General features: G+C 43.1%; 50 protein-coding genes (1 of these 50 running past the window's edge). 28 read left to right on the plus strand and 22 right to left on the minus strand.

The window, feature by feature from the left end; all coding sequences use genetic code 11:
* The 5 genes from IDJ75_RS18190 to IDJ75_RS18210 form a co-directional block, all read left to right on the plus strand.
* On the plus strand, positions 1-3,322 hold the 3' portion of the coding sequence (locus tag IDJ75_RS18190) for a T9SS type B sorting domain-containing protein (RefSeq protein ID WP_191177073.1). It extends 221 nt beyond the left edge of the window; 3,322 of the gene's 3,543 nt are visible here — the last part of the coding sequence; its start codon lies off the left edge, out of view; its stop codon occupies positions 3,320-3,322.
* A 9-nt stretch (positions 3,323-3,331) separates the two neighbouring features.
* A complete protein-coding gene (locus IDJ75_RS18195) occupies positions 3,332-4,102 on the plus strand; it encodes a class I SAM-dependent methyltransferase (protein ID WP_191177074.1) in 771 nt (256 codons plus the stop codon).
* 43 nt (positions 4,103-4,145) lie between these two features.
* Positions 4,146-5,063 (plus strand): glycosyltransferase family protein, encoded by a 918-nt coding sequence (locus tag IDJ75_RS18200; protein ID WP_191177075.1) that lies wholly within the window; start codon positions 4,146-4,148, stop codon positions 5,061-5,063.
* A 245-nt stretch (positions 5,064-5,308) separates the two neighbouring features.
* A complete protein-coding gene (locus IDJ75_RS18205; protein WP_191177076.1) occupies positions 5,309-5,551 on the plus strand; it encodes a hypothetical protein in 243 nt (80 codons plus the stop codon).
* Positions 5,552-5,701: 150 nt separating this feature from the next.
* Positions 5,702-6,796 carry an AI-2E family transporter gene (locus tag IDJ75_RS18210; RefSeq protein WP_191177077.1) on the plus strand — a complete coding sequence of 365 codons (1,095 nt, stop codon included), beginning with the start codon at positions 5,702-5,704 and terminating at the stop codon, positions 6,794-6,796.
* Positions 6,797-6,833: 37 nt separating this feature from the next.
* Here IDJ75_RS18210 and IDJ75_RS18215 read toward each other — a convergent pair whose 3' ends face one another.
* Genes IDJ75_RS18215 through IDJ75_RS18230 form a run of 4 tightly spaced genes read right to left on the minus strand, consistent with a single transcriptional unit; the run spans position 6,834 to position 9,073 of the window.
* Positions 6,834-7,769 carry a hypothetical protein gene (locus tag IDJ75_RS18215; protein WP_191177078.1) on the minus strand — a complete coding sequence of 312 codons (936 nt, stop codon included), beginning with the start codon at positions 7,767-7,769 and terminating at the stop codon, positions 6,834-6,836.
* 30 nt (positions 7,770-7,799) lie between these two features.
* Positions 7,800-8,525, minus strand: coding sequence for a DNA repair protein RecO (gene recO, locus IDJ75_RS18220; protein ID WP_191177079.1), 726 nt, complete (start codon positions 8,523-8,525; stop codon positions 7,800-7,802).
* Positions 8,515-8,880, minus strand: coding sequence for a diacylglycerol kinase (locus IDJ75_RS18225; RefSeq protein WP_191177080.1), 366 nt, complete (start codon positions 8,878-8,880; stop codon positions 8,515-8,517). Before IDJ75_RS18225 ends, recO begins: the two co-directional genes overlap by 11 nt.
* 7 nt (positions 8,881-8,887) lie before the next feature.
* On the minus strand, positions 8,888-9,073 hold the full coding sequence (locus IDJ75_RS18230; RefSeq protein WP_191177081.1) for a hypothetical protein: 186 nt from the start codon (positions 9,071-9,073) through the stop codon (positions 8,888-8,890).
* A gap of 103 nt (positions 9,074-9,176) precedes the next feature.
* On the opposite strand from IDJ75_RS18230, the gene IDJ75_RS18235 reads away from it, so the two are divergent.
* A complete protein-coding gene (locus IDJ75_RS18235; protein ID WP_191177082.1) occupies positions 9,177-9,953 on the plus strand; it encodes an SDR family oxidoreductase in 777 nt (258 codons plus the stop codon).
* On the opposite strand, the gene IDJ75_RS18240 is transcribed toward IDJ75_RS18235, so the two are convergent.
* A complete protein-coding gene (locus tag IDJ75_RS18240) occupies positions 9,950-10,141 on the minus strand; it encodes a hypothetical protein (RefSeq protein ID WP_191177083.1) in 192 nt (63 codons plus the stop codon). The two genes, IDJ75_RS18235 and IDJ75_RS18240, sit on opposite strands and share 4 nt — an antisense overlap.
* A 9-nt stretch (positions 10,142-10,150) precedes the next feature.
* A complete protein-coding gene (locus tag IDJ75_RS18245; RefSeq protein WP_191177084.1) occupies positions 10,151-11,698 on the minus strand; it encodes a CotH kinase family protein in 1,548 nt (515 codons plus the stop codon).
* A 114-nt stretch (positions 11,699-11,812) separates the two neighbouring features.
* On the opposite strand from IDJ75_RS18245, the gene IDJ75_RS18250 reads away from it, so the two are divergent.
* Positions 11,813-12,430: an HAD family hydrolase gene (locus tag IDJ75_RS18250; protein ID WP_191177085.1), complete on the plus strand. Its 618-nt coding sequence runs from the start codon at positions 11,813-11,815 to the stop codon at positions 12,428-12,430.
* A 32-nt stretch (positions 12,431-12,462) separates the two neighbouring features.
* Entirely contained in the window at positions 12,463-13,266 is an 804-nt protein-coding gene (truA, locus tag IDJ75_RS18255) for a tRNA pseudouridine(38-40) synthase TruA (protein WP_191177086.1), read from the plus strand.
* A 4-nt stretch (positions 13,267-13,270) separates the two neighbouring features.
* Here the strand turns inward: truA and IDJ75_RS18260 are convergent, their stop codons facing one another.
* Entirely contained in the window at positions 13,271-13,780 is a 510-nt protein-coding gene (locus IDJ75_RS18260; protein ID WP_191177087.1) for a hypothetical protein, read from the minus strand.
* 5 nt (positions 13,781-13,785) lie between these two features.
* On the minus strand, positions 13,786-15,432 hold the full coding sequence (locus IDJ75_RS18265) for a M28 family metallopeptidase (protein WP_191177088.1): 1,647 nt from the start codon (positions 15,430-15,432) through the stop codon (positions 13,786-13,788).
* A 294-nt stretch (positions 15,433-15,726) separates the two neighbouring features.
* Between IDJ75_RS18265 and ileS the strand changes: the two genes are divergently transcribed.
* The 4 genes from ileS (at position 15,727) to IDJ75_RS18285 (ending at position 21,521) form a co-directional block, all read left to right on the plus strand.
* On the plus strand, positions 15,727-19,110 hold the full coding sequence (ileS, locus tag IDJ75_RS18270) for an isoleucine--tRNA ligase (protein ID WP_191177089.1): 3,384 nt from the start codon (positions 15,727-15,729) through the stop codon (positions 19,108-19,110).
* Positions 19,111-19,488, plus strand: coding sequence for a TraR/DksA family transcriptional regulator (locus IDJ75_RS18275; RefSeq protein ID WP_067055645.1), 378 nt, complete (start codon positions 19,111-19,113; stop codon positions 19,486-19,488).
* Positions 19,489-20,094, plus strand: coding sequence for a lipoprotein signal peptidase (locus tag IDJ75_RS18280; RefSeq protein ID WP_191177090.1), 606 nt, complete (start codon positions 19,489-19,491; stop codon positions 20,092-20,094).
* A gap of 293 nt (positions 20,095-20,387) precedes the next feature.
* The gene (locus IDJ75_RS18285; RefSeq protein ID WP_191177091.1) at positions 20,388-21,521 is read left to right on the plus strand and encodes a lactonase family protein; all 1,134 of its coding nucleotides are present in this window, start codon (positions 20,388-20,390) and stop codon (positions 21,519-21,521) included.
* A 97-nt stretch (positions 21,522-21,618) separates the two neighbouring features.
* On the opposite strand, the gene IDJ75_RS18290 is transcribed toward IDJ75_RS18285, so the two are convergent.
* The 5 genes from IDJ75_RS18290 to IDJ75_RS18310 form a co-directional block, all read right to left on the minus strand.
* Positions 21,619-22,116, minus strand: coding sequence for a hypothetical protein (locus tag IDJ75_RS18290; RefSeq protein WP_191177092.1), 498 nt, complete (start codon positions 22,114-22,116; stop codon positions 21,619-21,621).
* 70 nt (positions 22,117-22,186) lie between these two features.
* Positions 22,187-23,341, minus strand: a complete 1,155-nt coding sequence (bshA, locus tag IDJ75_RS18295; RefSeq protein ID WP_191177093.1) for an N-acetyl-alpha-D-glucosaminyl L-malate synthase BshA — start codon at positions 23,339-23,341, stop codon at positions 22,187-22,189.
* A gap of 218 nt (positions 23,342-23,559) precedes the next feature.
* Complete coding sequence (locus IDJ75_RS18300) at positions 23,560-23,970, minus strand: hypothetical protein (protein WP_191177094.1); 411 nt, start codon at positions 23,968-23,970, stop codon at positions 23,560-23,562.
* An 86-nt stretch (positions 23,971-24,056) separates the two neighbouring features.
* Positions 24,057-24,296 carry a hypothetical protein gene (locus IDJ75_RS18305; protein ID WP_191177095.1) on the minus strand — a complete coding sequence of 80 codons (240 nt, stop codon included), beginning with the start codon at positions 24,294-24,296 and terminating at the stop codon, positions 24,057-24,059.
* Between the two features lie 117 nt (positions 24,297-24,413).
* Positions 24,414-25,103, minus strand: a complete 690-nt coding sequence (locus IDJ75_RS18310) for an SIMPL domain-containing protein (RefSeq protein ID WP_191177096.1) — start codon at positions 25,101-25,103, stop codon at positions 24,414-24,416.
* A gap of 337 nt (positions 25,104-25,440) precedes the next feature.
* Here IDJ75_RS18310 and IDJ75_RS18315 point away from each other — a divergent pair, with 337 nt between their 5' ends.
* The 6 genes from IDJ75_RS18315 (at position 25,441) to IDJ75_RS18340 (ending at position 30,029) form a co-directional block, all read left to right on the plus strand.
* A complete protein-coding gene (locus IDJ75_RS18315) occupies positions 25,441-26,115 on the plus strand; it encodes a tetratricopeptide repeat protein (RefSeq protein WP_191177097.1) in 675 nt (224 codons plus the stop codon).
* Positions 26,116-26,261: 146 nt separating this feature from the next.
* A complete protein-coding gene (gene ribH, locus IDJ75_RS18320; protein WP_191177098.1) occupies positions 26,262-26,759 on the plus strand; it encodes a 6,7-dimethyl-8-ribityllumazine synthase in 498 nt (165 codons plus the stop codon).
* 238 nt (positions 26,760-26,997) lie between these two features.
* The gene (gene ytxJ / locus IDJ75_RS18325; RefSeq protein WP_191177099.1) at positions 26,998-27,327 is read left to right on the plus strand and encodes a bacillithiol system redox-active protein YtxJ; all 330 of its coding nucleotides are present in this window, start codon (positions 26,998-27,000) and stop codon (positions 27,325-27,327) included.
* A gap of 417 nt (positions 27,328-27,744) precedes the next feature.
* Entirely contained in the window at positions 27,745-28,623 is an 879-nt protein-coding gene (gene lipA, locus IDJ75_RS18330) for a lipoyl synthase (RefSeq protein WP_191177100.1), read from the plus strand.
* Positions 28,624-28,647: 24 nt separating this feature from the next.
* Positions 28,648-29,202: an RNA polymerase sigma factor gene (locus tag IDJ75_RS18335; RefSeq protein ID WP_191177101.1), complete on the plus strand. Its 555-nt coding sequence runs from the start codon at positions 28,648-28,650 to the stop codon at positions 29,200-29,202.
* A gap of 35 nt (positions 29,203-29,237) precedes the next feature.
* Positions 29,238-30,029 carry an anti-sigma factor gene (locus tag IDJ75_RS18340; protein WP_191177102.1) on the plus strand — a complete coding sequence of 264 codons (792 nt, stop codon included), beginning with the start codon at positions 29,238-29,240 and terminating at the stop codon, positions 30,027-30,029.
* Positions 30,030-30,269: 240 nt separating this feature from the next.
* Here the strand turns inward: IDJ75_RS18340 and IDJ75_RS18345 are convergent, their stop codons facing one another.
* The 4 genes from IDJ75_RS18345 to uvrA form a co-directional block, all read right to left on the minus strand.
* On the minus strand, positions 30,270-31,775 hold the full coding sequence (locus tag IDJ75_RS18345; protein ID WP_191177103.1) for an NAD(P)H-hydrate dehydratase: 1,506 nt from the start codon (positions 31,773-31,775) through the stop codon (positions 30,270-30,272).
* Between the two features lie 40 nt (positions 31,776-31,815).
* Complete coding sequence (locus IDJ75_RS18350) at positions 31,816-32,070, minus strand: Txe/YoeB family addiction module toxin (protein WP_191177104.1); 255 nt, start codon at positions 32,068-32,070, stop codon at positions 31,816-31,818.
* Positions 32,067-32,318: a type II toxin-antitoxin system Phd/YefM family antitoxin gene (locus IDJ75_RS18355; protein ID WP_191177105.1), complete on the minus strand. Its 252-nt coding sequence runs from the start codon at positions 32,316-32,318 to the stop codon at positions 32,067-32,069. The genes IDJ75_RS18350 and IDJ75_RS18355 overlap by 4 nt, the downstream gene beginning before the upstream one ends.
* 67 nt (positions 32,319-32,385) lie before the next feature.
* A complete protein-coding gene (gene uvrA, locus IDJ75_RS18360; RefSeq protein ID WP_191177106.1) occupies positions 32,386-35,226 on the minus strand; it encodes an excinuclease ABC subunit UvrA in 2,841 nt (946 codons plus the stop codon).
* Between the two features lie 251 nt (positions 35,227-35,477).
* On the opposite strand from uvrA, the gene IDJ75_RS18365 reads away from it, so the two are divergent.
* The gene (locus IDJ75_RS18365) at positions 35,478-36,776 is read left to right on the plus strand and encodes an esterase-like activity of phytase family protein (protein WP_191177107.1); all 1,299 of its coding nucleotides are present in this window, start codon (positions 35,478-35,480) and stop codon (positions 36,774-36,776) included.
* A 400-nt stretch (positions 36,777-37,176) separates the two neighbouring features.
* Here the strand turns inward: IDJ75_RS18365 and IDJ75_RS18370 are convergent, their stop codons facing one another.
* On the minus strand, positions 37,177-37,968 hold the full coding sequence (locus IDJ75_RS18370) for a lytic transglycosylase domain-containing protein (protein WP_224746664.1): 792 nt from the start codon (positions 37,966-37,968) through the stop codon (positions 37,177-37,179).
* Positions 37,969-38,189: 221 nt separating this feature from the next.
* On the opposite strand from IDJ75_RS18370, the gene IDJ75_RS18375 reads away from it, so the two are divergent.
* From IDJ75_RS18375 to IDJ75_RS18385, 3 genes are all read left to right on the plus strand, one after another.
* Entirely contained in the window at positions 38,190-39,656 is a 1,467-nt protein-coding gene (locus IDJ75_RS18375) for a pseudouridine synthase (protein WP_191177108.1), read from the plus strand.
* A gap of 268 nt (positions 39,657-39,924) precedes the next feature.
* Entirely contained in the window at positions 39,925-41,025 is a 1,101-nt protein-coding gene (gene recF, locus IDJ75_RS18380; protein WP_191177109.1) for a DNA replication/repair protein RecF, read from the plus strand.
* Complete coding sequence (locus IDJ75_RS18385; RefSeq protein WP_191177110.1) at positions 41,018-41,308, plus strand: DUF721 domain-containing protein; 291 nt, start codon at positions 41,018-41,020, stop codon at positions 41,306-41,308. Before recF ends, IDJ75_RS18385 begins: the two co-directional genes overlap by 8 nt.
* A gap of 3 nt (positions 41,309-41,311) precedes the next feature.
* Here the strand turns inward: IDJ75_RS18385 and IDJ75_RS18390 are convergent, their stop codons facing one another.
* Positions 41,312-41,512: a hypothetical protein gene (locus tag IDJ75_RS18390; protein WP_191177111.1), complete on the minus strand. Its 201-nt coding sequence runs from the start codon at positions 41,510-41,512 to the stop codon at positions 41,312-41,314.
* A gap of 143 nt (positions 41,513-41,655) precedes the next feature.
* Positions 41,656-42,075, minus strand: coding sequence for a nucleoside-diphosphate kinase (locus IDJ75_RS18395; protein ID WP_191177112.1), 420 nt, complete (start codon positions 42,073-42,075; stop codon positions 41,656-41,658).
* Between the two features lie 129 nt (positions 42,076-42,204).
* On the opposite strand from IDJ75_RS18395, the gene IDJ75_RS18400 reads away from it, so the two are divergent.
* From IDJ75_RS18400 to IDJ75_RS18420, 5 genes are read left to right on the plus strand one after another with little or no spacing between them, the layout of a single operon-like run.
* A complete protein-coding gene (locus tag IDJ75_RS18400; RefSeq protein WP_191177113.1) occupies positions 42,205-43,215 on the plus strand; it encodes a DHH family phosphoesterase in 1,011 nt (336 codons plus the stop codon).
* A gap of 16 nt (positions 43,216-43,231) precedes the next feature.
* Entirely contained in the window at positions 43,232-44,203 is a 972-nt protein-coding gene (locus IDJ75_RS18405; protein WP_191177114.1) for an FKBP-type peptidyl-prolyl cis-trans isomerase, read from the plus strand.
* Between the two features lie 50 nt (positions 44,204-44,253).
* Positions 44,254-45,255, plus strand: a complete 1,002-nt coding sequence (locus tag IDJ75_RS18410) for an FKBP-type peptidyl-prolyl cis-trans isomerase (protein WP_224746665.1) — start codon at positions 44,254-44,256, stop codon at positions 45,253-45,255.
* A gap of 47 nt (positions 45,256-45,302) precedes the next feature.
* The gene (locus IDJ75_RS18415) at positions 45,303-46,070 is read left to right on the plus strand and encodes a TatD family hydrolase (RefSeq protein WP_191177115.1); all 768 of its coding nucleotides are present in this window, start codon (positions 45,303-45,305) and stop codon (positions 46,068-46,070) included.
* A 33-nt stretch (positions 46,071-46,103) separates the two neighbouring features.
* A complete protein-coding gene (locus IDJ75_RS18420; RefSeq protein WP_191177116.1) occupies positions 46,104-47,123 on the plus strand; it encodes an asparaginase in 1,020 nt (339 codons plus the stop codon).
* Between the two features lie 336 nt (positions 47,124-47,459).
* On the opposite strand, the gene IDJ75_RS18425 is transcribed toward IDJ75_RS18420, so the two are convergent.
* Together IDJ75_RS18425 and IDJ75_RS18430 are read right to left on the minus strand one after the other, a co-directional pair.
* Positions 47,460-48,173, minus strand: a complete 714-nt coding sequence (locus tag IDJ75_RS18425) for a LytR/AlgR family response regulator transcription factor (RefSeq protein ID WP_191177117.1) — start codon at positions 48,171-48,173, stop codon at positions 47,460-47,462.
* Positions 48,170-49,189, minus strand: coding sequence for a sensor histidine kinase (locus tag IDJ75_RS18430; RefSeq protein WP_191177118.1), 1,020 nt, complete (start codon positions 49,187-49,189; stop codon positions 48,170-48,172). Before IDJ75_RS18430 ends, IDJ75_RS18425 begins: the two co-directional genes overlap by 4 nt.
* Before the next feature lie 246 nt (positions 49,190-49,435).
* On the opposite strand from IDJ75_RS18430, the gene IDJ75_RS18435 reads away from it, so the two are divergent.
* Complete coding sequence (locus IDJ75_RS18435) at positions 49,436-50,251, plus strand: DUF3108 domain-containing protein (protein WP_191177119.1); 816 nt, start codon at positions 49,436-49,438, stop codon at positions 50,249-50,251.
* Positions 50,252-50,389: the final 138 nt, after the last annotated feature.

Genomic DNA, 50,389 nt, shown 5'->3' on the forward strand with positions numbered 1-50,389 from the left:
TACTTTTTCTGATGTAAGCAGCACAACAGGTTCTATTATTGATGCTGATGGCAGCCAGATCGGAATTACCATGTCTGCTAATTATACTTTTGGCTCAACACCATCTATATATACATTTTCAAGATTCAGTGGATATCCGGCAAGCATTCCAAATACCACAGTACCTAAAACAACATGGTCGGCAGGTACGGGTGGGTCTACCGATATGTGTTTTTCCAAAAAAGTTACCAATCCGGTTTTATTGTTATCATCATTAGGCAGTACTCAACCAACCAGTTCGCAACTAAAATTTTCTATTCCGTATGTAGTCCTTTATGATGGTGGTGGGATGGTTTACAACGATAGTAAAACGATAACCGGCACTGAAGGTTATGCTATTATTATGTTCCCCGGAGATTTTAATTGTGTTAACATTCAGTCAAATACTCCCGAGAACTATACAAACCTTACCTGGGGTATAAGGCCGCAACCGTTTGCCGTTACCATAACAGATAATAGCAGTACTTGCGGTAGTACTAAGGTTACAGCGAGCGGCGGTGTATCCTATCATTGGGATGGAGGCGACACGCCAAACCAGGCAACCAATACTTTTCATCAAAGTGGCAATTATTTAGTGACCGTAACCAATGCCAGTGGTTGTGTAACCAGTGCATCTAAAACTATTGTTGTAAGTACAACAATAGCGCCTGTTATATCAGCATTTAGTATACCCCAGCAAAGTGCCCCGGCAATTTTAGATGCTGTAAATAAAAAAATCACTATAACAATGCCTTATGGTACAGATTTAACGACATTGCGCCCGATAGTAACTATCCCGGCAAATACTACTGTAAGCCCGGCATCAGGTGCTGTTGTTAATTTTATAAACCCGGTTAATTATACGATAACTAATAGTTGCGCCCAGGTTAGTTATATGGTAACAGTAAAAATAGATAATACTATACCTGTAACTCAAAGATTAGCCTGCCCCGCTGATGCTGTTTTATTAAACGGCGATGTGTTGGCAACACCCCCCAATAACTATGCATGGCAGGTTATACAGGCAGGGGTTTGGGTTAATGCGGCAGGTACAATCAATCAGGCCAATTACACAGCAACTGCACCTGCAAATTTAACGGGATCCAATATTATGCTGGATTATCGCAGGGCTGTAACTAAAGGGGGGAGTACTGTTTACGATTCTTATTACAGGCTTACAGTTACGCCCTCTACCGACCAGAATACCATTACGGTAGACAGGCAGGTTGCTTGTGGAACAGTTACTAAATTATATAATTTTACAGGGAATAGGCCTATTGGGTATACGGCATTAACCAGATACCAGTGGCAAACAAGTGCCGATGGCGTTAACTGGCAGGACGAGGCAAATGTTACTGGCGAATCATGGGGCTTAAACGCACAGATAACAGCAAAAACCTGGTTTAGGCGTGTTAGCGTTACGGGGCTTTGCAAGGCATATAGTAATGTGATAAATATAGATCATATACCCGGCCCTGGTCCGGCTACAGTTGGCCCCCCTGTTACCTTGTGTAATGTTACGGAGTACACACTAACGGGGAATATCCCGGCTGCTGATGAAACGGGTTCCTGGTCGGTAATTTCGACTACAGGATATAATCCTTTTACCCCGGCAAATATTCACGACCCGCACGCGCACATTACCGCCCTGCCGTTAAATTCTACGTTTGATTTTATCTGGACGCTTTCTAAGGCGTCCTGCGATCAAATTTATAGCGCTACGGTCACCATAACAAACGGGGTTACCAGTACCATTACAGATTTTTTTGTGCCGGAGCAGGATGCCCCCACGGTGATTGATCAATTAAACCATACTATAACCTTAAGCGTATCGCCAAAGGTTGACAGGAGCCATCTGATGGGGTTGGTTACAGTAGATAATGGTACAGTTAGCCCGTCATCTGGCACTACACAAGATTTTACCGGCGTAGTAAACTATCGCTTAACCAACCAGTGCAGTTTTGTTGATTATAAAGTAACCATAAACCAGGCAACCCCCACCATAATACATATTTGCCAAAACGAAAACAATGTATTATTACCTGCAGTCGGGGCATCAGGGGCAACCTATCAATGGGAAAGATACCAGGGGGGCGTATGGCAACCCGCTGCCGGCAATAATACCGGTGCAGATTATATTGCGGCTTTTACCGGCAGCCCATCGGTTACCGCAATTGATAGTTATCGCCGTAAAACAACCGCAGGGGGAGTAATTACCTACCAGTTTTATTATGATGTGTATTTTGATCCCTCTGTAAGCAATAATCAGGTAGCTGCCGATAATATTTTAATATGTCAGGGTGGTACACAATTGGTAAATTTAACGGGCAATATAGCATCTTCCGCGGGCGGCAATGTAACCTACCAGTGGAGGGTAAGTACAGATAATGCCAATTGGCAAAGTATTGATAACGCTACCCAAAAAGATTACCACTTTGTTTTTAGCGATGTACTTACTAAGTATTATTCAAGAGTGGCAACATTTGGCGGATGCAGCGTAGTCAGTAATATTATACGGGTAGATTATGCAGGCAATGTAACCACCGCCGATGCCGGCATGGCTCAATCAATATGCAGCCAGGCCCAGTTAACGCTTAATGCAAATATGCCTAAGCCTTTTGAGGTTGGTACCTGGAGCGTAGTTAACCCCGCAGAATACAATCCGTTTAATAGTGGGAACCTGCACAACCCCAATGCGGTGATCAGCGACCTTCCGTATGATGTCAACATTATATTGAAGTGGAGGATTGAGCAAACTGCATGTGGCCTATCATCCGAAAATATGGTTACCGTGCGCAATTACAGCCAGCCTGTTGTAAGTGCCGGTAGTAGTGTGACTATTGACAGAGGCACAAGCACTGTTTTAAACGGCAGCGTTAGTGCAGGGAATTATACGTATGTATGGTCGCCGGCAACAGGTCTCAATGATCCCGGTGTTTTGCACCCGGTAGCATCACCCGGCGAAACTACAGTGTACACGCTAACGGCGAAGAACGGCCTCGACTGTATACAACAGGCTACTGTAAAAGTTATAGTGAACAATGAATTAGGCATCCCAAGTACAATTACGCCAAATGATGATAGCATCAATGACACCTGGACGATAAAAAATATTGATGACCATGCCGCCGAAGTACAGATATTTGACAGGGCCGGCCGGCAGGTTTTTTACTCAAAAGGGTACGGCAAAAAATGGGATGCAACATACAACGGTAAAAAATTACCTGCAGCGGTTTATTATTATATTATCCGTTTAAATGATATTAAAGTAATAAAAAAAGGTTGGGTAACAGTTATTTATTAATATTGCAACATGCAAAAATTGCAAACAAGCGATAACATAAAAACAGCATACGATGAGTTTTATAAAACTCATGACGAAGCCTGGCGCATGTTGGGTGCCAAGTATAAAGCACAGCACATTGTTGATGTTTGTAAAGGGCAATTGTTTAAAAAGGTGCTGGAAGTTGGTGCAGGCGATGGGAGTATTTTGCAAAAACTATCCGACTATAGTTTTGCCCCCGAATACCATGCAGTAGAGATATCTGACAGCGGGGTTGCGCACATTAAATCCCGTAATATAAAAAACCTGGTATCGGTACAGGAGTTTGATGGATATAAACTGCCTTTTGAGGATAATAGCTTCGATCTGATCATCCTGTCGCATGTGTTGGAGCATGTAGAACATGAGCGCCTGCTGCTGCGCGAAATTAAGCGTGTAGGCACGAATTTTGTAATAGAGGTACCCATAGATTATAAAACTAACGTAGATAAGCGTATAAAGCATTTCCTGGCGTATGGCCACATCAATATGTACACGCCAACCTCACTCAGGTATTTATTGCAAACAGAAGGGTTTCGGATCGAAAAAGATCTTACCTCCATCATAGGGCCCGAGGTTACCCGTTTTAACACTTTTATCAACCAAAAAAAGCCAAAAACTTTTATTAATAAGTTTAAGATACTTGCAGCTTTTGTAGTAAAAAATACATTAGTTGAACTGAGCGATAAATTTAAAGAGAAGCTTGCCAATGCTTACACGGTATTATGTATCAAAACAGATAAACAAGCCGATATATTTTAATTAGTAAAGTAATCACTAATTCATTAACTCAATAAATAACTAATTGCCTACACCAGCACCCATAGCCCTATTTGTTTATAACCGGCCTTACCATACCGGCCAAACGCTCAGTTATTTGCAAAAAAACTTGCTTGCCGCGCAAACCGACCTGTTTATTTTTAGCGACGGGCCTAAAACAGATGCCGATAAAGCAAGTGTTGATGCTGTACGGCAATTAGCCAACCAGGTAACCGGGTTTAAAACCGTACAGGTTATTGCGCGCGAACAAAATATGGGGCTTGCCAATTCTATTATAAGCGGTGTTACACAACTGGTTAGTGAGTATGGTAAGGTAATTGTATTTGAAGACGACCTGGTATCTTCACCCTACACACTGCAGTATTTTAATGATGCCCTGGCTCATTATGCCGATACAGAGCATGTAATGCATATCAGTGCCTATATGTTCCCGCTGCAGGATAATACGCTGCCCGAAACCTTCTTTTTTAGAGCTGCATTTAGTTGGGGCTGGGCCACATGGGCACGTGCCTGGAAAAATTTTGAGCCTGATGTTGATGTTTTGATGGCCCGGTTTGATGCGGATAAAATTCACCAGTTCTCTATTGAGGGTACCATGAACTTCTGGAAACAGATGCAGGATTTTAAAGCCCGTAAAAATAATTCGTGGGCTATACGCTGGTACGCATCTGTTTTTTTGAACAATGGGTTAACCCTAAATCCGGCTCAATCGCTTATTCACAACATTGGGCATGATGGTACCGGCGTACATTCAAACATTGAGGATACCTATGGCGTACAGGTAGCGCAGCAAGCCGTTAAGTATTTTCCGGATGTATTACAGGAAAATAAACCTGCTTATAATGCTATTAAATACTTCTTAAAAAATCGTAAAGGGAACCTTTTACAGCGGGGGCTGCGCTTTGCTAAACAGTTGACGTTGAAATATCTGCCCACTAAATAGCGTGTTATTAACATTTAAACCAAATTTTATAGCGTTGTTGAAAAATATTTATTATAAAATATTGTCTACTTAGTATATAGATATTATATTTGGTCAATTATTATATATCCTACCCAACCAATTGTTCTTTATGATATAATGAGGTCAGTAAAAACATAAAAAGAGGAAACCGCTGGTTTTCTCTTTTTTGCTTTATGAAACATTGGTGCGTTCTTTGGTGTTATACCTAAAAAAAGAACTAAACCATGATAGACGAGAAAGACACCTCCCCAGCTGCCAAAGACGGCAAATACGAATTCGATATTCATTACTCGGGCCGCGAAGTACCCTGTACGGTGGTTAAAGAGCAAGACAAAATTACCGTTTGCATTGAAGATAATATAAAGGCCGAGCTTACTGTGCAGGCCGATGGCAATTTGATACAAACCGGTGGAAACGATATGCCCGAATCAGCTATAGATTACATCAAGAAACGCATATTTGGATGATCAGTAGTTTTTAAATAAACTTTAAAGACCTGCACAAGGTGCGCTAAGATTTTAAGCAAGCCGGCTAATATCTGTTAATGTTAAGCCGGTAAGCTAAACCATGGTGCACCTTGTGCTTTTAATTTAAGCCGTTAATCAATTTGCATTTTAATGACACCTACTTACCTTAACCAAACCCTGCGTATCCTGCTGTTGTTCGTTCTTGTTTTTGGTATTCTATACCTGGCCTCGGCAGTGCTTATACCACTTACTTTTGGGGTGGTGCTATCTATGCTGCTTTTACCTGTATGCCACTGGCTGCAAAGCAAAGGTATAAGTAACGGGTTTGCATCTGTTTTAAGCGTAATGGCTTTACTGGTTGTAATAGGCGGGCTTATAACCTTATTGCAATACCAGCTAAGCGACTTGGTGGAAGACCTCTCTAAAATTGAGGAACGGGTAAATTCCATCGTTGGTAGCGTTAAGGATTATGTAAAACAACACTTCGGCATTTCGCACCGCGAACAGCAAAAGATCATTAAAGAACAGCAGGGCAGTACCATGGGTAAAGCAGCCGGTATGGTTACTATGCTGATAGGTTCATTTGCCGGTATTTTGGTAGATGCTATACTGGTGCTGGTGTACACCTTTTTGTTTATCTATTACAGGGCGCATTTCAAAAAGTTCATCCTCCGTTTATTTAAGCCCGAGAGCCGTAAGGAAACCGAAGTTGTTTTGGATGATGCAGGAAAGGTAACCCAGAACTATTTAGGTGGCCTGGGCCTCATGATAGTAATGCTTTGGATAATGTATGGTATTGGTTTTACCATTGCCGGGGTGAACAATGCGTTGTTCTTTGCTGTGCTTTGTGGTATACTGGAGCTGGTGCCTTTTGCCGGGAATATTACGGGCACATCCATTACGGTTTTAATGGCGCTTGCGCAAAGCGGCGATACCCGGGTGGTGATAGGTGTACTGATCACCTATGGGCTGGTACAGTTAATACAAACCTACCTGCTTGAGCCATTGGTTGTGGGCGACAGGCTAAACATCAATCCGTTATTCACTATCCTTATCATCGTAGTAGGCGAGGCCGTATGGGGTATACCCGGTATGATACTGGCCGTGCCGCTGTTGGGCATATTTAAAATTGTATGCGACCATTTTGAACCCCTACACGATTACGCCTTTTTAATAGGGCCACCCAAAGAAAAAAAAGGCGAAGAGGGTAATTTTATTACACGGATATTTAAGAAGAGCAAATAGTTATATTCATTAATAAGCTTTCTTATCCCAATAGCAATTACTTAGCTGCCTTAATTCCTTTTACGTTTACAGATATGATGCTGGCGTGTTTCATGCCCAATGTTTGGCCGGGCACGGTAGTTAAAAACAGCTTTAAATAGGTGTTCATAATAGCCGTTGATACTTTTATAAAGTTCTTTTCGGCTGCATCATCGCCCAAAAAGGCTATTAATGGTTTATTATAATGCCAGGTGCCTGCCGAGTCTATTGTTGCCTCGAACGGGTAGTAAAAATCCTGGTAAGCTTTATGGATAACTATATTATATACCGGGTTTAAATAATCATCGTCTGTACTGTACTTATTATCAAGAAGGCTGGGTTTTGCCTTTACCTTATCAACCGCAACATTCGGGTTTTTACTGATGAGTTGCACCGGTTGCCAGGCTGCGAATGCTTTTTTGAAATCGGTATTAGCTTTGTTCACCATGCCACGCACAAAAGCAGTATCCTGTTTACTGGGGCGTTGTAAAACTGAGGCATCGGTGTGTAATTTGTTTTTAATGAAGTTTTCCGAATAAAGCTTCATGGTTACGCGCGATTTTTTAAGATCCACTGAATCGCCCTCGGTTTCAAGTAATGAAAAAACCAGGCTGTCCTTACTCATTACCTTCATTTTTAAAAACGCGTGGGCAATGTTAAAAACAGAATCGGTACCTAAAGCCAGCGGGAAATTAAAAAACTTGTTTTTTACAGGGCTGTACAGCGCAGCCGAATCTGCCGATACAAAGCGCAGCTTCCAATCGGGCACCAGCCTAAACCCATATTCATTAAAGGTTAGCCCGTTATTTTGCTTGCGCGATACCTCTATAAAGGTAATGCCTTCTACGCTTTTGAACGATATTTTTGTTTTATCCTTTTCTTTGGGGCCGCAGCCTGCAAGTATAACAGATATAAAAAGTACAATTATAAGTTTTAATGTCAGATGCTTATTCACGTGGTCAAGTTACTAATTATTTGTAAAAATTTACCCCAAAACCTCTTCCAATACCTCGTGCGAACGGATATTGCCAAAACCCTCGATGTGCATGGCGTAATATTCCAACAGTTTGTTAATCAGGTAACGGCGTTCATCGTTACTTAGTTTTACCTCATCAATATTGCCAAAGCTGCTTTGTAGCAAGGTGTAAAAGTTTTTGGTGTGTGGTGGCGAGAGGTAACTCACGCTATCTGGCTTATACTTGCTGAACACGCCGTTCTTCATATCAAAAAAGTCGGCCTCGGCCATTAGGCCGCCATGCGGGTAGAACCCCAGGTATCGCGTTAGCTGGGTTAAAAACAACAGGTGGAAGTTGGCCAGTCCGCGGGTTTTATGGTCAAGCAGTTCAATGGCGTTAAATATAAAATCAAATATGGCTTCATCCGGCGTTTGCTGTTTTACAGCTTTATACAATACTTCGTTCAGGAACATAGCTATGCAGCTTTTAATCACATCATAAGGGATGCTTTGCAGTGTGGGCGTGTTCTTTAACTCGGAGATGCGCTGCACGTTGCCATTGCTTTTGTGGTAAACCACCATATCAACCAAATGCAGGGGCTGCAGCATGTTGCGGCTTATTTTTGCCTTGGGCTTTCTTGCGCCGTTGATGATATACGATTGCAGGCCGAACTTTTCGGTAAAGATCTGCACCACCACGCTGCTCTCACTGTAGTCGGTAGTTTTGAATACAATGCCACGGGTTTTATGCAGCATGGAATAGCAGTAATAGTTTTGGTAAAAAAATGATGGCGCCTGTTAGCAATGTAAATATTGCCATGATTAATACAGCCGCTGCGCTGATGTCTTTTACATGCCCGGCCAGCTTATTATAGTCGGGCGATACCAGGTCTACAAGGGCTTCAATGCCGGTGTTAAATAATTCCATCACCAGCACAAGGGCAATACACAGGGTTATCCAATGCCATTCGGCAGTGCTTATGTTAAGGTAAAAGCCAAGCGCTATGGCTATTAAAGCCACACTTACCTGTATCCTGAAGTTTTGCTGCGTTGTAAAGGCAAACCTTAGGCCTTTAAGCGCGTAGCCAACACTCAGGATAAATTTTTTCATGCGATTTTTAGCGTTTTTTGAAATTTTGAACGAGTAACATTATAAAACTGATGCATCCTGCAAGGGCAAAACCTGCCGACCCGCCGTTCATAAAGTCCTGAATTTTACCGGGGCTCACAAACAACTCGGCCGATGCAAATAATATAAGTGCTATGCCCAGCAATAAATAAGTACGGGCAACCTGGTTTTTCATATTGGTATAGTAATTTTAAATTAAGCAGTAGGCCTGTTAACGTACTACAAATATATTTTATTTATGTTAGCAACGGAGTGTTATAAGCCGCACCGTAATAAAAATGGATCTGAAACTAACTAACAAAGTGGCCATTGTACTGGCAGCAAGCAAAGGTTTAGGTAAAGCCATTGCAATAGCATTATCTGCCGAAGGCGCGAAGGTTATTATAGGCTCGCGCGATGAAGAAGCATTGACCCAAACCGCTGCAGAAATAAAGCAGCTTACCGGTAACGATGTGATAGCCCTGCCTGTTGATGTGGCAAATGCCGCGCAGGTGACAGAATTTATAACCAAGGCTGCCAATGCCTTTGGCCGGATAGATATATTACTGAATAATGCAGGCGGCCCGCCCTTTGATAAGTTTGAAAATTTTGACGACGAGCAATGGCAAAAAGCCTTTGACTTGAATTTGCTGAGTATGGCGCGCGCAAGTCGTTTAATATTGCCGCACCTGCAAAAAACAGGCAGCGGGCGTATCATTAATATCATCAGCGGGTCGGTAAAATCGGTGCTGGCAAACTCGGTACTATCCACCGCTATGCGGATGGGTGTGGTGGGGATGGCTAAGTTAATGGCCGATGAATTTGGGCCTTACAATATCACCGTGAACAATGTAGCACCCGGGCTTATCCTTACCGACCGTATTAAACATACTCTACCGGCAGATGTTGATTACGATGATGCCATCAAGCAAAAGGCAAAAGCTATCCCGTTGGGCCGTATTGGTAAACCCGAGGAGTTGGCAGCGTTGGTAACCTTCCTGGCATCAGAGCAGGCTGCCTACATAAGCGGGCAAACTATACAGGTTGATGGCGGCGCGGGCCGAAATATATATTAAGGTTTTTTATTGGCCAGTCTTTTCTTCTTCATCACGCGGAAACCAATAGCAAGCAGGCAGCCAATAACAGCGCCTATTAAAACACTGCCCCACTGCTCGTTTTCGGCCCCAACAGCAAACAGGCTAAATATCGCAAACAGGATGATAAGCACACCAGCAAATATTACCACATAAATTTTCCAATTCATAAGGCAAACTTACAAATTAGTATCCAGCCAAGCCACACGCAGTGTAAGCCATTGTTTTAGTTGAGCTACTTCTCTTGGATAAGTACCCAATACCACGGGGTTTGGCCAAACATACTGGCCTAAAATATTCCATTTAGTAAAATTCTCTTTTGCAGGCAGGGTTAAATAAACCTGGGTATCATCAATGCTTTTATACATAGCAGGGATGCCATTTGCTTTTAAATACTCCCAGCGTGCTTTAACCTTAGCGGCAAAAGCCGGGTCCTGAAACAGGCGGTTAAACCATGGGCCGGTGCGCACCCACCAACCGGTTGGGTTAGTGGCATCACTGTAATCAACATTGCCTGCACCCAGGTCAAAATCCCAGGCAGGGCCCATGCCCAGTTTTCCATTGCGGTCTTTATAATAATACATGCTGCTAAAGTTGGCAGCGTCCTGGTTCTTAAATAGCTCATTTACCAAAAACCAGTTAATAAACGAGTCGGTGTTGATGTATTTGGCGTAGCCGTTAACAGGGTCGGCAAAGTTTGCCCCAAAAATGGCGTTCTCTGTATCCTGTATATAAGTTTTAATATAATCTATCTGGGCCGGGCTTGCATTATCCGGCGATTTTATGGTGAAAGGTATATTGGCCGCCGTACGGAACCAATTTGTTTCATCTAAACGTTGGTCAAGTTCCAGTAAATACCCTCCCGTAAGTGCAGCGCCGCTATTATCACTGGCTTTCATTTCGGTAATATTTACACGGTCGGCGTTCACCTCAACCTGTTCGGTAAGCAGGTAGGTGCCTACGTATTGGCCGTTCATTACCACCTCTACAAATATGCCATGGGGTGTAAAGTCGCCGTTAAGGCTTTGGGCTACACCATCGGCAATATAATTGCGCATCAGGGTTTTATCAGAGTAGTTGGCAAGCAATACCCAGTTTTTTGCTGATGCCAAACCCAGTAGTTTAGCTTTTGAATTAAATTTTAAACGGTATGGTTTTTTGGGCATATCCCAGGTGGAATTACCACGGCCTTTTATTTGCAGGGCAATATCGTTAGTAGTTTGTTCAAATAAGCCGTTAGTGTTTACCTTTAAACTACCGGTAACATAATCATCTTTAGAAACTACCGGGCCCGATGTGGTAATATTAAATATAGGCAGGCCGGTAAAGTTGTAAATGCTTACCGTGTAGTTTTTACTTACACCCTTACTATCAGTTATAGTATAAGTTGCCGGCTTGGTAAAATCATTAACCGTAACACCGCTAACCTGGGTAACGTCGCCAATTTTTACGGTTGATGCCGCATCCCTTACTTTAAAGGTGAGTACAAAGCTATGGCTCTCGGTTGTGCCCGGAGTGTAACCTTTTAGGTTAGTGCCATCGGCGGTTAATGCAACATCTGCAGTTATCTTACCCGTATTATTTTTTGCTTCTAACTTAACCTCGGTAAACTCAGGGCCGGTAACTACAACAACCGGCGGTACAACCGGCGGGGTAACTACATTTTTATCTTTTTTACAGGCAAACAGTAATAGAATTAAACACAGGCAGGTAAGGGTTTTTTTCATGCAGATATACAATTGGTTATGCAATATATTAAAAAAAGGTTAACACAGCGTTAACAACCTGTTGACTTACCTATTACAAAAGTATTCCACGGTTTATTTATACTTGCAGCCATAATGGATCAGGAAACTTCAACTCAAAAATATAAGGCTTTAACCAAGCTTTCTACCGGCGATTTTAAGGCATTTTTATACGACTGCGACGGCACCCTTGCCGATAATATGGGTGCCCATAAACAAAGTTATATCCGCGTAGCTGCCGATGATGGCATAGCCATAGAAGGCGATATTATTGACGAATTTGCAGGCCTGCCAATCCTGAATGTTGTTGGTGAAATAAACAAACGCTACAACACTACTTTTGAGCCGGTTGATTTTGCCGCCCGCAAGCATAAGATATTTTTTAGCGAATATATTGAGCAAACCCAGCCTATTGATTACGTGGTGAACCACCTGAAAAATCATGCGGGTAAAGTGCGTATTGGCGTGGTATCCGGCGGTAGCCGCACTTCTGTTGAAAAGACCCTGCAGGTTTTAGGCATCCTCCACCTGGTTGAGGTATTAATATGCGCCGGCGAAACCACCCATGGTAAACCCTATGCCGATCCATTTTTGGCTGCTGCCAAACAGCTTGGGGTAGACCCACGCCAGTGCCTTGTTTTTGAAGATGGCGATCCTGGTGTACAAGCCGCCGAAGCGGCCGGCATGCAATGGGTACGGATAGATAAAGTATAATGTTGTAAGTTTATACCTTACAATCACCTGTTTTGCGATACTTTTTTCATTTAGGATATTTAGGCACAAACTACAGCGGATGGCAAAAGCACCCCGACGGACTAAGCGTGCAGCAGGTTTTGGAAGAGGCCCTGAGCCAGATCTTTAAAATGCCGATGTATATTACCGGTTGCGGCCGTACCGATGCACAGGTGCATGCCAGTCAATTCTTCTTTCATATGGATGTGGAGCGCGAATGGGATTACGATCTGCTTTTTCGCCTGAACAAATTGCTGCCTGATGATATCGCTATTTTTGATATCATTAAGATGGAAGGCCAGCCTCATGCCCGCTTTGATGCCGTTGAGCGCAGCTACGATTACTTTATCCATACTTACAAAGATCCTTTTTTAAACGGCGTTAGTTCCCTATATGCTATAAAGGAGTGGGACGTAGAAAAAATGCAACGGACTGCCAACCTGCTTTTAAAATACAACAACTACCACGCCTTCTGCAAAATGCCCGACAGGAACGACCACACTATTTGTAATATCACCTCGGCGCAGGTTTATATCAACGCCAAGGGCGACAGGCTGCGGTTCAGCATCTCTGCCAATCGTTTTTTGGGTAGGATGGTGCGCATCATCACCGGCAAACTGATTGATATTGGCACCGGTACTTTAAGCGTGGATGAGTTTGAACATTACTTAATCCATCCGCAGGAAACACAATTGATAAAACCGGCTTACCCGCAAGGTTTGTATCTCAGTAAGATCAAATACCCCTACCTGGATATCCCATCCCGCAGTGATTTTGTACCGATGTTGGCGGATGGATTGGGCGGATTGATAGCTTGATAAATTAATACAAGCTCATAGCCGCCCGTTTCGTTTTCTTACTGATCTGTTTTTGATCAGTAATGAGCATAACCAGTTTGCCTTGCAGGTTAACAGTGTGGTTGTGTGGTGTGTAGCCAATATGTCCGGTCATTTCTTTGCCGCCGATGAGTAGCTGTTTATCCTTTTCTGCTTCCTTTTTGATCTCATCAATACCATAATTCGCAGATGAATCCGGCTTGCCCGAATATTGTGTAATGGCTCCCGTAAAGCTGGCTATCTCCTGCCCAAGCAATATGGGCAGCTTAACTTTTACAGGGCGTTTAATAATTACGGTAAGCTTTTGGTTAGGGTAGCGTTCGCCAAAATATAGGTACACATAATCTTTCTTCGAATCAAAATCAAACACCTGAGGGTTTACGGTTACCTCTTTACCTATGTAACTGGCAACATCCCTTAAACTAATATTTTCCTGCGCAGTTACTTTTAAACAGGTTAAAAGCAATGCACAGGAAAGTAAAAATGTATTTTTCATTGATGTTATTTGTTCATCATTTTATCTCTTATCGCCTTAAATTCTGAACCCTTTTTCCAGCCCGGGAAAGTGGTTTCGTTGCTTAACTTAACACCAAGCTGATACATCAGGTTGGCCGTTTGGGCCATGCCTTTGGTATCCATGGCGTCGCTATACTGGTCTGATGGCTGGTGGTAACGTTGTTCGTTATACTCTTTGGCTTGCTCTTTTCCAAACTCTTCGCCACGCTGAATGCTTTTTGCGCCGTTATGCAGGTCTAACGCAGGTACGCCTACTTTAGCAAAGTTAAAATGGTCAGAACGGTAGTAGCTGCCCGAGCCCGGGGCTTCATCGCCTACAACATCCCAGCCTTTTGGTTTGGTTAAGGCTATCACGTAATCGTCAAGGTCGTTCTGGCCCTTACCGGTGATAGAGAAGTTGCTGGTTTCGCCAAAGTCAGATAGTGCATCCAGATTCAGGTCGGCAACCGTTTTATTGAGCGGGTAAACAGGGTGGGTAGCATAGTATTCTGAGCCCAAGAGCCCTTGTTCCTCGGCAGTAACTGCCAGGAAAACGATAGAACGTTTTGGCTTGTCCTTTTGCACTGCAAATTTTTTAGCAACGGCCAGTACCGCGGCCACACCACTTGCGTTATCAACCGCTCCGTTATAGATGCTATCGCCTTTGGCATCGGGTTTACCAATACCGAAGTGGTCCCAATGCGCGGTGTATAAAATAGTTTCATCAGGCCTTTCGGTGCCCTTTAAAATAGCAATTACATTATGCGATTTAGAGTACTTAAGCGAATTTTTTATATTTAACGATACCGTGCTGTTCAATGGTACGGCCTTAAAATCTTTCTTGCGGGCATACTCGCGGATATCGCCGTTGATGCCTGCGGTTGATAGTAATTTAGAGGCGGCTTCTTCGCTCATCCAGCCCTCCACCTTGCAGCGGTTCATATGTTTATCGGCCTGTTGCAGGTAAAGTTTAGCCCCGGTAAAGCTGTTTTGGATTACCTGCCAGCCGTAGCTTGCCGGCTCGGTTTGGTGCACGATAATTACACCTGCAGCACCCTGGCGGGCGGCTTCCTCGTATTTGTAAGTCCAGCGGCCATAATAGCTCATGGTATCGCCTTTAAAAAGTTTTTCTTTGGCTTTAAAACCCGGGTCGTTCACTAAAACAATAACCGTTTTGCCTTTTACATCGAGGCCTTTGTAGTCGTTCCAGCCAAACTCGGGTGCAACCACACCAAAACCGGCAAAAACCAGCGGCGAGTTCTTCAAACTTAAAGTATCCACCTCGCGACGGGTAGCAGCCACAAAATCAATTCCCGGTTTTAGCACTGCGCTGCCCGCGCCACTAATTTGCAGCGGCTGTGCTGTAGAGGTTATCTCAACCATCGGTACTTCCTGGTAGTAGCTGCCGTTATTGCCCGGCTCAAGGCCAAGGTGTTTAAATTTATCAGCTATGTAGGCAATGGTTTTATCTTCGCCTTTGGTAAACGGCTTGCGGCCAAGCAGGCTATCATTAGCCAAAACGGCAATGTGCTGTTTTATATCAGCCGCCATGCCCGTATCGGCAGATGTATCGGCAGCTTGTTTTTTATCGTTACCGGCGCATCCGGCTAAAAGGGCGGAGAGTGCTAAAAGGCTGATGAAGTTTAATTTCATGATCGGTGTGTTTTGTAAATCAAATATATAAAGGTTTTTTTCTTACCACAGAGTACACAGAGTTTGTAATGATTATTATACACAGAGAATGCAGAGGTGTTTTAATGTGATGAAATCAGTTTGTTAAATTAACCATATCGAGGCTTTACGTCCTCTCTGTGCCCTCTGTGGTTAAAATCTCAAATATCCATGTTAACTTAACAAAATCTCTCGGTCATAATTAGCCAATTAACTATCATTTAATAATAAAATTCCGTATTTTTGCAACCTTTAAAATTCGACGCGAACACATTGATGTACAAGGAATATAAGCAGTTAAATCTATCTCAAACAGGTAAAGACGTGCTGGATTTCTGGAAACAGAACGGCATATTCGAAAAAAGTATCAGCAGCAGGCCGGCAAGCAAGCCGTACACCTTTTATGAAGGCCCGCCCAGCGCTAACGGTATGCCCGGTATACACCACGTTATGGGACGTAGCATTAAGGATATTTTTTGCCGGTACAAAACCCTTAAAGGTTTCCAGGTAAAGCGTAAAGGTGGCTGGGATACCCATGGTTTGCCTATTGAGCTTGCGGTAGAAAAATCGTTAGGCATCACCAAAGATGATATAGGTAAAAAGATAACTGTAAAAGAGTATAACGATGCCTGCCGTAAGGAAGTAATGCGTTATACTGATGTTTGGAACGACCTTACCCTTAAAATGGGTTACTGGGTTGACCTTGACAATCCATACGTTACCTACGAGAACGAATACATCGAGAGCCTTTGGTGGATCCTGAAACAGCTTTACAGTAAAGACCTGCTGTATAAAGGTTATACTGTACAACCCTATTCACCAAAATCGGGTACGGGCCTTAGCTCGCACGAGCTGAACCAGCCGGGTACTTATAAAATGGTGAAGGATACTACTATTGTTGCCCAGTTTAAAGTAAAGAACGATCAGGATTCGGCCTTTTTATTTGATGGTGTAAACAGCGATGTATTTATCCTGGCCTGGACTACCACCCCGTGGACGCTTCCGTCAAACTGTGCTTTAGCCGTTGGCGAGGGTATCAGCTATGTACAAATAAGCACCTTTAACCCATACACCTACGAACCTATCAGCGTTGTATTGGCTAAGGATTTGGTGAAGAAATATTTTAAGGCCGAAGGCGAGAACGCATCTTTTGAAGATTACAAAGGCGGCGATAAAATTATACCGTGGGCGTTAACCCGCGAGTTTAAAGGAACTGACCTGCTTGGCATCCATTACGAGCAACTGATGCCGTATGTAACCAATGCTGAGCTGGAGAAAAATGCCTTCCGTGTTATCCCGGCTGATTTTGTTACCACAGAAGACGGTACAGGCATTGTGCATACCGCATCTGTTTTTGGTGCGGATGACTTTAGGGCATGTAAGGAAAACAACGTGCCATCGGTAATGGTAAAGGACGAGAACGGTAAAGAAGTGCCTCTGGTTGATAAGCAAGGCCGCTTTGTAGAAGAGGTTACCGATTTTGCAGGCCGTTACGTTAAAGAGGAATATTATACTGATGCAGACCGCGCGGCAGAAGGTTTTAAACCGACTGATGTACTGATCTCCATCAAACTAAAAACAGAGAACAAAGCGTTCGACGTTAAAAAATACGAGCACAGCTACCCGCACTCGTGGCGTTCTGATGAACCTATACTATACTACCCGTTAGATAGCTGGTTTATCCGTACTACCGCTGTGAAGGATAAAATGGTTGCGCTAAACAAAACCATTAACTGGAAACCTGAAAGTACCGGAACAGGCCGTTTTGGTAACTGGCTGGAAAACCTGGTGGACTGGAACCTGTCGCGCTCACGTTATTGGGGTACCCCGCTGCCTATCTGGCGCGAGGAAGATGGTAAAGAAGAAAAATGTATCGGTTCGATTGAAGAGTTGAATGCCGAGATCGAGAAATCTATAGCGGCCGGTTTAATGCCTGAGGGCTTTAAGCTGGAGGATATGCACCGCCCTTACGTGGATGATGTGATATTAACTTCATCAACCGGCAAACGCATGTTGCGCGAGCCCGACCTGATAGACGTTTGGTTTGATAGCGGCGCTATGCCTTATGCGCAATGGCACTTCCCGTTCGAGAATAAAGACGAGTTTGCTGCTGCCTACCCGGCAGATTTTATTGCCGAAGGTGTTGACCAAACCCGCGGCTGGTTCTTTACCCTGCACGCTATTGCGGTGATGCTGAGCGAAGCCAGCGACGAGGTGAAAGCCATAAACGAACTTGTTGGCAACAAAGGCGTAGCGTTTAAAAACGTTGTATCAAACGGGCTTGTTTTAGACAAGAACGGCAATAAAATGTCGAAACGTTTGGGCAATGGTATCGATCCGTTCGAGACCATTGAGCAATTTGGCGCCGATGCTGCCCGCTGGTACATGATCAGCAATGCTTCGCCATGGGATAACCTGAAATTTAATATTGAGGGGTTAGACGAGGTTCGCCGTAAGTTCTTCGGTACGCTTTACAATACATACTCGTTCTTTGTGCTTTATGCCAACATTGATAAGTTTAAGTATGAAGAGGCCGAGATAGCTTTAGATAAACGCCCCGAGCTTGACCGCTGGATCATATCATTACTAAACACTCTAAGCAAAGAGGTTGACGGTTTTTACGCCGATTTTGAACCCACCAAAGCTGCCCGCGCCATACAGGAGTTTGTTGACGCACACTTTAGTAACTGGTATATCAGGTTAAGTCGCCGCCGTTTCTGGAGGTCAGATAATTCTGAAGATAAGCTATCGGCTTATCAAACGCTTTATACCTGCCTGATAACTATCAGCAAATTAATGTCGCCTATTGCGCCGTTCTTTGCCGAGCGTTTATATACCGACCTGAACAGCGTTACCGGTAAAGAAGAGTTTGAATCGGTACACCTGGCTTATTATCCGGAGTATCATAATGATCTTGTAGATACCGCTTTGGAAGAGCGTATGCAGATGGCGCAGGATATCTCGTCATTAGTGTTATCGCTTCGTAAAAAGATAGAGATCCCGGTACGCAGGCCATTAAGTAAAATTTTACTGCCTATACTGGATAAGACCTTTAAAGAGCAGGTAGAAAAGGTAAAAGAGCTGATCCTGTCTGAGACCAACATCAAAGATATTGAGTATATTACTGATGCGGCCGGTTTCATTAAAAAGAAGATAAAACCAAACTTTAAAGCCCTTGGTGCTAAGGTAGGTAAGGATATGAAAGATGTAGCCGCTGCTATTAACGCATTTGGCCAGGAAGATATTTCTAAACTGGAGAGCGATGGCTCTATTCCGGTGCTTGATGGTAAATATGAGATCCTGTTATCTGACGTGGAAATCATTGCCGAGGATGTTCCGGGATGGCAGGTTGCAAATTTAGGAAAACTAACCGTGGCTTTAGATGTTACGATAACCGACGACCTGAAAGAGGAAGGTATTGCCCGCGAATTTGTAAACAGGGTTCAAACCGAACGTAAGAATAAAGAATTTGAAGTAACCGACAGGATAAATGTGGTAGTAAATTGCGGCCCTGAGATCTGGAAAGCACTGGAAAACAATTTATCATATATTTGCGCCGAAATTTTAGCTGACAGCCTTGTGCTTGATAATCAGTTAACTGAAGGTACAAAAGTTGTTATTGATGAGTACGAAATTTTGATTGCTATAAGTAAAAGTTAAATGGAAAACGAAAAAACAAGGTATTCTGATTCAGAATTAAAAGAATTTAAGGACCTATTATTAGAAAAATTACGCAGCTCTAAAGAAGAGCTTAATGCACTGGCCACTTCATTAAGTTCGCCAAACGCGAACGGTACTGATGATACCGCCGGTACGTACAAAACACTGGAGGATGGATCTGCGACGTTGGAGAAAGAACAAATTAACCAGTTAGCTGCGCGCCAAAAGAAATTTATTGAGCAGTTAGAGGCTGCTTTGGTACGTATAGAAAATAAAACCTACGGTATTTGCCGCGAAACCGGTAAGCTTATCCCTAAAGAACGCTTGCGTGCAGTGCCGCACACAACGTTGACTATGGAAGCAAAACTGAAGCAGTAAATGAAGGCGGCATACACAAAACCTTTTTTAACTGCTGCTATTATTATCCTTGTTGACCAGATCATTAAGATCTGGGTAAGGGGCCACATGTCGTTAGGCGAGGAGATCCGTTTCCTGGGCAACCGTGGTATGCTCCATTACACCGAAAACAACGGCATGGCCTTTGGCATGGAGCTTGGCGGCGAGCTGGGCAAACTGGCCTTAACACTGTTCCGTATTGTTGCGGTATGCGGCATAGGGTATGCGCTGGTGTTCCTGATCAAGCACAAGTACCATCGTGGGCTGATCATGATGGTGGCTTTGATACTGGCCGGCGCGCTGGGTAATATTATCGATTCTACCTTTTACGGCATTATTTATAAATACGCGGGCTTGTTTCATGGCCGTGTAGTTGATATGTTTTACTTCCCGCTACTTACAGGTCAGTTCCCTAAATGGGTGCCAATATGGGGTGGCGAGGAATATATTTTCTTCCGCCCGGTGTTTAACCTGGCCGATGCCGCTATATCAGTAGGTGTTATTATGATACTGCTAAACCAAAAGCGCTACTTTAAACATGAAGAGCCTGAAGTCAGCAGCCCTAACAGCGAAATGGTAGAAGAGTAAAACTTCTTATATAATTTGAAAGCCTCCTGATTATTGGGAGGCTTTTTTGTTTTATCTACCGCCATTGCGAGGAGCGATAGCGACGTGGCAATCTCCAGCATGCTTATCGCCTACTTTTCTATTGAAGATTGCCACGCTACGCTCGCAATAACGCGCGGAGAATAGGGTGCCGGGATGGCGATATTGATTCATTAAACCAAACTGCCCAAACCCTGTCTCACACTATATTAATAAGTACTGCCATCTTTTTTAATGATTTTATTAACTTGCACTTGTAAACCAATACACTCCTGATGAAAAAGTTCCTGATATTGATCTCTATCCTTTCGCCTGTGCTGGGTATCGCGCAGAAAAAGCCGGTATTCCCAAAAACGTTTGATCTGGTTGTTGGTGCTTATACCAGCGGCAGCAGTAAAGGCATTGCCGTTTACCGGTTTTATACCGAAACCGGCAGATTGGCTTATTTAAACCAGATAGATAACGTAAGCAACCCATCGTACTTAACAGTATCAAAAAATAACAAGTTTGTTTATGCCGTAAACGAGAACGATCAGGGCGAGGTAAGCTCATTTAGCTTTGAGCCAAAAACAGGTAAACTAACTTTCATCAATAAAGTATCAACTTTAGGCGGTTCGCCATGTTATGTTTCGGTTGATAAAAACCAAAAGAACCTTTTTGTAGCCAATTATTCGGGCGGTAACATCGCGGTATTACCTTTAAATGAGGATGGATCTATTGGTGCGGCTGTGCAAACCATAAAAGACGGCGGCCACGGCCCAAACAAGGAACGCCAGGAAAAAGCGCACGTGCATACAGCCGTTTTGTCTCCCGATGAAAAATATGTGTTGTATACTGATTTGGGTACCGATAAAATAAACATCACTAAATATAAAGGGGGTAAAAATAATCCTATTGTGCCTGCAAACCCTGCGTTTGTAAGCGTAACGCCTGGCTACGGCCCGCGCCACCTTGCTTTCTCAAACGATAAAAAAACCATGTACCTGATAACGGAGATGGGCAGTTCGGTAATTGTGTTTGATTACAATAATGGCAAACCAAAACAAAGACAGGATATTACATTATTGCCTGATGGGTTTAAAGGCCAAACCGGCGCGGCTGATATTCATATCTCGCCAAACGGGAGGTTCCTGTATGCTTCCAACCGCGGCGATGCGAATGATATTTCGGTATTTAGCATAAACCAGGAAAATGGCGAACTTACTTTTATAGAGCGTAGGCCATCCGGCGGTAAAGGCCCGCGTAACTTTATTATTGACCCAACAGGTAAATTTCTTATTGTAGCGCACCAAAACAGCGATAATATCACCGTTTGGCGTTTAGATGAAACAAGCGGAAAAATAATGCAGGTCGTTAATCGTGTAGAGGTTGGCAACCCGGTATGCCTGCAATTTGCACCGGCTATGTAAGCTGAAGGCTAAAGCCGAAAGCATATAAAAGCAAAAAGCTCAAAGCACAGCGGTTATACCCGATGCTTGAGCTTTTTGCTTTTGCCTTTAAGCTTTTTTACTGCGCTTTGGTAAACGAATATATGATGTAACCGTTGCTGTTACCTATAGCTACAGGCGAGCGCAGGCTCATGTTAGCATTATCAATGCTGCCGATGTCTAAACGGTAACCTTCCTGTACATTTTTGGCTTTATCGCCCTGGTAAAGTTTTTTAAATTGGAACTGTGTACCAGTACTGCCGCCGTTAAACACCGACCAGAAAATGGTTTGCGAAGCGCCATTTTGTAACGTGTAAATACCGTTACCGCTGTTGGTGAATTTCCAGGTGCTGCCTACAAAATCACTCGGTGCTGCCTGGTCAAATACGTTATGTACAGCTCCGGGTAGCAACCCGTCGTAGCTTACGTTGGTTAGCGTCCAGGTGCCTACAAACTTACCGCGCGATATGCTGCTGCCAGATGTTGTAGATGCCGTTGTGTTTTGTGGTGTTGAACAAGCCGAAAAAATAAAGGTTAAGGCTAAAATGGCAAGGGATGTGTGAAATATCTTTTTCATGTTCTATCTTATAAATAATATGTGTTATTTGGTGTACTAACACAAATCAAGCCAAAAGGTTATAATAATATTACGATTTGCAGTTTGATATTTCTTGTTTGCTTTGTTCTATGATCTCTTTATAATAGTTTTCATATAAAGGCATAATATTAGCAAGCTCCAATTCTTTAGCGCGCTTTAGGGCATTCTCCTTAAATTGGGTTAACCTGTCTTCATCCTCCAGTATATAAATGGCTTTTTCGGCCATGCCATCTACGTCGCCAATGTCAAGTAAAAAGCCGGTAACGCCTTCAATATTAAGTTCGGGCAAACCACCTGCATTACTGCTTATAACCGGCACTTTGCAGGCCATGGCCTCTAATGCCGCCAAACCAAAACTTTCTGATTGTGATGGCATCAGGAATAAGTCTGACACCGAAAGGATCTCTTCAATAGCATCCTGCTTACCTAAAAAGCGTACATGTTCGGCTATACCCAGGTCGCGGCATAAGCGTTCGCACAACGAGCGTTCGCCACCATCACCTACCATCAATAATTTGGATGGGATCTTTTCTATTACTTTAGCAAACATCTTTACCACATCTTCGGTACGTTTTACCTTACGGAAGTTTGAAGTATGCACCAAAACCTTTTCGCCATTTGGGGCTATGGCTTTTTTAAAGTGATCTTTAGGCTTAAGGCTAAAACGGGTAAGGTCAATAAAGTTTGGGATCACCTTAATGTCCTTTTCAATTTTAAAGTACTTGTAGGTGTCGTTTTTTAGATGTTCTGATACTGCCGTTACCCCATCACTTTGATTGATGGAGAAGGTAACCACCGGCTTGTAGGTGCTATCCTGCCCAACAAGCGTAATATCGGTGCCGTGCAGGGTAGTTATAAATGGAATAGAGATGCCGTAGGTGGCCAATATTTGTTTAGCCATAAACGCTGCCGAAGCATGCGGGATGGCGTAATGCACGTGCAGCAGGTCAAGTTTTTCAAACCTTACTACATCAACCAGGCGGCTGGCCAATGCCAGTTCATAAGGCGGGTAATCAAACAAAGGGTATTGCGATACTGATACCTCATGGTAAAAAAGGTTCTCCGAAAAAAAATCGAGCCGGGCAGGCTGGTTGTAAGTTACAAAGTGAATTTGATGCCCGCGGTCTGCAAGGGCCTTACCTAATTCTGTTGCAACAACCCCGCTTCCGCCAAAGGTGGGATAACAAACTATTCCTATTTTCATTTTGTGTGATACGCTTTAAGCCCTAACCAATGTTAGTTTATTTAACACTGATAATGAGCATGCAAGTTTAACAGCAATTTATTGTAAAAGTGTTACCACTATGTAAAATGATTGATAGGTGAATTCGCGAATGAAGTTTAAAGTGGAAAGTTTAAAGTAAAGCCCCGTTAAAAAAATGACCCAATGACAGCGAAGCGTAATAACCCAATTACCTTATATTATGCTATCCCCGCTACCCATTTAACAAGGGAGGCGTTCACCAGGTTATTAATAGCATTAAGTGCGGCGCTGCTTTTTGATGTTTTTTGCAGGTCGGCGTGGTATATCATGTGGTGTACACCTAAAACCTTCAGGGTTGCATCGGCGGTGATACTTTCTGTACGTTTATAGCAGCAAACTTTAATGTGTTTATAGAAAACGTTGGTTTGTAAGCGGCGTAGTACACGTTCGAGGTTACCTGCCATGTGTGCATGATCAAACAAAATAACATCGGGTTTTAATTCATGTATTGACGGAAATATCGAGGCTATTACCGAAATGTGTTTCACGTTATCGTACTCGGCCAGTAATTGGTCGGGGAAAGCCTGCGGAGCTACCAGAAGTACTCTCTTAGAACGGGTACGTATCATGCTCAATCCATTTGGGGGACGTAAATATAAAAGCTATATTTTACAAAACCAACCCCCTTGAGCGAAAATTAATATTTAATTAACTGTTAATGAACGGGTCGCGCGTCTGCTGTGTCTACGGCATTACGCCCGGTTGGGTCGGCATTGCCTTTGTTCATGCTGTCTTTTTTGGCAGTGTCGGCCGCCCGGGTATTGTTAGGGTCGCCGGTACCGGCTTTTGCAACCGTGTCTTTTGTGCCGCCGAGGGTTGCGTTACTGCGGTCGCCGCAGGCGGTAATTGATGCCGCTAAAAATATTATGGCTACTGTAAATCGTATGGCTTTCATGGTAATACGAGTGTTGGTGTAATCAGGTAAACAGGCCTGTAAAATAAAAGTTTCAATAGCCTTAAACAAAAAAGCAGGCCCTGAAACAAGCCTGCTTTTTTATATATAGCGGGTTAATTATTTTATCTCGAAGATGGCGTTGATCTGGAAGCTCAGTTTGATCTTTTTAACATCAATGTCTGATTCAGGAGTGGCCGAATCTGCCGCTGCTCCTTTAAACTGCACCGCGTACATTCTTGGTTGCGGAAAACTGCTGTTATCGCTTTCGGTAATGTTTAGTACGCTGCCCAGTTTATCGCCGAGGCCATTAACTAAAAAAGCTGCTTTATCACGGGCGCCTATCAGCGCTTTCAGTTTTAAGCCATTTTTAATTTCATTGATCTTTGAGTAATCATAGCTGTCGATATTGGTGCTTTGTATGCCTTTTGCATCAAGCTTGCTCAGTATCTGGTCAAATTTATTCAAATCATGAAACTTGATATTGTACTGTTTACTTGCCAAAAAATCGGGGTTTTTCTTTTTCTCGGTTTGGTAGTTCCATGATGATAAGCTGTTGATGGTAAAATCCTCTTTGGCTATACCTGCTTCGGCAACTGCTTTTTCCAGTTGTTTTTCCAGCTGCGAAATAGTCACTTTGGTTTTACCATTCATGTATTCCCTTAATGAAACAGATACGTTGATGATATCCGGAGTAACCTCCTGCTCGGCAATGCCGGTAACTTCAATTTTACGGCGCAGATCTGCGCTTTGTGCGAACGCCCCAAACGTGGTAGCAACTAATGCGGCTATTAAGAATAATTTTTTCATAAGTATTAAATATATATAATGTGTAGAGTTAATTACGTGCAAAAAGTTTAATCTGTAACACGCATAAATAATAAATGTGTAACCCAAAACAGGGTTTGGTGTTTTAATATGGTGATAATAAAGAGGGTAGCAGAGGAAAAATATTTAATAATATTTCTTTTTGGCAACAACCCTTAATTGCTTTGTCGCTACATTGCCCGCAATGGGGTTATCCCTTATTTATCCGCCCTATTAACCGCTAATAACAAAGCTTTTAACTATCCGGCAACTATCCAAAATTTAAATTTGCTAAAAGGATTGAAAACCGTATTTTTGCAAACTTAATTTTAAAATACAGATGTCAGCAACCGAGGTGAATACAAAATCTACAGCAAACAAAAACAATGTTGTAAAGAGCGGTAGTTTTGTTCAGGAGAACCAAAAAAGCTTATTATTTATTGCAGCAGCCATTGTTATTATGGTTGTTATTTACATTGCATACCTTAAATTGTACCTTGCACCAAGGGAAGTTACCGCTGCAAACCAAATGCACGTAGCGCAGGATTTTTGGGCTAAAAAAGATTGGGACAAAGCCATTAACGGCGATGCCGGTTACCCTGGTTTCAAAAAAATAATAACTGACTACAGCAACACTAAAGTTGCCAACCTTGCTTACTTTTACTTAGGTACTGCCTATTTAAACAAAGGCGAATACCGCCAGGCAATTGATAACTTAACCAATTACCGTGGTGATGATAACATGGTTGCAGCCGAAGCTTTAGGCAGCACCGGTGATGCTTATGTTGAATTAAAAGATTACGACAAAGCCGAAACTTATTTCAAAAAAGCAGCTGATAAAGCAAGTAACAAATTCCTTACTCCGTTTTATTTAAAGAAACTTGGTTTGGTTTACGAGGCTAAAAAAGACAACAAAGCAGCAGCAGATACTTACAAAAAAATCAAAACCGATTATTTTGACAGTGCCGAAGCACAAAATATTGACGAGTACATTGCCCGCGTTGACGCGAAGTAATTAATTCTGATACCATAACAATATTGTAATGCCTGCCCCAAAAGCAGGCATTATTTATTTAAAACCGATTTATATCTTTACCACATCATTTACGACATATGGTTTTTCAAATCCAAAATCGTAAATCTAACATCTAAAATAAAAGCATGGCTACTCAATTAAAAAACCTGTCAGATTTTTCAACCGCCAGCGAGATCCCATCAGCCGAAGGCTACAGCTTTGGCATTGTGGTTGCCGAGTGGAACGCCGAAATAACAAACGCGCTTTACCAGGGTGCTTATGATAGCCTGATCAAATACGGTGCAAAAGCCGAAAACATACATTCGTACCCTGTACCCGGCAGCTTTGAATTAACAACAGGTGCCGAGCTGCTATTAAAAAATAAAAAGCCTGATGCCGTGATAACCCTGGGCTGCGTAATACAGGGTGAAACCCGCCATTTTGATTTTATTTGCGCGGCAGTTGCAAACGGGGTAACAAATGTTGCTATAAAATATTCAAAACCTGTTATATTTGGTGTATTAACCACTGATAACCAGCAGCAGGCTATTGACCGCAGCGGCGGCAAACATGGCAACAAAGGCGACGAAGCCGCGGTAACGGCTATTAAAATGGCTAAACTGAACGAAACTTTAATAGGGTAAACCCGTATAAATATTTAGTTTAATAAACATAATGAAGAAGATCTTATACATAGCAATTATAGCACTGGCACTGGGCAGCATGGCTTCATGCTCAAACAAATTATGCCCTGCATACGGTTCATACCCAAGCCACCGTTAAACGCAGTTTTTTGTCATTTTTTTGCCTTTAGCCTAAAACTAAAACCAGTTTTACATTGTTTTTACCGTTTAAACAGGCACTATACATTACTTTTGTTTTATGGAATGGATATCGTTGGAAACGGCTGATCAGCTGGATAATATTAAACAACAGCAGGGCTACAGCCTGATTTTTAAACACAGCACACGCTGCTCTATCAGCATGATGGCTAAAAGGCGATTTGAGCTTGACTGGGACAACCTGCCTGCCGATATGCCCCTTTATTTTTTAGACCTTATCAAACACCGCGACCTATCTAACAAGGTAGCTGCTGATTTTTCGGTTTATCACGAGTCGCCACAGCTATTGCTGATCAAAGATGGCGAATGTATCCTCGACCAATCGCACGGCGCTATCTCTGTTGATGAAGCCATGAGCGTGCTGGCTTAGGTTAGAGAATCAGGATTTTTAGAGTCAGGAATCAAGACTGAAAAAATATATGATCCGCAGGAGTTTTTCCTGCGGATTTTTTGTGTTATATCATCTCTATTATACACCTCGTCATTGCGCCCTTGTTGGTGTTGTCACCAACAAGCCGTCATGTATCCAAACTTTGCATATGTTCACCGTCCTAAAGGTTGTTGGTGACAACACCAACAACGGCGGAAATAGTTTCAATCCTTACAACGTTTCGCTCTTGTTGGTGTTGTCACCAACAAGTCGCCATGCATCCAAACTGTGCCTACGTTCACCGTCCTAAAGGTTGTTGGTGACAACACCAACAACGGCAGAAACATTTTATCGTTTCTAAGTAATATTCGTTTACAAGCAGGATGCACATACTTTATTTTTAACTAATTTTGTAGCATGATAGATTTGCCTGTAGTACCCTCCAACCAGCCGCAGCGTAAGCCCGATTGGTTAAGGGTTAGGCTTCCGGTAGGGAAGGAATACGCCCACGTACGTGGCCTGGTTGATGAGCATAAACTGCACACTATTTGCGAAAGCGGTAATTGCCCTAATATGGGTGAGTGCTGGGGAGCAGGTACTGCTACGTTTATGATATTGGGCAACATCTGTACCCGTTCGTGCTCGTTTTGTGCAGTTGCAACAGGCAGGCCTTTGGCAGTTGATACCGACGAGCCAAACCGTGTGGCCAACTCGGTTAAACTGATGCAGGTAAAACATTGCGTTATTACCTCGGTAGACCGTGATGACCTGAAAGACGGCGGTTCTATCATTTGGGCCGAAACTATCAATGCTATCCGCCGCGAAAGCCCGGATACCACACTTGAGACTTTACTGCCCGATTTTCGTGGCATTTGGGATAACCTTGACCGTGTGCTGGAAACCCGCCCCGAAGTAGTATCGCATAACTTAGAGACCGTACGCCGCTTAACCCGCGAAGTACGCATACAAGCCAAATACGACCGCAGCCTTGAAGCACTGAAACGCACATCGGCCGCAGGCGTACGTACCAAATCGGGCATTATGCTTGGCCTGGGCGAGCGCGAAGAAGATGTACTGGAAGCAATGGACGACCTGCTGGAAGCCGGCGTACATATCCTTACTTTAGGCCAGTACCTCCAGCCAACCCGTAACCACCACCCGGTTATTGATTGGATACACCCCGACCAGTTTGCAAGCTATAAAGAATGGGGTTTAAAGAAAGGTTTTAGGTATGTAGAAAGCGGCCCGCTGGTACGCTCATCATACCATGCAGAAAAACATTTGTTTGAAATGTAATAATTCCTTTATATCTTCAACACGTTGAGCCCCAAACGCAAAATATCGCTATCTGAAGAGGAATTAATTCTTGCTTTGCGCAACCGTGAGAAGATCGCGATTGAGGCTTTGTACGATATGTACTCCGCCTCGTTGTTTGGTGTTATCTCACGCATTATTACTGATGAGGCTATCGCCGAGGATACTTTACAGGAAACTTTTGTAAAAATATGGCATTCGTTTTCGGGCTACAGCAGTGAAAAAGGCCGCTTATTTACCTGGATGGTAAATATCGCACGCAATTTAGCTATTGATAAGGTTCGGTCGAAAGATTTTAAGAACCAAAGCAAAAACCATGAGCTTGAAAATAACGTAACTTTCATTGACGAACAAAAGAATACAGTTTACAAGCCTGAGTTATTGGGCATCAGGGATTTGGTATCTACCTTAAAACCTGAACAAAGATCAATTCTCGACCTCGTGTATTTTAAGGGCTATACCCATGTGGAAGCTGCCGAAGAACTTGGCGTACCCCTGGGCACCATAAAAACAAGGTTAAGAATGGGGATACTTCAACTCAGAAAACATTTTAATGAATAGTGGAAAACGTTAAGGCATATATTGAATCCGGCATTTTGGAACTTTACGTTCTGGGCGACATCAGCGCAGAAGAAAAGTTGCAGGTGGAAGATATGGCCACGCAATATCCTGAGATAAGAGCCGAAATTACAGAGATCGAAAGATCGATGGAGTTTTATGCCGAAGAACATGCCATTGAACCGCCGGCAGATTTACGCCAACGCGTTTTAGGTAGCCTGTTGGTTAATTTAGGCGATGACAGGATATTTACCAAAGCCGTTACCCACCAGGACGACGACCATGTTAGAAGCTTACCGCCTGCACGCGTAAACAGCTTTTATAAATACGCGTTTGCCGCCTGCTTAACTTTATTACTGATAAGCGTTTATGGTTTAATAAACCTTTACAGCAAACTACAGGATTCAAACACGCAACTTACGGCCCTGCAAACAGATAAAATACGTATTGCCAACCAGGTTAACCTGATGGATAGGCAGCTGAATATGTACCGCGATACTACCTACAAAGTATTGAGGCTAAAAGGCATGCCTAAAACACCAACCGCTGCCATGATACTGGCCTGGAATTCGGTAAGTAAAAAGGTGATGGTTGATGTTCAAAGTATGAACCTGCCTAAGCACGATAACAAACACCAATACCAGTTATGGGCGCTTGTTGGTGGCAAACCTGTAGATATGGGCGTATTTGACAAACCCGCCGCTGATACCGCAGGTGTAAAAGAAATGAAAGCAATTGCATCGGCACAGGGCTTTGCTGTAACCTTAGAACCCATGGGCGGCAGCATTAACCCAACTATGGACCAGATGGTGGTTATTGGGCAGTTTTAAAAATATTTCACCAAACGCTTATAAGCCGTTTTGCGCAATGCAGAGCGGCTTTTTTGTTAAAATTTGTTAAATTATTGTTAAAACGCCCTTCAATTATAAAACAAAAAAATATTTAGCGTTGTTACTGTAACTAATATATGCGTTGCACGTCATATATACACTTAGTTAGAAGTATTTAGTTCTTTATAAGATCAGTTAATAGTTTGAAAAGCGAATGTTTGATACTGACATTCGCTTTTTTTATGCCTTTAATTTTGCCATGGTAACCGGCAGCCGGGTAGTGATATTTGTAGGAAGCACAGCATATAAACGATTTGGCAGTGCCAACTCATCTCCAGCCTTACCATGAATATAAACTCCCAATAAACAGGCATCCTGCGGGGTATATTGCTGCGCTAACAGGGAGGTAATAACGCCTGTAAGTACATCGCCCATCCCACCGCTTGCCATAGCCGCATTACCGGTCGGATTAAAGTACAACCTCTCATCCGGCGTAGCCGTAATAGTGTAAGTATTTTTAAGGATAATGTGAATGTTGAGTTCGTTAGCTTTTGCTTTTGCGGTTTGCAGGCGTTGCCACCAACTGGTATGCTCCCCAAACAAACGGTCGAACTCTTTCATATGCGGCGTAATAATGCTCCCGGCAGGTAGTTTTTTGAGTAAGGCTTTGTTTTCTGCCAGTACGTTCAGCGCATCGGCATCTACAACAATTGGCTTGCTATAATTTTTGCAGATAGTTTTTAATAGCTTTAGTGTTTCGGGTTCTTTACCCAGGCCGGGGCCAATGCCTATAGTGCTATATTTATCCCATTTTATATCCGGTAGTTTATCCTCCCTGCGCAGCAGGGCCATTACTTCAGGCATTGAACTGTTCAGCGCTACCAATCCGCTTTGCGGGATGCAGGCAGTTGTTAGCCCCGCCCCGGCATGTGCGCACGCCGATGAGGCAAGCAGTGCTGCCCCCATGGTTTCGTCCTTACCGGCGATGATAAGCGCATGCCCGTAGGTGCCTTTATTGCTGAAGCGGTTGCGGGATTTGAGCACTTTGCGTGCATCAGCATCTTCAAACAAAAAATATGGGGTATCGGCGTTATTGATGAACGCTTCGCTCAGGCCTATTTTAACCACCTCGCAACAGTTTATATACGGGCCGGATTCAGGCAACAGGAAATTGATCTTTGGTTGTTGAAAGGTGATCACCAGGTCGGCCTTTAAAACTGCTGCATTTTTAGGGATCTCACCATCGGTGTAAAAACCGGTAGGTACGTCAACCGCAACAACTGTTTTTTGAAGGCTGTTCAGGTAATCTACTAACTTTTTATAATCGCCGGCAAGTGGTTTATTAAGGCCGGTGCCCAATATGGCGTCAATAATTATATCCGCAGTTTCCCGGGGCGTTTCAGAGCCGTTTTTTAGCGTTTGAAGGGCGATTTTTGCCGTTTTTAGTCGCTTTAAATTTCCATTAAAGTCGTCGCTTGCCTTATCGCTAAACCGGCATATCTTCACATCGATATTGCAGTAGCCATGGTCGCACAAAATGCGGGTAATGGCCAAACCGTCGCCGCCGTTGTTACCGGTTCCGCAGTAAACCGCAATGGTTTGTTTTTTATCCTGAAAGTGATTGATGAACCAACCCACAAAGGCTTTTGAGGCCCGTTCCATCAGGTCGATAGAGCTTATGGGCTCCTGGGCTATAGTGTAAGCATCAGCTTCGCGAATTTGCTTTGATACGAGTAGAGGCAACATATATCCTAAAGATAGGATTTATACGTTTTGTTTTGGGGAATTAATAATGATATCTGCATTGTAGAAGAACAATAGCATCATTATCTATTTTATAAACCAAACGGTGTTCTAAATTTATTCTTCTTGACCACCATCCGGCAAGGTTATGCTTTAGGGGTTCTGGTTTACCATTGCCTTCAAACGGCAGCCTTTCAATTTCCCTAACTAATATGTTAATCTTTTTTAAGGTTGCTTTATCTGTACTTTGCCAGTATAAATAATCTTCCCACGCCTGGTCAAGAAAAATTATTTTCATTCTTCGATCAAGCGTCTTTCTGTACCAGAACCTTTTTCATAATCCTGAATACCCTGTAATAAACGTGCAGCATTTGTCGGACTTTTTAGTAAGTAGAAGGTTTCCTCCATACTTTCATAATCGGATTTTGAAAGCACCACAACATCTTCGCCATTAGCGCTGGTCACAAAAAGCGGGGAGTGACTGGTACGAACCTTATCTAAGTAGGTTTTTAACTGCTGCCTGAAGTTTGTGTATGTAGTAATCATGCTATTGGTTTTTATAAAGGTAAAAACAATAATATATATGTACAATTTTCTGTACGTATATATTATTTTATCCCATCTCTTTCTTCAAGAACTGGCCGGTAAAGCTTTCTTTAACCTTGCATAAACCTTCTGGCGTGCCGCTAAACAATATTTTACCGCCGCCCGAGCCTCCTTCAGGGCCAAGATCGATCACGTGGTCGACCACCTTAATTACATCCAGGTTGTGTTCAATAACCAGTACCGTATTGCCTTTATCAACCAGTTGATTGATAACTCCAAGCAGCACGTTTATATCCTCGAAGTGTAAACCGGTTGTAGGTTCATCTAATATATAGAAAGTATTACCGGTATCTTTTTTGCTTAGCTCGGTTGCCAGTTTTACACGCTGCGCCTCACCGCCTGATAGGGTTGTAGATGCCTGTCCAAGCGTGATATAGCCCAAACCAACATCAAACAAGGTTTTCACCTTACGGTAGATGGATGGGATATGCTCAAAAAATGGCGTAGCATCTTCAATGCTCATATCCAGCACATCGCTGATAGATTTACCACGATAGCGTACTTCCAGTGTTTCGCGGTTGTAACGGCGGCCACCGCATTCCTCACAAGGCACCTGTACATCGGGTAAAAAATTCATTTCAATAACCTTTTGCCCAGCACCCTGGCAGGTTTCGCAACGACCACCCTTTACATTGAACGAGAAACGGCCGGGTTTATACCCACGGATCCTTGACTCGGGCAAGGCCACGAACAGGTTACGGATATCCGAGAACACACCGGTATATGTAGCCGGGTTTGAACGTGGTGTACGGCCAATTGGCGTTTGGTCTATCTCTATTACTTTATCAATATGTTCCAGCCCTTCAATTTTTTCGTACGGAAGCGGGTGTTTCTTGGCGCGGAAGAAGTGGTGGTTTAATATGGGGTACAATGTTTCGGTTATCAGGCTCGATTTACCACTGCCCGATACCCCGGTTACTCCTATCAGTTTGCCTAACGGGAAATCGACAGAAACTTTCTTCAGGTTATGGCCGGTAGCTTTTTTAAGCGATAATGTTTTACCATTACCTTCACGGCGGTGTTTTGGAATGGCAATTTCGCGCTCGCCGTTTATATATGATGTTGTAAGCGTGTGATGGCTCATTAATTGAGCGGGGGTGCCTTCGGCAACTATGGTACCACCGTGTACGCCCGCAGCAGGGCCCATGTCAATTACATGGTCGGCTTCCAGTATCATATCCTTATCGTGCTCCACAACTAAAACGGTGTTACCCAAGTCGCGCAGGTTTTTAAGCGCATTTATTAAACGTTCGTTATCGCGCTGATGGAGGCCTATACTTGGCTCATCTAAAATGTACATTACGTTCATCAGTTGCGAGCCTATTTGCGTAGCCAGCCTGATACGCTGTGCCTCGCCCCCCGAAAGGGTTTTGGCGGTACGGTCTAATGTTAAATAACTTAAACCAACATCCAGCAAAAAGCCAATACGTGCGCGAATTTCTTTTAATATCTCTTTTGCTATAACGTTCTGGCGCTCATTCAGCCTGTCTTCTAACCCGGTGTACCATTTATCAAGCGTGGTGATATCCATACAGGCCAGCTCGAAGATATTTTTGCCATCGACCTTAAAGTGCAGCGATTCCTTTTTTAAACGGGCGCCTTCGCAGGTGGGGCATGTACGCAATACACGATAGTTTTCCATATCGTCCATTCCCTCGTCGTTGCGTCGTTCCTGCTGCTCTTCAAGCATCCGGATGATACCATCAAACGAGATCTGGTAGTTTTGCACGTTCCATTTATTGTACTCAACCGCTACGCTGATCATATCCGGCGAACCGTTCAGTATGATATCCAGCTGGTCGCGTGTTAGTTTTTCTATCGGGGTGGATAGAGAGAATTCATACTTTTTGGCCAGCGCCTTTAGCACCTGGAAGATCCAGGTTTCGCGGTACTCGCCTATCGGGGCAAGCCCACCATTCAGGATGCTCAGTTTGGGATTTGGTATAACCGATGCTTCATCTACCTCGAATATATAACCCAGCCCATTACATTTTTCGCAGGCGCCATACGGCGAGTTGAACGAGAAGGTATTAGGCTGCGGCTCATCGTATGAGATACCCGATACCGGGTCCATCAGGTACTTACTAAAATAGGATACGTTATTATCTTTATCGGCAATGCGGATAATGCCTTTGGCTATCTTTAGGGCCGATTGTACCGAGGTGTATAAGCGCTTGCTGTCTGCTTCGCTCACCACCAGGCGGTCAACCACAATATCAATATCGTGAATTTTGTACCTGTCTACCTGCATTTTTGCTTCCACATCGGCAATAGCGCCATCAATATAAACCTTCAGGTAGCCCTGCTTACGGATCTGCTCAAACAGCTCTCGGTAGTGGCCCTTGCGGGCTTTTACCACCGGGGCAAGTATGTTAACCGGTTGCCCGTCAAACTTCTCGAAAATGGTTTTCAGGATCTGCTCCTCGCTCATGCGCTCCATTTTCTCGCCGGTGGTGTAGCTGTAGGCATCACCAGCACGGGCAAAAAGCAGTCGCATAAAGTCGTATATTTCGGTAATAGTACCAACTGTACTGCGTGGGTTTTTGCTGGTGGTTTTTTGCTCAATGGCAATAACCGGGCTAAGGCCCGATACCTTGTCAACATCAGGGCGTTCCATACCGCCCATAAATTGGCGTGAGTAGGCCGAAAATGTTTCCATATAACGGCGCTGCCCCTCGGCATAAATGGTATCGAAAGCTAACGACGATTTACCGCTGCCACTAAGCCCGGTTATAACAACCAGCTTATTGCGCGGAAAAGAAACATCAATATTTTTTAAATTATGTACCCGGGCACCATAAACTTCAACTTCACTTTGCTCGCCCAGATCTAACGTTTTTTCGCTCATATACTTTTATGGAAACAGCATAATGCCGTATAGGTTTTTACACCGGCATTAATTACTAAAATTTTTCGCAAATATACGCAAAAGCGTCGATGATTTAAAGCATTAGCACAGGCGGGAATGAACTGTTTAATGTAAAATTTTGCCCTCACCGTCAACACGTTGTCCGTGCTGTAAAATATTTGTTTTTAAGTTAACCGTGGGTTTACACAACCATGCTTTTTTTGCAAAAATAACAAGCCATAATTTATCAAATGAAAAAATCTTTACTTAGTATTTTCGCTATTGCCGCTGTGAGTTTAACTGCGTGCAAAAAAAATCATAACGATACCGCCATACCTGCTATTACCTACCCGGATATGGCAGAAGCAGCCGACCCTGCTTTACTATTTACCACTACAACGGGTGTAAAAGTTTACAATGGGGGCTTTGGCTCATCTGTTGCTGCCGACCCTAACGACCCTGCTGTATTTTATATGCTTACAGACCGCGGGCCAAACGTAGCCGGCACTATTGCTAACTCTATTATTTTGGGCAAACCCGATTTTACACCGGCTATAGGCAAATTCAGGCTAAAAAACGGCAAATTATACCTGGAGCAAACCATCGAACTAAAAAATGCTACAGGCGGTAAACTAAATGGTTTACCAAACCCGGTTGGCCAGGGCAGTACAGGCGAAGTACCTTACGACGTTAATGGTGCCATATTACAGCCAAGCGCAGATGGTATCGATTCGGAGGGCATGGTATTAGCGGCCGATGGCTCGTTTTGGATAAGTGACGAATATGGCCCGCATATAGTACATTTTGATGCCACCGGTAAAACCATTGAGCGCATAAACCCGTTTGGAACCGGCACCGGAGGCCGTAAAATACCATTAGTATTTGCGAAACGCAGGGCTAACCGTGGCATGGAAGGGTTATCCGTTACGCCCGATGGTAAAACACTGGTTGGCATAATGCAATCGCCTATGTATAATCCTTCAAAAGCGGCTATTGGCAATTCGGTTGTTTTAAGGATCTTAACCTTTGATATTGCTACGGGCGCAACCAAACAATACGCCTACTTAATGGAAAACCCAACACTTACCGGCTGCAGCGAAATAACAGCGATTAACGCTACTACATTTTTAACAATAGAGCGAGATGGCCTTTATGGCGGCGCATCAAATAATCCTGCTACTTTTAAAAAAATATTTAAGATAGATATCAGCAAGGCTACCGATATTTCTGACGCTGCAAACAGTGCTACAGGCAAGCTTTACGGTGGCAAAACAGTAGAGGAATTAGTGGATGCTGCAGGTTTGCAAGGCGCAGGTATTGTGCCGGTTACCAAAACATCAGCGCTCGATCTGCTAAAAGACCTGCCGACCGTTTACCCGCACGATAAAGCCGAAGGTATTGCATTGTTAAAAGGTAACATCCTGGTAATATCGAACGATGATGATTTTGGTGTGGTTGATAATGGCGCAAGCGGCTTTGCCCAAAAAGTCTTACCGGCTACCAATACTACAGATCATAACAGGTTATACTTTGTAAAACTTAAATTGTAATATAACCTTCTGTAAGTTTACTCACCTGCCCCCTCTTTGTACAGAGGGGGCTTTTTTTTACTTTTTTCGGAGAGGAGCCTGGCTCTATGGCAGACATTATCCCCCCATCAATCCGTCGCGTTAACTAAACAATAATTCCAGTTCTCGCACTCTTTTCAGTTCTTCACTACCACTCAAAAGCATTTTTCCCTATCCAAAACATAGCCTTAATATTAGCGCGCAAAACATTGTTTGTTATATTCACATTAAACGTATTGCCCGAACTATGAGAGCACACAATGAGTTATTGCCCGTTATTAGCAATGCTCTGCGTGCATTAAGTTCCCCTTGGTTGTTATACAAAAAGAGCCATCCCGTCGGGGATGGCTTTTTAAATGTGCTCCGTAATAATTAAATTACTTTAATTGTTATACAGCCCTAAAAAGGGAGTTGGTTTTTGCATATAGCTATAAAAGTTTTTATAACCATATTTAGCAGGATTACTGATGATCTCCTTCATAGCAATAATCTTGTAAACGTATGAACCGGTTTCGCGGTTAAGCGTCATGCGGAAATAGTTATCCTCATTTTGCTTATGAATAGCGCGTTCCAGTTTAATAGAACCGTTGTTGTAAGCGGCAGCGGCCAGTGTCCAGCTGTTAAACTCACCGTAAAGTTCTTTAATGTACTTGCAGGCAGCAATGGTAGATTTGCGCAGGTTAAGGCGCTCATCTATACTCTTGTTAACCTTTAGCCCGTAAGTGCGTGCGGTGCCGGGCATAAACTGCCAAACGCCACGTGCGCCCTTTGGCGATGTGCCTCCTTTTAAGCCCGACTCTACCAGCGGGATATACTTAAAATCCTCCGGGATGCCATAGGCTTTTAAGATAGGCTCGATGATAGGAAACATCTTATCGGCTTTTGAGTGCAAAACGTTCGACTGAATGTTTTTGTACCCGTGTTTCGCTATTGATTTTTTTAATTTAAAATCTACTTTTTTGTCGTTTACCGGCAGGGCCTCATCTGCAAAACTAAATGCCTCTTCGGCTGCTTCAGCAGGTAGGCTGAAGAGCAATTTTGAAGGTGTGTGGGCGATGTAATTTACAGGGTAAACCGGGTCGGTACTGAAAATGTTAAGCCTGGAAATGATAACCAGCACCAAGATTACGGAGCACGTAATTAAGTGTTTTTTAGTCATTTCAATTTTACTCATTAATTATACTTTTTGGTATGATGTGCGGCAAAGGTACGTTATATAAAGCAGATTATCAAACACTTGTAATTAGCTTAGTGTTTCGGGAGTTTTAAAAACGGCCAAAAAACATGCTTTAAAGTGGTTTAAACGTACATTTTGAACCCTGCTAAAAAATTGTTTTTTTGGTTAAAATGTTGTACTTTTGACCCTCACGCTGCGAAAGCGCAAAACAAAAAATTATGGTATTTAAAAGACCAGCAGGTAGTCGCGACGACAGGCCCAACAAATCATCGGGCCGCTCAAAAAGTGGTAGCGAAAACGCAAAAAGACCATCATCTTCCTCCACAGGGAAACCCTTCGGCGCAGGCCGTACAGATGGCAAAAAAAACTTCTCGGTAGATAAAAGGGGGTCTGCCTATTCAAAACCAAATACCGATTCTGAAGGCAGCGAAAGGCCAAAGAAAAGCTATGGTGCAGGCCCGTCATCATTTGGCGATAAAAAAGCATTTGTACCAAAAGGCAGGCCATACAGCGGCCGCCCGGCAGATAATGACCGCCCAAAAAGAAGCTTCGGCGATGCGCCATCGGGCGAACGCAAAAACTTTACCCCAAGAGACAAACCTTACAGTGGCCGCCCGCAATCGTCAGATGGCGAAGGCAGTACTTACCGTAAACCAAGTTTAGGCCCTGCATCATACGGTGCGCGCAAAAAACCGGTTGCCGGCGATAAACCATTTAACAGGCGACCTGCCGGTACCGACGGGCCAAAGAAAAGCTTTGATACCGAAGGCGGCGAGAAACGCCCATACGGAACCCGCGAAGGCGGAGCAAAGAAAAGCTTTGGTGGCGATAAGAAATTTGGTGGCACACGCGGGGGCACTAAAGATTTTCCAAGTACATCTACAGGTTTCCGTAAACGCGAGGGTGATGATACAGCATCTAAGCCAACCATGCGCGGCCGTAAAAACCCGGTTGTAAAAGCTAAAGATGATGGCCTGATACGCCTTAACCGTTATATTGCCAATGCTGGCATCTGCAGCCGGCGTAAGGCTGATGAGTTGATAGCTGCAGGTGTGGTATCTGTAAACGGTGAAGTAATCTCTGAACTTGGCCACAAGGTTGATCCGCTTAAAGACCTGGTACGCTACAATGGCGAGGCTTTAAAACGCGAGAAAATGATCTATGTGCTTTTAAATAAACCCAAAGACTACATCACCACTACGGATGATCCGCAAGAGCGCCGTACCGTTATGCACCTGGTTGATAAAGCCAGCAAAGAACGTATATACCCTGTTGGCCGCCTTGACCGTAATACAACCGGTTTGTTATTGATGACCAACGATGGCGACCTGGCAGATAAATTATCTCACCCACGTAACAGCGTTACAAAATTATACCTGGTTGAGCTGAACAAAGCCCTTACACAAGGCGACCTGAATAAAATTAGTTTTGGCCTTGAACTTGAAGATGGCTTAATAAAACCGGATAGCATATCATATGTAACAGGTGGTACTAAAAAGGAGATCGGCATCCAGATACACAGTGGTAAAAACCGTATTGTGCGCCGTATCTTTGAATCGTTAGGTTATGATGTGATAAAGCTTGACCGTTCTGTTTACGCCAACCTAACCAAAAAAGACCTTCCCCGTGGCCGCTGGAGATACCTTGACGAGAAGGAAGTGATACAATTGAAACATTTGATATAGTTTCCGGAGCAGAATTTTTGGGATTCTGGAATTTTCAAAATATATAAAGGCGTCGGTTAGGCGCCTTTATTGTTTTATGGCGTTATTCTCTCCCGATAGCTATCGGAAAAGCTGTGCGGAAAAAGGTTTTACTTTTCTTTACGAAGCTGAGAGGGTTGCCGGCGCAGCGTAACCGGGTGGAGCCAGTTGACGAGCGTAATTAAACCGATATATCCAAACCAATGAACAAATAAACTAATGTAAAAACACTAAATTTGCTCTCCTCAATATGTATCTGCAGCAACTCTCATTTATTAACTTTAAAAATTACACCGAGGCCGAAATTACGCTTACCGAAGGGGTGAACGCGTTTGTTGGTAATAATGGCGCAGGTAAAACCAACCTGCTGGATGCGGTGCATTACCTGTCGCTTTGCAAAAGTTACTTTAACCCAATAGATAGCCAGCAGATAAAACAAGGCGCCGATTTTTTTATGATTAACGGCATTTTTAAAAGGGGCGGCAATAAAGAGGTGGTTGCCTGCGGCGTAAAGCGCAACCAAAAGAAACAGTTTAAACGGAATAAAAAAGACTACCAGCGCCTTGCCGACCATATTGGCCTGCTGCCGCTGGTGATGATATCGCCATATGATATCAGTATTATTATAGAGGGGAGCGAGGAGAGGCGTAAATTTGTCGATAATGTTATCTCGCAAACTGATCATAACTACCTGGACGAACTGATAGCCTATAATAAGGTATTAACCAACCGCAATTCGCTGTTAAAGCAAATTGCGGATACAGGCCGTTACGACCCGGAACTCCTGGCTGTTTTTGATGAACAGCTCATGGCATCAGGCACGCGTATTTTTGAAAAACGCCGTGCTTTTATGGAAGTATTTACCGCGATATTTAACCAGCACTACCAGTTTATAAGCGAAGATGCCGAGCAGGTAGAACTGGTTTATGAATCGCAGTTGCTGCAGGATAGTTTTGCTGCCCTGCTTAAGAAAAGCATGGAGCGCGACAGGGTGTTGGAACGTACCACAACCGGCATACATAAAGACGACCTGCAGTTTAACATCAATGGCATGCCCATGAAAAAGTTTGGCTCGCAGGGGCAGCAAAAGTCTTTCCTTATAGCTTTAAAATTGGCACAGTATACCTTCCTCACTCAGAATAAAGGCTTTAAACCATTATTGCTGCTTGATGATATTTTTGATAAACTTGATGATAACCGCGTTACCAAGCTGATGCAGATGGTATCCAATAATGATTTTGGCCAGGTGTTTATTACCGATACCAGCATGGGCCGGGTTGAGGGTATTTTTGAGAAGATAAATGTTGATGTAAAACTATTTAAAGTATCGGAAGGGAATATAGATGCGTAAGGCCAATGATAAATCGCTGAAAGACGCTATTGAGCAAATGCTTAATGTGTATAAAATAAAGCGCCGCTTTGATGAAACTGCCATCGTATCTGCCTGGCCGGACCTGGTGGGCAAATCTGTTGCTAACCGCACCAAAGAATTATTTATAAAGGATAAGAGGCTTTTTCTGCGGATAGAGTCGTCGGTAATAAAGAATGAGCTGGTAATGATGCGTAACCAGATAATTCAAAAAATAAATGATGATGCTAAAACCGAATTGGTGGTAGAAATAGTATTCCTGTAATAATTACCTGCCGCGCGAAAGGCGTAAACGGTGAGAAACCTTACGGAAACTATCGTCCATTATTTGAGAGAATGCAAGCAGGAAGATACCCGGGAATATAAATGCGAATTGCGCCTCAGGATGATTTCTGAAAATATCCATAGAAACAATAACGATAGTCACTATAATTACTGAATAAATAAGATATTTAAATAGTGACTTCATGGCAATTGTGTTAATTGGCTGAGCGTTAAGTCGCCCGGTATGTAAAGGTAGGTTATTAGTTTTTAATAATCAATAAAAAAAACATTAAAAAAGCCATTTGTAAGTTGTTAACTACAAATGGCTTTTTATTAAAACCCAAGGGCTTAGAACCTCTCGAATGCCGAGAAAAAGAAGTTGCCTTCAATTGCTGCGTTCTCGTCAGAGTCTGAACCGTGTACCGCGTTTGCATCAATTGATTTTGCAAAAAGGTTACGGATAGTGCCTTTATCTGCTTTGGCAGGGTCGGTAGCACCAATTAGTTTACGGAAATCTTCAATAGCGTTATCTTTTTCAAGTATAGCAGCTACTATCGGGCCCGATGACATAAAGGTTACCAGGTCTTTAAAGAAACCGCGCTCGGCATGTACAGCGTAAAATTCGCCAGCTTTTGCTTCGCTAAGTGAGGTATATTTAAGTGCTATAATTTTAAAACCTGCTTTTGTTATCTGGTCTAAAATAGCACCGATATGGCCGTTAGCAACTGCATCGGGCTTTATCATTGTAAATGTTCTGTTATTTGCCATTGTATAAATATGCTTATGTATTAAAAGAGGCGCAAAAGTAGCGTTTTATTACTGTATATTAAAGCATTTACTATAAATAAGCTATACGTTTTTAATTAATTTATTAGCTTTGCAACTCTTTTAAATTTGATGTTAGATTTAGCCTCGCTTACTGAACTTTTAGATCAGCCCCGTAAAATAGTAATTACTACCCATCATAAACCCGATGGTGATGCTATGGGCTCATCGTTAGGGTTGTATAACTACCTTATACAGCAAGGCCACCATGCAAAAGTAATTTCTCCGACAGACTATCCCGAGTTTTTGAGCTGGATGCCCGGCAACGAAGAGGTGATTATCTACACAGAGAACACCAAACTTTCTGCCACATTAATTGCCGAAGCTGAGATCATCTTCTGCCTCGATTTTAATGCACTGAGCCGTATCAACGAGATGGGGGTGTTAGTAGGCGAAAGCCGCGCCTATAAAGTGATTATAGACCATCACCTGGAGCCGGAAGATTTTGATGATTACCGCCACTGGGATATTAATGCATGCGCTGCAGCACAATTGGTATATACTTTTATAGTAGATCAATTGCGACATAAAGAACTGATCAATAGAGATGTTGCCACCTGTTTATATACAGGTATCATGACAGATTCTGCATCGTTCCGTTTGCCAAACACAACATCAACCGTTCATCGTATAGTTGCCGATTTAATTGATGCCGGCGCCAATAACTCACGCATACATGAATTAATATACAGCAGTTCATCAGAAAACCGCTTGCGCTTTTTAGGCCACTGCCTTGCCAATTGTTTAGAGATACTACCCGAGTATAATACAGCAATAATTGCAGTTAGCAAAGCTGATATTGCCAAATTTGATGTTAATACCGGCGATACTGAAGGAATTGTTAATTATGCATTATCAATTGGTAGTGTGCATTTAGCAGCATTTATTGTTGAGCGTAGCGATAGGGTTAAACTATCTTTACGGTCAAAAGCAGAGTTTCCTGCTAATGAGATCTGTAAAAAGTATTTCCAGGGGGGCGGCCATCGTAATGCGGCGGGTGGGCAGTCTGAAGACACGCTTGAAGCAACCGTAATTAAATTTAAACAAATATTACCCGAGTATAAAACACTATTAATACAATAACGAACTAAAAGAAAAAATGAGAAAAAATTTAATGATCATAGCAGCGGCAGCATTAGGGCTTGCAAGTTGCAAAGGTGGGTTTAAACAAGCCGACGGTGGGTTGTTATACAACATCCGTACAGATAAATCGGGCCCCACCATTAAACCGGGCGATTTTGTAAGCCTTAACCTTGTGCTTAAAACAGAAGGTGATTCTGTATTAGGCAGTACTTATGAACTGGGTCGCCCTGCGCCGCAGATCATGGAGAAAAATCCGCGTAAAGGTGATGTAACCTCAGCATTTTTATTTTTAAGCGAAGGCGATAGTGCTACTGTTAAATTAGCCATTGATTCGATGTTTAAAAAAGGTGCTCCAAGGCCTCCGGGCATTAAAGGCAAATACCTTGTTTACGAAATTAAAGTTGAAAAAGTAATTGCCAGAGGTAACCAAACTGAGCCTGTTTTTAATGCGCATATTACCGATTATTTTAAAGCGCAGGGCGAACTTGTAAAAAAACAAGAGCCTGCCAAGATCAAAAAGTATGTTGAAGATAAAAAACTGAAAACTACAACAACAGCATCTGGCCTGCAATATGAAATTACCAAAACGGGTGCAGGCCCTAACGCCGTTACCGGCGATACTGTTGTAGTTAACTACGCAGGCAGGTTATTGAACGGTAAACTTTTTGATACCAGCATTAAAGAAGTTGCACTTAAAGAAACAAAACAGTTTGACCCACGCCGTACCTACGAGCCTATAAAGCTTGTTGTTGGTGCAGTTGGCCCGGGTAGTGTAATTAAAGGTTGGGACGAAGGTTTGCAGCTTTTAAACAAAGGTGCAAAAGCTACTTTAGTTATCCCATCTGAGCTTGGATGGGGCGAGCAAGGCGCGCCGCCAATGATAGGTGCGTTTTCACCGGTTACCTTTGATGTTGAAATGGTAAATATTATTAAGCCAAATCCTAACGCTCCAAAACCAAAAGCAGCTCCGGCGCCGGCGGTTAAATAATTTTTATAAAACTTATACAGCCTCCCGGTATACCGGGAGGCTTTTTTATTATGATGAAAAATACTTTTTATTTAGGTTTAATATTTTGCCTGTTTGGCTTTAACGCCAGCGCGCAGTATAAACGTACTGCCAGAGGGGCGCAGTACCAGATCATTAGCAGCAACCCGGGTGCAAAAATTCAACCTACGGATGTGATCACTTTTAATGCGGTACAAAGCACCGAGAGTGATTCGGTTTTGTTTAGTACTTATAAACTGGGGCAACCTATAAAAACACCTTTGCGCCAATCAAATAACGTGGCCGACCTGATGGATATTTTCCCCCTTTTATCGGTTAATGATAGCGTAATTGTAAAAGTACCGGTTGACAGCGTTTTTAAAGGGCACGAGGCCGATATGCCGCCAATATTTAAAAAAGGCAGCAACATTATTTTTAATGTAAAAATTTTACAAACGCAGAGTTTAGAGGCTGCTATGGCCGAGCGCAATGCCGCTATGGAAAAAATAAAAGCCGAAAGCGAACAGCTAAAAGCATCAGAAAGTGCATCTATTGCCAACTATATAAAAACGAATAATATTTTGGCTAAAAGCACACCATCGGGCTTAAAGTATGTGGTGAAAGCAGCAGGACTTAAACCTAAGCCGCAAAATGGCGATACGGTGTATGTGAATTATACTGGCCGTACGCTTGATGGAAAAGTTTTTGACTCGAGCATAGAGGCTGATGCTAAAGCCGCAGGCCTGCAGCAACCGGGCCGTACTTATGAGCCCATTAACTTTGCCGTAGGTACAGGCCGTGTTATTAAGGGCTGGGACGAAGGACTGGTACTGTTGAACGAAGGTTCAAAAGCAAGGTTCATCATCCCATCGGCATTAGCTTATGGCGAGCGTGGTGCAGGTGCCGATATTAAACCATATACTACATTGATATTTGATTTAGAACTGGTAAAGGTGGTACGTGTTAAACACGATGCTGTAAAACCGGCTGCTAAAGCACCGTTAAAGAAAAAGGGAACTTTGAAAAAACGGGTTGCCGCGAAAAAGAAAAATTAATTTAAATGAAAAGCCTTCTGCAAAGAAGGCTTTTTTAATTTTGTGCCATGGTATTAACAGACACACATACCCATTTATATTACGAAACAGACGCGGTAAAGCGCTCGGAGCTGATGCAGCGATGTATACAAAACGACGTTAGTCGTTTGTTTTTACCAAACGTTGATGCAGCATCGGTACCGCTAATGTTTGAATTGCTGGAGGCTTATCCTGTTAATTGCTACCCAATGCTGGGCCTGCATCCATGCTCGGTAAAAAATAACTGGGAAGAAGAACTGGCCGTGATACAACCCGCCTTGCATCAGCATAAAATATATGCCATTGGCGAAATTGGGATAGACCTATATTGGGATAAAACTTTTCTAACCGAACAGATCCAGGCGTTTAAATTGCAGATTAAATGGGCCAAGGCACTAAAATTACCCATAGTAATTCATTGCCGTGATGCGTTTGATGAGGTTTACCGGGTTTTGCTGGATGAGCATGACGAAAACCTGCGCGGGATATTCCATTGCTTTGCCGGAACGCTTGAACAGGCCGAAAAAATTACCGCTTTAGGGTTTTATTTGGGTATTGGAGGGGTTGTTACATACAAAAATGCGGGGCTCGACAAAATCTTACCACAAATTAACCTGAAGCATGTGGTTTTAGAAACCGATTCTCCGTACCTTACACCCGTTCCGTACCGTGGTAAACCTAATGAGAGTTCTTACCTGATCTACGTAGCCCAAAAGGTGGCGGACCTATACCAGATTTTTGTTGAAGAAGTGGCTGAAATAACCACAGAAAATTCAAAAAAGATATTTGGTGTTTAATTATAAACTGTTTACAACACAAACCTGATCTAAATGAGCCAGATACTGATCATCTATACCGGAGGGACAATTGGTATGATGAGCGACCCTGTTACAAAAACGTTGGTACCCATCAATTTTGAACAGATAATGGATAACGTGCCCGAACTGGAAAAACTTAATTGCAAAATTAAGGTACACTCGTTTGAGCATATTATTGACTCATCTAACATGAACCCCGTTATATGGGGCGAGCTTGCCGCACTTATTGAAGCCAATTACAATACTGTTGACGGCTTTGTGATACTACATGGCTCGGATACTATGGCTTTTACGGCATCGGCCTTAAGCTTTATGCTTCAAAACCTGAACAAGCCGGTGATTTTCACCGGGTCGCAGTTACCTATCAGCGCAGTACGTACCGATGCCAAGGAAAACCTGATGACGGCCATTGAAATTGCCAAGGCTAAAAAGAATGATAAATCGCGTGTGCCCGAAGTTTGTATCTATTTTGATTACAAACTCTTCCGCGGTAACCGCGCCTTTAAATATAACTCATCCAAGTTCGAGGCATTCCGCTCGCCAAACTACCCTATCCTGGCAGAGTCGGGCGTGCACCTGCGTTTTAGCATTAATGATATCCGCGAACCCGGTGAAGGCCCGTTAAAGATCCATAACAAGCTGATTAGCGACGTTGCAGTGTTAAAGCTGTACCCGGGGATTAGCCCCAAGGTGGTTGAAACCATTTTAGGCGCAGATGTGCGCGGTATTGTAATGGAAACTTTTGGCGCGGGTAATACCACAACCGACCAATGGTTTATCGACCTGCTAAAGGATGCCATCGACAGCGGTAAAGTAGTACTTGATATTTCGCAATGTAAAGTGGGCACTGTAGAACTTGGCCGTTACGAAACCAGTAAACAACTAAAAGATATTGGTGTAGCCAACGGTTACGATATGACCTACGAAGCCGCCGTTACCAAAATGATGTACCTGCTTGGCGAAATAGAAGACCCCAAAGAAGTAAAGCGCTGCCTGGAGAAGGATTTAAGAGGCGAGTTAACGGAGTCGTAAGTTAAAATACCAGATGCTGCCGCAAGATACGCTATGCTAATCTCGCGGCAGCGAAAATTAGGACGGAAAATGAACGAGCGGTGGCCTGACGGAAAAGCGGGCCAAAAGGTAAAGGCCTGTGAGAGGAAGCTTTTTTCTGTCTTGATTTTTTGGTTACTTTTTGATCAAGCAAAAAGTAACAGCCCCTCCGCGGCGAATGAGCGGGCGGATTAATATAGTGGTTTACTAAGCATAATAAATACCGAAATAAATTCGCCATGCCGAGGGGGGATAAGCCTTGCCATTACTAAAGAGGTTGTTTTGTACCTAGCATTGACGGGCTCATTTTATAATTTCCTAAAACATCCTTTGCCGTATCACCGCCATAAACACCTCTCTGAATTTATCACTCACAGGTATTTGCTTATCCCCAATATAAATATGGTTGTCCTGTACCTTGCTTAACAACCTGGTATTAACAATGTAGGAGTTATGTACGCGTACAAACGGCGCAGAAAGTTGTTCCTCAATATCCTTTAAACGGCGGTATATTAGCAATTCTTCGATGCCGGTAACCATACGCACGTATTCCTTTTCACCCTCAAAATAAAGCACCTCATCCAATAGTATCTTTCGCAACATTTTGCCCGATTTTACAAAAAAGTAGCCTTCATCAGCCTTACCTTCAGGTTTTTCATTTACCGCAACCACATTACCAAAAGCCTCCTCAATTTTTTGGGTGGCCGCCAAAAAGCGCTTTAGGGTGATGGGTTTCAGCAGGTAGTCGATAGTTTTAAAAGCATAGCTGTCGGCAGCGTGCTCGGCATAGGCGGTAGTGAAAACGATCTTGGTTTCTTTTGGCAGTAGCCCAGCCAGTTCCATACCGGTAAGGTGTGGCATATTAATATCCAAAAAAATAAAATCGACGGTGTGCTTTTTCAGAAAATCCATCGCCTCCAGCGCGTTATAACATTTGCCAAGAAGCTGCCATTGGGTAGTTTGGCCAATAAGCACTTCCAGCAGGTTAACCGCGTTGGGTTCGTCGTCAATAATAATGCACCTTAAGCTCATGCCAGTGGGATGTTTAGGTTAGCTACGTAAATATCGCCTTTGTTTTGCACCTGCAACTCAAAATCGTTTCCATAAAGTAATACCAGCCGCTTGCGCAGGTTCTCTATCCCAAATCCGGTGGATTGGCTGTTTAATGGTTTATCGGGCGTTGTGTTGGTTGTAGTGAATATAAAACGTCTGTTTTGTTGCACCAACTCTATCTCTATTTTGTTATCGCTGCTGCTTTTATCTATGCCATGCTTAAAAATATTCTCAACAAATGTGATCAGTAGCATGGGTGGCAGACTTTTGGTAGTATCGCAATTTTTGTTGAAGGTGATATCAACATCATAACGGATGCGGATATTTTCCAGCGTGATGTAATTTTCCAGGAACTGGATCTCGGTAGCAAGGCTTACTTCCTGTTTGGGGCTTTCATCAACAAAATAGCGCATAATATCGCTCAGGCGCTCTATTAAGGATGCTGTACGTGGGGCTTCCAGGTAAGCTTCGTAATAAATGTTGTTGAGCGTATTGAACAGGAAATGCGGCTGCACCTGCGATTTTAGCAAATTCAGTTCGGCCTGTGTTTTCTGCGCGATGATCTCTTCTGATTGCTGTTTTAGGGTGAAGTAAGCCAGTGCTATCCGGAAGATAAAACTAAGCAGGAATATCATAATGCCGCCTACTACCATGCTGGCAATGGCCTTCATACTCATGGGTTCGGGGTGCTTGGCGAATAATAAATTATAAGCGTAAAGCGTAACAAAGGCCCGTGCCGCACCAATGGCCAGCAGGAATAATATCACCGCAAGCACGTACCAAATAATACGTCCTTTCAAATACAACCGGGGGAAAAGCCAAAGAATGTTCCCATATACAATTGCGGCGTAAAAAGCAGTGTTTAATAGTGCATATACAGCACCCTGTAAAAAGCCATCCATCGCTACCAGCGATAGCGTCACCACCAGGAAAACAAACACCCACACCATCCATTGTAACTGGCCTATGGTGGGTTTACTTTTTAACAATAACATGCTTAAAAGTACAAAGCTTTTTTTGCAGATGCCTACCTATTTAAACAGCCTGGCGTTTTTATTAAATCAATTCCTCTATATTTTAAATAAACAGGCATAATAAGTAAATGAACACCCCCGCCGCTTTATTATTGAAAAGAACATGCCAATTGCTAAATAAAGATGTCGCGTGGTTGAAATGATTTGCCGGGATATCTGGTAACGAGGAGTTTTGAGGCAGTCAATAAAAACTTAAGCTCATTAATCATGAAATTACAATCATCAATAACAGGTATTATCATTGTCAGCTTTACCACTTTATTTCTATCGGCCCAGCCAAAATATGCAGCGGCGCAGGTGGATACCATCCGGTTAAAAGACCACAGGCTAAATACCGCCACTTTAAAACCGGGCATGCGCCAGTACCTGGTATATTTCCAGATGCCTAAAAGCTCAAAAACGTTAAGGTTTTGGCTTTGGCTGCGCGATACAAAAATAGAGACCCGCAATGGGGAAAGGGTATTTGCCACTACGCAACACTGGTACGGGGGTGATACCATGAGTTATCGCACAGGCTATTCGGTAAATCGTGTAAAAGATTTTTCGCCTGTTTACCATACTGAAACCATCGCCGGTAAAGTTGGCGCCTATAACTGGGGCAACGCTCAAATAAAAGGGGCTGATACTGTTGCCCAAAACACAAAAAAAGATTTCGCCTTAAATTTTACCAGCCCTAATTTTAACTGGAACCTTGATATAGAAACCTTTGAAATGCTGCCGCTGGCCGCAGGTAAAACTTTTGCTATTAACTTTTACGATGCAGGCTTCGGTAAACCCGAATACATTATTTACAAAGTTACAGGCAGCGAAGTGATAGGAACTTTAGATAATCAAAGGGTTGATTGCTGGAAACTGGTTAATGAATCTGAAAATAACGGCAATCACTATACCCAAACGTTTTGGATCAGTAAAAAAGGCCATGAGTTTTTAAAGGAGGAAGACAGCTTTGGTGGTGGTTACCGCTATAAAGTTAAAATGCCGGGTATGGCGGTTAATATATTACCAAGATTTGCCGGGAAGTAATTCTTGCCTAAGCGTCATTGCTGTAAGGGTTTAGTAATTCGGTAACAGAATTAGGTATTTTTATTTGTTGTAAGGGAGACCATATCGATAGGTTTTTTACCGTTGATTCCCTGATGTGGCCTTTCCCAATTGTAATAA

It is taken from the genome of Mucilaginibacter rigui (assembly GCF_014773275.1).
Classification (GTDB): Bacteria; Bacteroidota; Bacteroidia; order Sphingobacteriales; family Sphingobacteriaceae; genus Mucilaginibacter; species Mucilaginibacter rigui_A.

Coding starts and splice junctions, on each gene's coding strand:
- IDJ75_RS18195 (WP_191177074.1), top strand. CDS start 3,332: ATGCAAAAATTGCAAACAAGCGATAACATAAAAACAGCATACGATGAG.
- IDJ75_RS18205 (WP_191177076.1), top strand. CDS start 5,309: ATGATAGACGAGAAAGACACCTCCCCAGCTGCCAAAGACGGCAAATAC.
- IDJ75_RS18210 (WP_191177077.1), top strand. CDS start 5,702: ATGACACCTACTTACCTTAACCAAACCCTGCGTATCCTGCTGTTGTTC.
- recO (WP_191177079.1), bottom strand. CDS start 8,525: ATGCTGCATAAAACCCGTGGCATTGTATTCAAAACTACCGACTACAGT.
- IDJ75_RS18225 (WP_191177080.1), bottom strand. CDS start 8,880: ATGAAAAAATTTATCCTGAGTGTTGGCTACGCGCTTAAAGGCCTAAGG.
- IDJ75_RS18230 (WP_191177081.1), bottom strand. CDS start 9,073: ATGAAAAACCAGGTTGCCCGTACTTATTTATTGCTGGGCATAGCACTT.
- IDJ75_RS18235 (WP_191177082.1), top strand. CDS start 9,177: ATGGATCTGAAACTAACTAACAAAGTGGCCATTGTACTGGCAGCAAGC.
- IDJ75_RS18240 (WP_191177083.1), bottom strand. CDS start 10,141: ATGAATTGGAAAATTTATGTGGTAATATTTGCTGGTGTGCTTATCATC.
- IDJ75_RS18245 (WP_191177084.1), bottom strand. CDS start 11,698: ATGAAAAAAACCCTTACCTGCCTGTGTTTAATTCTATTACTGTTTGCC.
- IDJ75_RS18250 (WP_191177085.1), top strand. CDS start 11,813: ATGGATCAGGAAACTTCAACTCAAAAATATAAGGCTTTAACCAAGCTT.
- IDJ75_RS18260 (WP_191177087.1), bottom strand. CDS start 13,780: ATGAAAAATACATTTTTACTTTCCTGTGCATTGCTTTTAACCTGTTTA.
- IDJ75_RS18265 (WP_191177088.1), bottom strand. CDS start 15,432: ATGAAATTAAACTTCATCAGCCTTTTAGCACTCTCCGCCCTTTTAGCC.
- ileS (WP_191177089.1), top strand. CDS start 15,727: ATGTACAAGGAATATAAGCAGTTAAATCTATCTCAAACAGGTAAAGAC.
- IDJ75_RS18275 (WP_067055645.1), top strand. CDS start 19,111: ATGGAAAACGAAAAAACAAGGTATTCTGATTCAGAATTAAAAGAATTT.
- IDJ75_RS18280 (WP_191177090.1), top strand. CDS start 19,489: ATGAAGGCGGCATACACAAAACCTTTTTTAACTGCTGCTATTATTATC.
- IDJ75_RS18285 (WP_191177091.1), top strand. CDS start 20,388: ATGAAAAAGTTCCTGATATTGATCTCTATCCTTTCGCCTGTGCTGGGT.
- IDJ75_RS18290 (WP_191177092.1), bottom strand. CDS start 22,116: ATGAAAAAGATATTTCACACATCCCTTGCCATTTTAGCCTTAACCTTT.
- bshA (WP_191177093.1), bottom strand. CDS start 23,341: ATGAAAATAGGAATAGTTTGTTATCCCACCTTTGGCGGAAGCGGGGTT.
- IDJ75_RS18300 (WP_191177094.1), bottom strand. CDS start 23,970: ATGATACGTACCCGTTCTAAGAGAGTACTTCTGGTAGCTCCGCAGGCT.
- IDJ75_RS18305 (WP_191177095.1), bottom strand. CDS start 24,296: ATGAAAGCCATACGATTTACAGTAGCCATAATATTTTTAGCGGCATCA.
- IDJ75_RS18310 (WP_191177096.1), bottom strand. CDS start 25,103: ATGAAAAAATTATTCTTAATAGCCGCATTAGTTGCTACCACGTTTGGG.
- IDJ75_RS18315 (WP_191177097.1), top strand. CDS start 25,441: ATGTCAGCAACCGAGGTGAATACAAAATCTACAGCAAACAAAAACAAT.
- ribH (WP_191177098.1), top strand. CDS start 26,262: ATGGCTACTCAATTAAAAAACCTGTCAGATTTTTCAACCGCCAGCGAG.
- ytxJ (WP_191177099.1), top strand. CDS start 26,998: ATGGAATGGATATCGTTGGAAACGGCTGATCAGCTGGATAATATTAAA.
- lipA (WP_191177100.1), top strand. CDS start 27,745: ATGATAGATTTGCCTGTAGTACCCTCCAACCAGCCGCAGCGTAAGCCC.
- IDJ75_RS18345 (WP_191177103.1), bottom strand. CDS start 31,775: ATGTTGCCTCTACTCGTATCAAAGCAAATTCGCGAAGCTGATGCTTAC.
- IDJ75_RS18350 (WP_191177104.1), bottom strand. CDS start 32,070: ATGAAAATAATTTTTCTTGACCAGGCGTGGGAAGATTATTTATACTGG.
- IDJ75_RS18355 (WP_191177105.1), bottom strand. CDS start 32,318: ATGATTACTACATACACAAACTTCAGGCAGCAGTTAAAAACCTACTTA.
- uvrA (WP_191177106.1), bottom strand. CDS start 35,226: ATGAGCGAAAAAACGTTAGATCTGGGCGAGCAAAGTGAAGTTGAAGTT.
- IDJ75_RS18365 (WP_191177107.1), top strand. CDS start 35,478: ATGAAAAAATCTTTACTTAGTATTTTCGCTATTGCCGCTGTGAGTTTA.
- IDJ75_RS18370 (WP_224746664.1), bottom strand. CDS start 37,968: ATGAGTAAAATTGAAATGACTAAAAAACACTTAATTACGTGCTCCGTA.
- IDJ75_RS18375 (WP_191177108.1), top strand. CDS start 38,190: ATGGTATTTAAAAGACCAGCAGGTAGTCGCGACGACAGGCCCAACAAA.
- recF (WP_191177109.1), top strand. CDS start 39,925: ATGTATCTGCAGCAACTCTCATTTATTAACTTTAAAAATTACACCGAG.
- IDJ75_RS18385 (WP_191177110.1), top strand. CDS start 41,018: ATGCGTAAGGCCAATGATAAATCGCTGAAAGACGCTATTGAGCAAATG.
- IDJ75_RS18390 (WP_191177111.1), bottom strand. CDS start 41,512: ATGAAGTCACTATTTAAATATCTTATTTATTCAGTAATTATAGTGACT.
- IDJ75_RS18395 (WP_191177112.1), bottom strand. CDS start 42,075: ATGGCAAATAACAGAACATTTACAATGATAAAGCCCGATGCAGTTGCT.
- IDJ75_RS18400 (WP_191177113.1), top strand. CDS start 42,205: ATGTTAGATTTAGCCTCGCTTACTGAACTTTTAGATCAGCCCCGTAAA.
- IDJ75_RS18405 (WP_191177114.1), top strand. CDS start 43,232: ATGAGAAAAAATTTAATGATCATAGCAGCGGCAGCATTAGGGCTTGCA.
- IDJ75_RS18410 (WP_224746665.1), top strand. CDS start 44,254: ATGATGAAAAATACTTTTTATTTAGGTTTAATATTTTGCCTGTTTGGC.
- IDJ75_RS18415 (WP_191177115.1), top strand. CDS start 45,303: ATGGTATTAACAGACACACATACCCATTTATATTACGAAACAGACGCG.
- IDJ75_RS18420 (WP_191177116.1), top strand. CDS start 46,104: ATGAGCCAGATACTGATCATCTATACCGGAGGGACAATTGGTATGATG.
- IDJ75_RS18425 (WP_191177117.1), bottom strand. CDS start 48,173: ATGAGCTTAAGGTGCATTATTATTGACGACGAACCCAACGCGGTTAAC.
- IDJ75_RS18430 (WP_191177118.1), bottom strand. CDS start 49,189: ATGTTATTGTTAAAAAGTAAACCCACCATAGGCCAGTTACAATGGATG.
- IDJ75_RS18435 (WP_191177119.1), top strand. CDS start 49,436: ATGAAATTACAATCATCAATAACAGGTATTATCATTGTCAGCTTTACC.